The following is a 52,088-nucleotide window of genomic DNA, read 5'->3' on the forward strand; positions in this document are numbered from 1 at the left end:
AGCGCCAGCAGGGCGACCGTGGTCAGGAAAGCGCGCTTCATCGTCTGTCATCCCCGGGATATTTTTGAACGTCTGTCGCCGCCAGTGGCGGCCGCGTTCCTGGACGGGAGAGATGAACATCGGCGGGCGCCGGAAGTCCAGTCAGGGGCGGTGATGGCGGTTGGTCGCATGACGGGGTCGGATGGGAGGGGAGTGACCGGGATCGGCCGTCCTCACAAGGACCCGGGTGGATGCCGTGGAACGGGCGCGTTCTCCACCCTCGAGGAGTGAGCCGAAACCCCCTCGGAAGCGGCCCCCTATTTCGCAGAGTCGTCCGTCTGGTATCCGCAACACTTACACTGGCAACCTAAAGCGTCCCTGGCACCCAAATTCAGATCTTCGCTATCCGTACAACTCAAGAGACATACGTTCAAAATCTTCCATCATACAACTTCGTGTCGGTTCTCCGAGCCCCATGAAGTGTGCAAGGAAAGTGTTCCTATCAGAAAAACAAAAGTGTGTGTTTACAGTAAGGTAGTCGCACACATTAGCGTCGTTGACCATTTTGTTTTCTTCAAAGTATTTGTTCCAAATAAGTTGATCTCCACCATTTACATAAGTGGTAGATCTATCTGGAGCTAACTCAAGAATTGCGGATATCTCACGAAGTATGCGTTTGTTATTTGTTGTGGTCTTAAAGGCGAGAAAGCCTGCATTAAAGGACCATTCGCCGATATCTCTTGCGACCAATATGTCGCGACCTTCCAGTCTATCAAGCAATGATTGGGATTGGTCGATAAAAAGCATATCTGCGTCGACCCATATCACCCAATCGTAATCGTCAAAATGCCTTTGAAGAAGGTTGGCCTTCATCCATGTGCCGGATACATCCGCGGGGACGTCTGCAGGGATGTCCCTATAGACGTGGTGCGCAATGTTATGTCTAAGGCAATACCTATCAACGTTTTCTTCGTTTATTTGCCCATAGCAATCTATATTCGGTGTATATAGGGTTATTATGGCGATTGGCGATTTCGCATTTAGTGATTTATATTTATTATCATTGTTTTTGTAAGCCGTAGAGTTATCAAATACATCAGTTCCAGACACATTCGCCTGATTTATTCTTGAAACAGCAAAATCCCTATAAGGTTTGTCTTCACAATAATGGTGCGAATATTTATCATGTGGAACTTTTTCAAAGCAAACTGCAAAGGCGTCGAGCTTCTGCCAGTTGACCACGCGCCCCCTTGTAGCGACGACTCTGCCGCTTCTCTTTTCGTGTACCGCGAGGAGGCCGGACTCTCTGAGCAAGTCGGCCTCGTCGGATCCGGTCGATGCCCGGGAAAATTCGTGTCCCTTGAGGATATCGAGTTGCAGCAGGAGGTTTCTATTCCCCTCTGTATTCCGCCAGACCATAAAGCCCTTGGCCGGTATCGGCGGGCCCTCCCCCAGAAGTGAAGCGATTATCCGGGGGCTTGATCCCAGAAGAACGTCAACTGACATGTACCGATGGATTGCCGTGTTGCCGTCCATATAGAGGAGCCAGTCATCCTCTGGCAGCAAGCGTAATCTATTTCTGATAACCGCGTATCGACTGAGACCCTCAAGAACCTCCGGTGCATCCCGTACATCTGATACGGTCACGCAGTTATAAGAAAAGGCCGCGCAATATCGACTGTGATTCAGGGCAATGTGTGCAGACTGAGATCCAACGTGACTGATAACAACGGGCATCTGTATGTTTTCTTTTGCTTTTAGATTCCGCCCTGAACACAGAGCCGCATCGTTGTCGATAGATATACGTCGAACAAATTTCCGAGGTCAGGTCGCTACTCTGCAGTCTTCGCCTTCGGGTTCCTCATCCTGGGGCAATGGCCCTGCCTCTGTTTAGCTCCACATCGCGATAGTGCATTCACTTTCTGGGCTGTCTTGAAACAATCCGAACCGATCTTTAGAAAAATTCATAACGGTATCTGGATCCGAATCTAATTCACCGAGACTACGCTGTCAGCCCCCATCAAGTTGCCAACAAAAGCCCAGGGGGAGGAACCGGTTGTCAATCGCAGCGAAACGGCCTGGAATTCGGTTCGTCGTCGGCCCGGGCTGTTCCGGGCGGTGTGGATACTGGCGGGTTCCCAAATCGGCTGATCGTTGATTCAATGCCCTTCCTTTCGGAAAACAGCCATGGTTCGGGCCTTGCTCTCGGAAGTCGAGTGGGGGCTTCTTCGACCTTTCCTTGATCGAGAGGGGACCGGGCCGTGGACGACCGTCTCGCGATCAGTGGTCGGTGTTGGACGGTGGGTTCTGGGTCGTTCCCCCGGGCACGGCCCAACGTGACCGGCACCGTGGCCTGGACGATTGGAGTTGGGTGTCTCGTCAGTTCCGGCCCGAGAGGTGGGCGGGGGGCCGGGTCGTGATGCCGGAGGCTCTGTACGAGATCGGGGCGGGTCCTGGGTCTGACTTCACCCTGGCCGACCTCGGGGGCAAGGTGTCTCCGTCGTCATCCCGGCCAGGCGAAACCGCAGGGATCAGCCCTTTATCGACCGCTACCTCGACAAAGGGGGAAGCCCGTCCGAGCGACGCTTCTCAAGGTCCCGAAACAACCTTGGTCGTTCGCCCGATACGGCAGGGCTGCCGACGGCATCCTCGGCTTCGTACTCGCCGCAGCCAGCCGGCTGTGGCGCTGGCGCTCTGGCCGACCCACTTGAAGGGGGTGGCCGCCCCGCCGGCTCAGCCACACATGAGCACGCGAAATCGGCTCCAACGGTCGAAAGAGATGGCAAGAAAACGTCGGGCCCCAACGCCGCGACACATCCCATGACGGAGCGAAAGACGGGGTTCGATCTGACTAAATTTCCCGTCCGTCAGCCAGAACAGGTCATGCATGATCGTTTTCCCTGACGGAATGAGTCAGATATCAATCCCGCTTGAGAACGCTTTTGGGGAGCGTGAGCTCAAACATACCGCCTGTAGTTCAACCTGTACCATGCAGCGAGCTCATTGATTTCATTCTTGAGTGTACGTTTCGGGGACCACCCCAAGGCAGTTATTTTATCCCAGACCACAGCATATCTGCGATCGTTGAAGGGGCGATCCTGAACGAACTCAACGTGATCTTCGAACGACACACCAAAGGCCTCACAGATCTTGGCGGCTACCTCGGCGTTGGAAAACTCGTCAGGCGAGCCGATATTGTAGGTCTGATGAATTTTGCCGGCGCGCGAGACAAGTTCGATAGCGCTGGCCAGGTCACGGGCAGCTAGATAGTGGCGGACGTTTTTCCCGTTTCCGTGAAGGGGGATTTTCTCCCCCTTAATGAGCGAAAGACAACAACGGGGGATCAGCTTTTCAGGATATTGACGTGCGCCAAAGACGTTGTTTGCACGGATCATTATCACGGGCAGGTTGAATGAATGTATGTACCCTCCCACAATCATTTCCGCCGCTGCTTTTGAGGCCGAGTACGGATTCGTGGGGTTTAGAATGGCGTTCTCATCGACTGCGCCTGTCAGTACTTCGCCATAGACTTCGTCAGTGCTGATGTGAATGATTCGAGGAACCTGCTTCGTCCTGCAGGCTTCAAGAATAGTGTGAGTTCCCTGGACGTTTGTGTGCGTGAAAAGAAGTGAGCTGTGGAATGAGTTGTCGACGTGGCTTTCAGCAGCAGCATGAATCACCAAGTCACAGCCAGATACCAAGCGTTCGCAAAGCGAATAGTCGCATATATCTCCAACTACCAATTCTATTCGGTTGCTGGTTAGAAGGTCGCCAAGATTTCGAAAATCAGCGGCGTAGGTCATTTTGTCAAGAACTGTGATTTTGCTATCAGGAAAACTCTCAGCAAACTGCTCAACGATGTGGGAGCCTATAAACCCAGCGCCGCCGGTGATCAAAACATTACGCATATCTGAGACGTTCTCCGAAGGTGTGGGCGACGACTAGAGGGTCTACGGTGCCCTCTGGTCTGCCAAACCGAGTTGTCCACTTAGAGTTGTTCAAGAAGAACTCATCTCGAACATCCAGTGTTTCCTGCAGGCGGCCTTCGCCATAGCCGCTAATGAGGGCCCGGGCAACATCCCCGCAAGCAACAGCTGAACCGCTGCCGATATTGAAGACGCCGCTTGCACCGGCTTTCACGGCCCCTACGATAGACCGGACCACAATCCAAACGGGAATAAAATCGCGTCGGGTTTCGGAAGCCATATCGAAATATATCTCACCCTCATGGCGCAATCGGTGGAGCATGTGTCCGAAGAACGACGGTCGAACCGGGCCGCCTGGTGTGTATTCAAACCCGAACGCATTGGCCAGCCGCAGGATGAGTGCCCGCTCTCCCAGAGCATCCTCGATCCAGGCCTCCGTTCTGGCCTTGTTCGGACCGTAGCCGGGGCCGTCGAAATCGATCTCATCCTCTTCGCGAGCCCCCCATTGGCAGGCGGCCGCATAGACCTTGCGTGTGCTCAACATCAGGACGCGGGCATGGCATCGCCGGGCGATCTCAGCGCTCTTGCGCTCCAGGTCAGCCGCAGGATCATATGGACCGGTCCTGTATGCGGGGGTCAGCGCACAGTTCACCACGATATCGTCTTGAGTCAGGACGTCCTCAAGAAGCTCGCCCCGCGAGACGCTGATCACCGGGAGGCCCTGGCGCATGGCCTCACTGGTTAGGTGGGACCCGATCAGGCCCGATGCACCAATCACGACCAGACGGCGCGCAGGAACGACCCGGCCAGCTTCGGAAGTCATAGTTCGTTTGAGCGAGAGGCATGAGCCGTGGTCCGCCGGCCGATGAAATTGAGATCAATCGGCATCAGCCCAATACCATTGCTGTTGAGGCGTTCGGGTTGATCGAAATACAGGTATGGGATGATCGTCTTGAGCATTCATTCTGCGCGCCGACCGGCGGCACCGTAGACCCGGTAGTCATTGACACGTCGGCACCTTTTGAAACCTGAACGTTTGAGCTTTGGAGTGAAACCGGCACCCCACCGCCCAGGTTCGAGCAATAGGCGGTTTTTCAGGCAAGGACCACGGCTGTGATCTTCAACTCGATCACCTTGACCCCATTAATCTGATGCCGGGGCCCTGAACTCATAACAAGCCAGCGACCTCTAACCTCCAGTGATCCAAGTTTGGGGGAGCAGATCACCGTTACGATTGACTTAAAACCAAACCGGCCTGGAAGAAAGTCTCGCTGATCAAGGCCTGATCCCTAGCCCGCCACCCTGCCGGCCTGGGCGCGGTTGAAAATTTCGGCGAAATCGATCGGGTCCAGCACCAGGGTCGGTGAATAGCCGCCCTCGGACACCAGGCCGCTGACCAGGTTCTGGACCGTGGGGAACATGGCCTCGCCGCCCTCGACCAGCAGCTTGCGCTCCAGGTCTTCCGGCGCGACGCCGGTGACGTCGCAGACGCAGCGGCAGGTAATCTCGATCAGGAAAACCGCCGCGCCTTCGTCCGAGACCTTCACTGTCAGCCGCATGTCGACATTGACGTTGCCGTCAGGGCGAGGGTGGGTGGACATGTCCACCGACTTGTCGATCTCCAGCGGGGCTTGCGTCATCCGCGCAAGCTTTGCGGCCGGGTTCTCGAACGAAAGGTCGATCAGATACCGATTGACCACCGTCAGGGCCTGAGCAGGTGTCGCCGTCATCAATCCAATTCTTTGCCTGGCACGCTTCGATGCGGATGCCCGAAGCGGCTACCGGGTTATTGCCGAGGGCCGTGTGAAAGACAATCCGGGCGGCCGATTTCCGGACGGGGCCTGGCCGGCCCGCACAAGGCATGTCGACACTTCGGGGCGTTTCCGTTAGACCCGAAAGGGGGCCTGACGGAACAAACAAGTGAATATTTTCAGATCCGTTGCCGCGCGAATGATGCTGTTGTCCGCATTCCTGCTGCCGGCCCAGTCGGCAGCGGCCCAGTATGTGGCCGGCAATATCGGCTCCATGCCGGGCTCGACTGAACAACGTATGGCCGATGCCCTGACCTCCATCGGCATGACCCGCTGCACCACGCGGGCCGTTCAGGTCGGCCGCTTCCTGATGGAGGGTTCGGAGGCCAATTTCACGGTCCAGCCGCTTGGCCCCAATGGCGACATGTGGCCCACGGTGATCATGATGGAATCTTCGCACGCAACCAACGGCACGACCCGACTGTCGACGATCAGCATTTCTCCGAATTGCGCCGGCTTCTACCAACAGACCATCTATTGGGCCCAGCCGTGCACGGTTCTGCGCAGTGGTACCTTCGCAGCCTTCACCGGGACGCGGCGCCTGCTCGACGAAGTCTCTGTCGGCGAACTGGATGTGGCGACCCAGCTCTATCTGATGCCGGCCGGCTCACAGGGCTGCGTCTCGGTCAAGAAAGAGATGTTCCGCTAGGTGTTCAGTCCCGACGTGTGGAGGAAGCAGTCTAGCCGACCCTTCATTCCGGAAGGCATTGGGGGCCAGATATTCCATCGGAGCGCCGCAACCACGCTTGCGGTCCGAGCTGCGAGACGGCGATCGATGACTCCGCTGAACGCGCCAGCCGTGCGGTATGGTCCCGGCCATGGAACCGTCGCCAAATAGCGAAAACGGGCCTGCGTCCATGATGCGCCAGCGGGCCCGATGACGGGAGGCGGCGAGTCGGCAGGCCGGACCAACCCGCGCCCGGGAGAGGCGAAAGATTCAACCGCCATCACCGATTATGGCTTTAAATCGGCCGGGTCGAACCGGTAGGGTCTCGTCGTCGCACGTGCCTGAACGCCGCAGCGACACAGGGCCCCGAACGACCGCCTTGAGTATCAAGAGTAATGGAACCGACCCGTATGTCTCCCACCCTGCAGCGCCTCTCCGCTAGCTCAGGCCATGGCGCGCTCATCCTCGCTGCCGCCCTCTTTGTCGGCACGCCCGGGGAAGCCCGCGCCAGGGGAGTCGAAACCCCGATGGTCGGCCCCACGGCCAGCCCCGCCGTCCATCAGGTGATGACGGGGGAAACCCTGTCTGGCATCGCCGCGACCTATGGCCTCGACTGGCGCGACCTGGCTCGGGCCAACCGGATTTCGGACCCTCGCCGACTGAAGGTCGGCCGGGCGTTGACGGTCGCCGGGGTCCTTTCGCCCTCCGATCGTCGGCATCGGGTGCGCCGCGGGGAGACGCTTTCCGGAATCGCCCGACGCTATGGAGTGGCGTGGCGAGACCTGGCCGCGCTCAACGGGCTCGCTGATCCTGACCGTCTGGCGACGGGCACAACTCTCGTCATCGACCATGCGGTCGGGCGAGTTGCTCCATTGCTGCGCACCGCCGAAGCGCGCGACCGGTTCGCGATTGAATATGGGGTCGCCAAGCCGGGGGTCGGCGACGAAAAGATCGCGACCGCCGCCACGCCTCCGACTGTCCTGCCGCGACAGGAACGGGTCGCGCGCGTCCTCGCTGAGGCGGCACCCTCCAGGGTCGCCGCGGCAAGCGCCGGTGGGGAAGGAAATCAGGCTTCTCCACTGTCGTGGGAGGATCGGGCCCGGGCCGATTTCACCGCCCAACTGGCGGCCTTTGCCGCGCGCTACGACGTCAATCGGGTTCCACCAGGACGACGTCACAACTGAAATCCGAGGGCTTCAGGCTAACGACCAGATGTCTTCAGCCAGGGCGTGACGGCTTGGAGGCGGGATGATTCCAATCGGTTTCAGGTGTCCGGGACGGCCGCCTTCCGGAGCCAGCCGCACGGGTCAGGCGATCTTGCGATGACCCCGAGCGCTGGTAACGAGAGGCCGTGGTCCAGTCGCTCCGTCCATTGCCGCGACGGCCGAGGCCTTTGTTTTCAATGGAAACGATGGTGGGTGATGTAGGGTTCGAACCTACGACCCGCTGATTAAGAGTTATCGCGATAGCGTTCTCATGGCATCCCATGCCGACCGCGATCCCTCGACAAACCCTGTCACAGCGGGAACAATGCTACCATTGCAGCGGATACCTGCTCATTCCATCACCAGCAACGGGAGTGCCAAATCGGTGCCAGAACGTAGAGCTCTCAGCGACGCCGCCTTGAAACGGCTACCGCTCCCCGAGAGCGGTACTACTACCCTCTGGGATACGACCGTGAAGGGCCTCGGGGTTCGCGTCTCCTCTAAGGGCACCAAGACCTTCATCGCCTTGGTCGGGAGCGGAGCGCGGCACAAGATCGGTCGCTACCCGCTCATCGGCCTCGCAGCCGCACGAGACGAAGCCAAGAAATTCCTCGCGCAAAAGACCCTCGGTTCATACGAGAAGCCGCACACCATCACTTGGGAAACTGCGGTCGATCGCTACCTTACCGCATGCGTGGACAAGAACCGGCCCCGCACGGTCGCGGACTACAAGAAGCACCTCGCGCGGTTCCCGTTCAAAGGTCGTCGTCTCACGACAATCAAGAAGCGTGACGTGGCCAGCGAACTCGAAAATATTGCGGCCAAGAGCATGAGGGCGCACGTCCTCACGTCCGTCAAAGCGTTCTTCTCATGGTGTGCAGGGCAGGGGTACGTCGACCAGACACCGCTCGTCGGGCTCAAGATCGTCTCACCGCGGCATACAAAGCCACGGCACGCCCTTTCCAGCGAAGAGCTCAAGGCGGTACTCTCTAGCGCTCTACAGTACCCGTACCCTTTCGGGCCTATCCTCGCCTTGCTTGCCCTCACCGGCCAGAGCCGGAACGAGATCGCGTCACTTGAATGGGCGAACGTGACGCCGGAGGCAATCACTATCCCTGGCGTCATTTCGAAAAACCACCTCGAGCACACCTTCCCCTATGGGACGCTCGTTCGCCAAGTTCTCGACAGCATACCCGACTACGCCAGAGAAGGACGCTACGTCTTTCCCGCGAGGTTCGAAACGATGCGCGGAAAACCTACCTCTTTCTTCAACGCCTGGAGCAAATCCAAGGCTGCGTTCGACAAGACACTCACGGGCGTTGAGCCCTACAAGCTCCATGATCTGCGCCGGACGTTCGCGACCACGCTCCAGAGCCTCAGCGTCCCACTTGAGGTTCGGGAGAAACTCTTGAACCACATCTCAGGGAGCCAGGCCGGCATCGCGGGCGTCTACAACGTCCATCCGTTCCGGGAGGAGATGAAGGACGCCATCGCCAAACATGATGCGTTTCTGATATCGTTGCTCGCCCAGGGTCAAACCTGAGTGTCGCGACACTCCAGAAATGGAGTACCGCGATGAGGTTCTTATCGAAGAAGCAGGTGAAGGAGCTGGTCACCTACAGTCTTGCTCACACGGCGCGTCTCGAAGGCGAAGGGAAGTTCCCTAAACGGGTACGGCTCGGGACCGGCAGGGTCGCCTATGTGGAGAGCGAGGTGCAGGCATGGATGGCTTCCCGCGTTGCCGACCGCGATGGACACACCGACTCCTAACGGAGTCACTAAGGGCCCGACGGGAAACTGTCGGGCCCTTTTTTTGGGCCTGTGCCCGTCGATTGATAGCGCTGTAGCGACACGGCCAGCCCGGGCTGGAGCCCCTCGCGAATAACTTGTGAAGAAGCGTCACTGTGGGTTGACTCTTTCCCTCGGCGTACGACAGGTGCAACTTCAGGGGGAGTTCAGCTCATGAAATTTCTAGCGGTCACTTTAGGCTCCGTTGTTCTCTTTGCGCCCTGCGCCAGCTTGGCCCAGGTCACCCAGTCGTACAGCTATGACGCCAACGGCCGCCTGACCGGCGTGGTCAGCACAGGCGGGGCGGGCACGCACACCTCGACCTATGCCTATGACGCCGCGCACAACCGGACCTCGCGTAGTCAGACCGGTACGACCGCTTGGGCGGCGGTCGCGCAGCTGCCGGCGAATCAATTCCTTCAACCGGACGAGGCGCTGGTCTCGCCCGACGGCCGCTACAGTTTCGCATTGAGGTCCTCCGGCCAAATGGAGCTCTGGTCGAGCGACGCCTTGGCCGCGTCCCCTTCTCAGGCCCTGGTCGCGGCGTTCGACCTGACCGACGACGGCCAGGCGCGGTTCCTGCTGTCGCTTCACGTCAAGATCCCGGCGGCCGGGGCCTGGGTGTCGCTGCGCGACGACGGCCAGCTGGCCCTGCTCGACGACGCCGGAGGCGAGGTCTGGCGATCCGGCGATACCACCGGTCAGGAGGCCACCCAGTGAGCCGCCGCACATTCAAGGCCTGGTTGTTCGCCGCCACCTCCAGTGTCGCTCTGGCCGCGGGCGCGGCCCAGGCGCAGACGATCATTCAGCCGACGCCCCCCGAGCACTATACTCTCGATGAGCGCGGCGTGGACCTCGTGTCCGGCTATTTCAACTTCCAGACGACCGAGGTGATGATCGGCCAGCCCGGCGCGGGCGGGCTGTCGCTCACGCGCGGGAGGCTTCGGTCGGGTTGGCGAGACAGCAATCAAGGCTCGCTCAGCATCAGCGGATCCACGCACACGGTCGTTTCGGGCCTGGGGGCCGAGGTGTTCACCCTCAGCGGCGGCGTGTTCACGCCGAAGAGCAACAATGGCTCCACCCTGACCCGGTCGGGGACGACCTATACCTTCACCACATCGACCGGCACGGTCCTGCGATACACGACCGTCTATTGTTACACGAGCGCCGGCGCGGCCTGCACCAACCAGGCGGCCCTCTCTGAGATTGTCACGCCGAACGGCGAGCGGACCAACTATCATTATGTGACCGAGGAATATATCCGGTCGTGGCACCCGGCCTCCGGCGAACCCGTCTACGGCACCCTCGTTCGTCTGCAGTCGATCACCAACAATCGCGGCTACCGACTTCAGTATGGCTACAAGTCCAACACCATGCAGGGGGGCGACGCGCTCAACATCCGGATCCTGAACTGGCTGGCCGTCGCATCCGTGACCGGCGCCAACAACGCCATCGACTATTGCGCGCCGACGGCTTTCGGCTGCACCTATACCCGTACATGGCCGAGCATCGCCTATACCAGCGCGGTCGCCGGGCCGGTCACGGCCGCGACGGATCAGTCCGGCCGGGTCACCCAGTATACCTACGGCGCGACCGGCACGGACCTGGCGGGGATCCGTTACCCGGGGTCGACGTCCGACGACATCGCCATCGCGGAAGGGGGCATGATGGGTTATGCCACCAGCCTCACCGATGCGACAGGAACCTGGAACTACAGCGTCACCGACGCCGGCGCGACGCGGACGGTCGTCAGCACCGGTCCGGATTCGCAGTCCACGACCGTCGTCACCAATCTCACGGTCGGACGCCCGACCTCGATCACCAATGCGCTCGGCGCGACGGTCAGCTTCCAGTACGACAGCCAGGGGCGGTTGACGCGGACCACCAATCCCGAGGGCGACTACGTCGAACAGACGATTGACGCGCGCGGCAACGTCACCCAGGTGACGGCGACGCCGAAGCCGGGCTCGGGCCTGACGCCGATGACGTCTTCATCGGCCTTTGCCGCGACCTGCGCCAATCCGGTCGTCTGCAACCTGCCGACCTCCACCACGGATGTGGCAGGCCATGTCACCGACTACACTTGGGATGCCGTGCACGGCGGCCCGCTGACCATCACTGCGCCGGCACCGACCACCGGTGCCGACCGGCCCCAGACGCGCGTTACCTATGCGGCGCAGACGGCGTATTACAAGAACAGCGGCGGTTCCATCGTGGCGGCGTCTTCCTCTGTCACCCTGCCGACCCAGGTCTCGGCCTGCGTCTCGGGGACCACCTGTATCGGCACCGCCAATGAGGTGCGGACCACGGCCGCCTATGGTTCGACGGGCGTGGCCAACAATCTGTTGCCGACCAGTGTCAGCCAGGGCTCGGGTGCCAGTCCGTCGATGGCCGTCACTGCCATGACCTATACGGCTGATGGCGACGTCGAGACGGTCGACGGCCCGCTGGCGGGCTCGGCTGACATCACCCGCTTCCGCTATGACAACGCCCGCCAGACGGTCGGCGTGGTCGGTCCCGATCCTGACGGCGGCGGCGCATTGCTGAACCGCGCCCAACGACTGACCTACAGCCCGCGGGGTCAGGTGACCCTGAGCGAGACCGGCACGACGCCGGGCTACACAGACCCGAACTGGGCCAGCTTCAATCCCCTGGTGCGGAGCGCCACAATCTATGACGACCGCGGTCGTCCGCTGGTGAGCAGCCGGCAGAGTGGAGCCGGGACCACGGTCGGGGTTCAGCAGGTTTCCTACGACGCCTCCGGTCGACCGGACTGTACGGCGGTGCGTATGAACCCCACGGCCTGGGGCTCCCTGCCTGGCTCGGCCTGTACGGCGACGACGCCCGGCAGCGACGGGCCCGACCGCATCAGCCGCGCGACCTATGACGCGGCCGGCCGTCCCCTGGCGGCGACCACGGCCTATGGCCTGACCGAGGCCACCACCACCGGGCTGACCTATACCGCCAACGGCCAGGCTGCCTCGCTGACAGACGGGAATGGCAACGTCTCCATCCAAGAGTACGACGGCTTCGACCGGCCCGTGAAGCTGCGCTATCCGAACGCTACGGGTGGCGGGACTTCGACGTCCGACTATCAGCAGGTCACCTACGACGCCTATGGTCGGATGAACGGGAGCCGCAACCGGGCGGGTCAGGTCACTACGCTGACGCTGGACAATCTCGGCCGCGTCACGGTGGTGGACGCGCCGGTTGGTACGCAGGACGCGGCCTACACCTACGACAACCTGGGCCGCACAACGTCCGCCGTCATACCTTCGGAGCAGACGATCATCATGGCCTGGGACGCGTTGGGCCGCCAGAATTCGGAGTATAGCCCGACCTTCGGCACGGTCGGCTACCAGCATGACGCCGCCGGTCGCTTGACCCGGATCACCTGGCCGGATGGCTTCTACGCGCAGTATGATCACGATCTGTACGGTGCGGTGACGGCGATCCGCGAGAACGGGGCGAGCTCGGGTGCGGGGATCCTGGCGACCTATGCCTACAACAATCTGGGACAGCCGACCGGGATCACTCGGGGCAACGGGACGACGACCGGCTACGGCTATGACGCCGCCGGGCGGATGACCAGCCTGAGCCATGACATGGCGGGGTCGGGGGCCGATGTGGTGTTCGGCTATGGGTTTAACCCGGCGGGGCAGATCGCCAGCCGCAGCGTGTCAAACGCGGCCTACGTCTATGCACCGACGACGGGCTCGACGAGCTATGCCAACGACGGCCAGAACGCGGTGACCTCGGTCGGCGGCGGAGCGTTGACCTATGACGCCAACCGGAACCTGACCACGGGAACGGGCCGGACCTACACCTATGACGCCGCCAACCGGCTCCAGACCGCCACACCCTGGGCCACGGCGACCTTCCTCTACGACGCCAACGGCCGCCTGATGCGCTCCAGCGGTATTGGCCCCACCCGCTACTTCCTCTACGCTGGCGCTCAGGCCATTGCCGAATACAGCGATCAGGGTGCGCTCACCAACCGCTACATTCCGGGCCTCGGCCTGGACGGGGTTGTCGCCAGCTACGACGGGTCGGGCACGACCAGCCGCAGTTGGCTGCTGGCCGACGAGCGGGGTTCGGTGACGGCCCTGGCCGATGGGACCGGCGCGGCCTCCGCGATCAACCGGTACGACGAGTATGGGACGCCCGCATCAGGGAACGCCGGCCGGTTCCAGTACACAGGCCAAGCTTGGCTGGCCGAGGCGGGTGCCTATCACTACCGGGCGCGGACCTATCTGCCGCAGTTGGGACGGTTCCTGCAGACGGATCCGATCGGGTATGCTGCGGGCCCCAATGTGTATGGGTATGTAGGTGGGGACCCGGTGAACTTGACTGATCCATATGGACTCCAAGCAGCCCAGCTTGGCCCCGTGATCGTGCAAGGGAGTAGTCGGGACTCCTGTCCGCCAAGACATTTCTGCATAGTCGGTGTCGGTCAGCTTAGGGCGTTCCTCGATTCGGTCGCTGAGCTTGATGAGGTCGTGGTCACAGGCTCCAGCGGTGGCGGTGGCGGTGCTCTTTCATCCTTGGCCCAGACAATTCGGGATGCTTGTCCAGTTGTCGAAGCCCGCGGCGCATTCGGGGCAGGACTTGAGCTATCAGCTGGCGTAAAGAAGTTCCTTTCCGTGAATGGTGTATTTGACGTCGGGAGTCTGAGAGGGCGGATCGGTTGGTATGGGGACCGCGGGATTGGCGGACGCTTGTTTGGCAGTCAGCGGTTTGGTGCGGCTGCGACAGCAGGCGTTCCCAACACCTCGTACGGGGGAACTATGGGAGGAGAGCTCAGTAGAGGAGAGCTACCCATTCCTGGGGATAATGGATGGCATCCATTTACTCCAACTTCAGACAGTTTTCTAGGATATGATTTCGGCGTTCAGGTCATTGTGGGCATTGGGTTCAGGGCTGGTATAGACCCGGACGGATGCAAATAGGTTTGGTGCTATGAAGCTCAATGTAATTCTAAAAATCGTATCTGTGGCTCTATACGTTTTGTGGGTAATAGGCCTATTCATGTCTATGCCTCCGGCAACCATCGTGGAGATGGTTCTAGTTCTAAGCGCCGGAGCGGCCGTCTTTGTGATAGGATACTTTTTCCACCTGTTTCTTATTCGTGCTTTGGTGCGGATGTTTAAGAGGAGAGACTAAGTAGAGCTCCCGCCTCTAATCGTATTCGCGGTTTAGTGGCTTCAGGGCACCCTGCTAGGCACCGTCGCGACGGGGCCCGCCCTCGTCTACTTCAACAGGGAAATTGCTGAACAAGCCGGGGGGCATGACAACCCGTTCAACGAGCGGGTCGGAGGTCGATTACCCAAACCTGAGAATCTCCACCCATTCTTCCGATAGGAATCAACCGGGAGACATTCTCGCTTGGCGGGCGAGTATTTCTCCGCTCTATGACCACCGGTAAGGATTGTATGAGGGCGTACATGAGGAAGTTGGCAACGGCGTTTTACGGGGCGGTCACGACGGCTTGGGTCGCAGCGCACGCCGGGGCGGCCCACGCGCAAATCGGCTTGGCAGACCCACAAGGCTCCGGCCCCATCGTTTCCGCCGTCCAGTGGCTCCAGGGCACTCTCCTCGGCACCGTTGCCACCGTTCTCGCCGTGATCGCGGTGGCCTGCGTGGGTCTGCTGATGCTGACCGGCCGGGTCGACTGGCGACGCGGCTCCGTCGTCATCTTGGGCTGTTTCATCCTGTTCGGGGCGGTGAGCATTGTCGCCGGCATCCGGTCGACCGCAGCGTTCACGGGCTGACCTCTTGGAGCACCTGGAACGGACCCCCCTCTTCACCGCCCTGACCCGCCCGCAGATGTTCGCGGGCGTCACCTACAACTACTTCGTGATCAACGCCGTGATCGCCGCGGAACTGTTTCTGATCTTCCGCTCGGTCTGGGTGCTGCCGGTGGCCCTGGTCATTCACGGCGTCGGCGTGTTGCTGTGCCTGCGTGAGCCGCGGGTGATCGATCTCTGGCTGGTGCGGATCGGCCAGTGCCCGCGCGTGCGCAATCACAACATCTGGCGATGCAACTCCTACCGTCCCTGAGCCAGGGGGCTTCCACGGTGAAACGTGAACAGGCGGCGGGCGTCCATCTGCCCTATGCGCGGCACGTCAACGACTGCACGCTGGAGACGCGGGACGGCCTGCTGCTGCAGACGATCCGTCTGCGCGGACTGTTGTTCGAAACCGCGGACACTACCGAGCTCAACTATCGCAAGACCTTGCGTGACGCGATGCTTCGCGCCATCGGCTCGTCGCGGTTCGCCCTCTACCACCACGTCGTCAGACGGCGGGCGGAGATCGATCTTCAGGCCGAGTATCCGGACCCCTTTTCCCAGACGCTCGCAGACCGCTGGGCCGACCGGCTGGCCGCCAAGGCGCTGTTCGCCAATGACCTGTATCTGACGCTGATCCGCCGGCCCCTTCAGGGACGGATCGGCGTCGCCGATCAGGTGCGCAACTGGTTCGCGCGCGCCGGTGAACAGGCCGGGGCCGAGCGGGCCTATGAGCTCTCCCAGCTGGACGCGGGCCGGGACGCCCTGATCGCGGCCCTGGGCGACTATGCCCCCCGTCTGCTCCAGGTCCGCGAGACCCCCAACGGCGTCTGCTCCGAACCGCTGGAGTTCCTGTCGGAGCTCTACAACGGCGAACAGCGCCCCGTGTTGTTGCCGCATCAGGATCTGGGATCCTACCTGCCGTATCGCCGGGTCAGTTTCGGCCAGGAGGCGGTGGAGCTCTCGGCGGTCGGACACCTGCCGCGCAGCTTCCTCGGGCTGGTCTCGATCAAGGACTATCCGGCCTGGAGCGCGCCCGGCATGTTCGACGAACTGCTGCGCCTGCCGTTCGAACTGACCATCACCCAGTCGTTCGCCTTTGTGGAGCGGGGGGCCGCGCTGGAGCGGATGAACCTGGCCCTGCGCCGCATGCGGTCGGCCGAGGACGAGGCGCTCTCGCTGCGCGGCGAACTGGCCCAGGCCAAGGACGATGTCGCGGCCGGGCGCGCGGGCTATGGCGAGCACCATATGACCATCGCCGTGCGCGGGGATACGCCCGCCGCCGTCGATGCCGCGGTCGCGGAAGTGACGGCCAGTCTCGCCGACATGGGCATCGTCGCCGTGCGCGAGGAGATCGCGCTGGAGCCGGCCTTCTGGGCGCAGTTTCCGGCGAATTTCAAATATATCGCGCGGCGAGGACTGGTCTCGACAAACAATTTCGCCGGCCTGGCCAGCGCGCATAATTTCCCGTTGGGGGCGGCGACGGGATCCCACTGGGGTGACGCCATCACCCTGCTGGAGACCACCGCCGCCGGGCCGTATTTCTTCAACTTCCACCAGGGCGACCTCGGTAATTTCACGGTGATCGGCCCGTCCGGGTCGGGCAAGACGGTGGTGCTCAACTTCCTGCTGGCCCAGGCCCGCAAGCTCGACCCGCGCATCATCTTCTTCGACAAGGACCGCGGCGCCGAACTGTTCATCCGCGCCATCGGCGGCCGCTACGACCAGCTGCGCCCCGGCGAGGCCTCAGGGCTCAACCCCCTGCAGCTGGAGGACACGCCGGCCAATCGCGGCTTCCTGGTCGAGTGGCTGAACCAGCTTTCCGGCGGAGCCGACGTCGATGACCTGGCCCGGATCAGCGATGCGATCAGCGCGAATTTCGATCAGCCGGTCAAACATCGGCGCCTGAGACATCTGGTCGAACTGTTCCGCGGCGACCAGCGTCCGCACGCCGGTGATCTCTGGTCGCGGCTGCGTCCGTGGTGGGGAGATGGCGAACGCGCCTGGCTGTTCGACAACCCCAAGGACCTGACCGACCTGTCGGTGCGCACCGTCGGTTTCGACATGACGGTGCTGCTCGACGATCCGACCGTCCGGACCCCGGCGATGATGTACCTGTTCCACCGTGTGGAGGAGCGTCTGGACGGTTCGCCGGCGATCATCATCGTCGATGAAGGTTGGAAGGCGCTCGACGACGACGTCTTTGTCCGCCGCATCAAGGACTGGGAAAAGACCATCCGCAAACGCAACGGGATCGTCGGCTTCGCCACCCAGAGCGCGCAGGACGCCCTCGAAAGCCGCATCGCCAGCGCCATCATCGAGCAGGCGGCGACCCAGATCTTCATGGTCAATGCCAAGGCGCGGGCCGAGGACTATGTCGAGGGCTTTGGTCTCACCCCGCATGAGTTTGATCTGATCCGCACATTGCCGGACAGCGCGCACTGTTTCCTCATCAAGCGGGGCGGAGAGAGTGTCGTCGCCCGTCTGGACCTCTCCGGCGAGGACGATGTCCTGACCATTCTTTCCGGCCGCGAGCGGACCGTCCGCCTGCTCGACGAAATCCGCGCCTCGGTCGGTGACGATCCGGTCGACTGGATGCCGCCCTTGCTGGAGCGCGCGTGATGATAATCGGGACGTGCCCGGCGCTTTCCAGTGGCGACGCCTTCCTGTCGTCGTTACTGCGGCACATCGACTGTCAGGGGCAGACGCTCGGCTCGGCGGGCTATCAGGTGCTGGCCGATCCGGCCTCGCCGCTGGCGCTGGTGCTGACCGCCCTGCTGACGATCTTTGTCGCCCTGTTCGGTCTGCGCATGATGCTCGGCGAGACGCCGACCTTGCGCGACGGGGTGATGGCGGTCGCCAAGATCGGCGTGGTGCTGGCCATCGCCACCAGTTGGCCGGCCTATCGGACCGTGGTCTATGACGTCATCGTCCACGGCCACGGGCAGTTGAGCGCCGCGATCGGCGGCCCAGCCCGGCTACCCGGCGCGCGAGACGACCTGATCGACCGCCTCCAGGCCGCTGACGTCACGATCAATCGCCTGATCAATCTGGGGACCGGGCGGAGCGACGTTGCCGCCCTGACCCCGCCCGGTGAAAACGCCCCGGGGCAGCCGCCCCGGCGCACGCCCATCGCGGACGACCCTGCATTTGGAACCGCGCGCGTCATCTTCCTTTCGAGCACCGTGGCGGCTTTCGCGTTCGTCCGGCTGACGGCGGGCATTCTCCTGGCCTTGGCCCCCTTGTTCGCCGGCCTGCTGTTGTTTGGAAGGACGCGCGGGTTTGTCGCCGGCTGGGCGCGGGCCCTGGTCTTCACCTTGCTGGCTTCAATCGCCGTGACGATCCTGCTGGGCGTCCAACTGGCGCTTCTTGAGCCCTGGCTGGCGCAGGTGCTCAGCCTACGTCAGGACAGGATGGTCACAGCGACGGCACCGGTCGAGTTGCTGATCCTGTGCCTCGGCTTCGCCGTCGCCCTGGCGGGATCCTTCGCGGTGATCATGCGTCTCGCCTTCGCGGTCGATTTTTCATTGGGGCGGCGGACAGCGACGGTCGCGGTGCCGATCCGATCTTCTTTAGAGTCGGTCCTCATGCCTTCGCACAGGCCTGAGGCCGGTCGCTCCGCGCCACGCGCCCATGCCGTCGCCGAGGCTCTTTTCGCCTCCCAGCGCCGCGAGCAGGCCTATCAGACGCAACCGGCGGACGGTCCATCTGCGGGAGCCTTATCGGGACGCGCCAGAGCGCCCGCGACTGTAGATGACTTCACCATCCCGGCCCTGGGTCAGGCCTTGCGCCGGACCCGGCCGCGGAAATCCCTCGGGGCCGCTCTTCGGGACCGCCGTTCATGAAAAAAGCCAGCCGTGAATCGCTGAACGCCTATTACCGCGAGGCCGGAAGCTGGGCCGCCGACCAGCTGGGCGCACTACGGCGATCGCGCCGGATCGCCTGGATAGTCGCGGCCGCCGCGGTCGTGGTGGCGGTGTCGGAGGCGGTTGCGCTGATCGTGCTCATGCCCCTGAAGACGGTCGTGCCCTATACGCTGATGGTGGATCGAACCACGGGCTATGTGCAGGCACTCAGACCGCTCGACCCTGGCCAGATCACGCCGGATCGGGCTCTCGTCCAGTCAATGCTTGTTCAATACGTCATCGCGCGCGAAGGCTTCGATATCGCCACCCTGCAAGCCAATTATGAGAAGGTCGGTCTATGGTCGGCGGAGCGGGCGCGTGGCGACTATCTGAACCTCATGCAGGTCTCGAACCCGGACGGCCCGCTCTCGCTCTATCCCAGGCGCTCGGTCGTCGAGACCCGGGTCAAAAGCGTATCGCCCTTGAACGCGCAGTCAGCGCTCGTGCGTTTCGAGACCGTCTGGCGGGACGAGGGCGGTCAACTCCAACCGGCGCAGCCATGGGTCGCCATCGTTCAGTATCGGTTCTCGGGTGAGCCCATGTCCGCCGAGGACCGGTTCCTCAATCCGCTGGGCTTCCAGGTGGTTGACTACCGTCGCGATCCTGAAGCCATCCCGCTAGCCGACTTGTCCGTCCCGCCCGACCTGTATGGGACAGACCCGGTTGAAGCCGAAAATGTCCAGGTCAGTCCGGTGACGGGTGTAGCGCCGTGAAGCGCATCATCCTTCTTGTCCTATTGCTCAGTGCGCCTGCGATGGCCCAGACGCCGCCGCCGCCAAACGGAGACGATGCCCGGCTCAGGACGATTCAGTACGACGCCAGCCAGGTTTTTCGGCTGAGGGTCGCGACGGGTTACCAGTTGACCCTCCTCTTCGATCCCGAGGAGCGGGTGGAGACTGTCGGAATCGGCGATAGCGACGGCTGGCAGGTGACGCTCAACGGCCGGGGCGACGCCCTCTTCCTCAAGCCGATCCGGCCAAACAGCGCGACCAATATGACGGTGATCACCGACGCAAGGGTCTATAATTTCGAAATCTCGTCGGCGCACAGCGCTGGGGCCGACACCCCCTTCACCGTGCGCTTCCTCCATCCTGGCGCATCGGCCGCGACCCCGCCTGAGCCCGCTGCGCAGCCGGTCGGGCGCTACCGCTTGAGCGGCGTCCGGACGCTGCGCCCGGTAGCAATCAGCGACGACGGCGAGCGCACCTCTATCGAATGGCGCGATCAGCAGGCGATTCCCGCAATCTTCGCCATCGATGACCGCGGCGACGAAATACTGGTTGAGGGCCACGTCCGCGGCGGGCTGTATGTGATCGACGCGGTTCATCGGACGCTTCTCTTCCGACTGGATCGGCAGACCGCGCGGGCCAGCCGCAACCGCACCCGGTCGCCAGAATGACCGACCCCGCCTGGAACCCTCGCACTTCAGGCGCGACCGAAGCGGATATCCGTCCCATCGTCGCCCGGCATCGTGGCCAAACGCCGGCATGGTTGCTTTCTGGCGTCGTCGTTCTGGGGGGCGTCTTGTTGTTCGCCGTCCTTGACGGTCAGCGTCGCGCCCTGACGGTGCCCACTACCGAGGTGAGGATGGTCGATCGGGTGGAGTTGCCGGCGGCATTGCCGCCTCTCTACCTGCCACCGGAGCCGCCTCCGCCGCCTCCACCCCCGCAACCCGAGGCCTTGGTCGCGGCGGTCGCTACTGCACCGGTGCGTCCACCGTTCCCGATGGGACCGGTCCAGGCCCAGCCTGCTCTTCCCAATTACCCCGCGCCGGCTTTTGCGGCTCCGACCCCGCAACCACTGCCGGTCCTGAGCGGCGGAAGTGGTCCGGCCCTGGTAATCGATACGACGGTGTCGCGTGCGGAGGGCGGGACCAACGCTGCGGCGACAGGGGTGCCTGGTGCTGTTCGGACGACCCGTTTGAGCCGTCGGGCGATGACCGTGCCCCAGGGCACGCTCATTCCTGCGGTCCTGGAGACCGCGTTGGACTCGACCCGACCCGGCCATGTCAGGGCAATCGTGTCTCGCGACATCACCGGGTTCGACGGCAGTCAGATCCTCATCCCCCGAGGCAGCCGGCTGTTCGGCGACTATCAATCGGACATGGCGGCCGGGCAGAATCGCGCGCTCGTACAGTGGACCCGACTGGTCAGGCCCGACGGTGTCTCTGTCGCCATCGCCTCCCCGGCCGCGGACATGCAGGGACGGGCCGGCATCCAGGGCCGGGTGGACAATCATTTCCTGGAACGCTTCGGTGGGGCCCTTCTGCAGACGACCCTGAATGTCGGAAGCGCCTTTGCGACCCGAAGTATCGCGGGAGACGCTCCCGTGATCGTCGCTTCGACTGGGGCGATTGCGGTCCCTGACGTGACGCCATCAGGCTCTCGCGGGCAGCCGACGCTCCATGTCGATGCTGGCACCAGGGTGGGGGTATTCGTCGCGCGCGATCTGGAATTCCCGTCGGGCGAGGTTCGGCAATGAGTGGTGTCCCTATGGAGGGCCAAGTCTATCTGCAGAGCTATCTGGCACCGTTCGCTGATATTCTTGGTCGTGCCGATGTTACGGACATCTACGTCAATGCTCCGGATGAGTGTTGGGCAGAGACCCTTGGCGGTGAAATCGAACGTCACGGGATAACCGGCCTGGATGGGACCGTCCTGACGAGGCTGAGCCGTCAGATCGCGGCGTATGCCCATCAGGGGATCAGTCGCGAGCACCCGATCCTTTCAGCGGCGCTTCCAGGCGGAGAGCGGGTTCAGATCATCATGCCTCCGGCCACGCGAGGTGGCATCGTTCTCGCCATCCGTAAACATGTCTCCTCCGATCTCAGGCTGGAGGACTACGTCTCAGGCGGTGCCTTTGAGACCGCACATCTGGGCGGATCACGGCACGAGATCGGGCTGGATGCTCAACTGCGTGAAAGGCTGCAGTCAGGCGATGTCGCTGGCCTTCTCAGCGCAGCGGTGAAAGGCCGTCGAAACATCCTGATCTCGGGAGGCACCTCCACCGGCAAGACCACCTTCCTCAATGCCCTGATCCGCGAGATCCCGCAGGAGGAACGGCTGATCTTCATAGAGGACACGCCCGAACTTCACCTGCATCATCCCAATGCGATCGGCCTGATCGCCCCCCGCAGTGCGCTTGGCGAAGCGTTGGTCACGGCCGAGGATCTGTTGAATGCGTCGCTAAGGTTGCGGCCAGACCGGGTCATCCTGGGCGAACTGCGCGGCCTGGAGGCCTACACATTCCTGCGCGCCGTAAATACCGGTCATCCGGGATCGATGACGACCGTGCATGCCGACAGTCCCGAACGAGCGATCGAACAAATTGCACTGCTTGTCCTGCAAGGCGGCACGACGCTTCGACGCGAAGACGTCATTCATTACATCCGCTCGACCATAGATGTCTTCGTCCAGCTCTCGCGCACAGCCGGTCGGCGCAGCGTGTCAGAGGTTGCCTTGAGAGCGGACACATGACCCCGACTGTAGCCGTACTGACGTAGAGTAGGCGTCTTGCAGGAATTCCGCCTATGCGCGTTTCGCGACCGAGACGCGAACAGGGGAGAGAGATCGGTCCGCACCAAAAGCTGACGTCGGCTCAACGCCCGAACTTCAGACGCTCAACGGATGCTGATATCGCCGCCGCATCGCTTCTTTCCACAGGCCGAGATGGTTGGTAGACGCTGAGCGACGGTGTGCTTCGCCCTTCAACTCCGGGGGCATAGCCCCCCTTACCCTGTATGCCGGGGCTAGCGCCCCGGAAACCCTTATCCCGCAACACATTTCGCCTGGCTACTTGCCACGACCCCTGACCCTCCTCAGGCCCCACTTACGGACCCTGGGCCTCTCCCTAGCGGTCGAGGGCAGGCTTGACTCAATCAGCCAACCAGCTTTCGTAATGGTTGTTTGGGGAGGGACGATATGCAACTCAAGATTCAGCGCTCTCAGCGCGAAGGCGGCGTGATGTCGAAGACAGTGATCTTCTGCATCGACGCGCGCGTCGAGTTCACGGCTGCGGAGCAAGCGAGCATTACACGCTACAAGCTCCAGAAGCAGGTCATCTACAACAGCGAGGCATCGAAGAAGCACCTCGACTCCGCCGCAGGCTACCAGGCCGGCAATAGCTTGGGCGGCAACCTCCGAAGCCTCGCGTCCGTCGCGATGGCGGCGATGAACCTCAACATCTCCATCGAGAGTCTCCAGCGCGGCCAACACGTCGAGTGCAAGAGTCTGGACGAGCTCCTTGGGGCGGAACAGGCGATTATGGACGCCTGCCGAAACCTGCGAGGCTATCTCGACACCGCCGCCACGTTTGATGGGCGGGAGGTCCTCATCGACTTCAATACCGATGAACCGCATGTCGTCGCCACGGCCACCGCGCCGGCACCGATGCTTGTTGCTCCGTCAGCCACCACGGCCCAGGCCGCGCCCCAACCAGCGCTCGAAGCAGACGCAACCCACCATCGCACCGCTGATGAGACTGCCGGCCTCCGCCCTGATCCTCATGTCGGCATGGGCGGCAACGCAGGCGCGATGACACAGGAGTTCAGTATCGAACCCTTTGTTCGCTGGTGGCAGAGGTTGAGCGGCGGACAGAAGGTCGGAGTCGTCGTCGGGACCCTGTTCATCCTCTTCCTGCTGTCTCAGTGCATGGGCTGATGAGCACCTACGTCCCCTTTTTCCGGCGGTTCACCGACGAGAAGGGTAGGGAGCTCGACGAGGTCCGCCAGCTCTATGCCTGGGTCCAGGCGCAACAGAACGCCTTCTCGGAGACCCCCGTCACAGTGGGTAAGCGGGTCTATGCCTACCTCGATGATCTCCCCGACGACCTGGACCGACCGTTCCTGTACGCCCTTCACGACTTCATGGAGGCCGAGACCCAGATGTGGGCGCTTCCGGCTCCCGACTTCGAGCGGATGAGCCTGAAGGAGTTCGTCGAGTACCGGAACCTCCTCTATGCGAAGCAGTACTTCTTCACGAACCAGGAGACGGTGCTCCAGAGCTTCCATGAAGCGCTTGTCCGGCTGCTGTACGGGATAGCCCGAGAGATCCCCAAGACAGAGTCGCCGTCCCCTTTCACAATCCCGCTCATCTACACGCTCGAGGAGCCGAAACTGGCGATCGAGCAACCTTTCGGCACGCTCTTGAGTGGTCCCTACGAGGATCAAGGGCTGTTCAAGACGTTTTCGTCCCAGCTCATGCAGAACCTCTGCCGCGTCTCCGGAAAGGACACGCCGGAGAGCAAAAGGCCTTGGAAATATCCCCGCGACAGCACCTTGCCACTCGGGGAAATGGTGGACGCCTATCTGGGCGACACGCCACTTCAAGCGCTTTTCAAAGCGCCGGTCCCGTTGAAGCTCTCCAACGAGGACCGCTTCAATCACATGCATATCGTAGGCGGCACGGGAGCGGGCAAGACGACCCTCATCGAGAATCTGATCCTGCATGACATCGCCTCGGACAACCCGCCGTCCCTGGTCGTGATCGACCCCCACGGAGACCTGATCCAGAAACTCACGCACGCCGACCTGGGTATCGAGGACCGGCTCGTCATCATCGACCCGAGGGACATTCACCATCCGCCGGCCCTGAACATCTTCGCCGTCAATCAGGACCGACTGGGAGCATATGACGAGGCCACACGCGAGCAGGTGACTGCCGGGGTCATCCAGACATTCGACTACCTTTTCACCGGTCTTCTGGGCGCTGACCTCACCGCCAAACAGGGCGTCTTCTTCCGGTATGTCACGCGGCTCATGCTTTCGCTCCCGGAGATGATGGGGCGCAACGCGACCATCCTCGACATGCTCTACCTCATGTCTGACGACACCCCGTATCGCGAGGCAATCGCCCGCCTGCCAGACATTCCGCGCGAGTTCTTTCTGAGGGACTTCCCCAGCAAGACCTTCCAGCAGACCAAGGAGCAAATCCGCTACCGCCTGCAGGCCATTCTCGAAAACCCGACGATGGCGCGGCTCTTCACCAGTCCGGAGACCAAGGTTGATTTACACGCCGAGCTCAACAAGGGCTCGATCATCCTGGTCGACACCGCCAAAGACTATCTCAAAGGCGCATCCGACAATTTCGGCCGCATCTTCATTTCCCTCACCCTTCAAGCGATCCTGGAGCGCGCCGCGATTCCCGCCTCAGATCGTAAGGACACCTTCCTCTTCGTGGACGAGGCGGCGTCCTATTTCGATAGCAACATCGACGATCTGCTCACCGACGCCCGCAAATACCGGTGCGGATTGGTGCTCGCTCACCAGTATCTCGACCAGGCATCCTCGTCGCTCAAGGCGTCCCTTGCCGCCAACACCGGGGCCAAGTTCGCGTCCGGCCTTTCCGCTACGGACGCTCGCGCGATGGCGTCGGATATGCGGACAACCCCTGACTTCATCCTGGCCCAACCCCGGCTCCAGTTCGCCGCGCACATCCGCAACGTCACGCCCCACGCCGTGTCCATCCCCATCACGCCAGGGGCGCTTGCGGCCAAGCCGAAGCTCGACGCCGACGCCTATCAAAGGCTCATGGATCGGAACCGGGCCAAGGTTGCGCTCAGCACGATCGCGCCTCCATCAACTCCCGCACTTGATCCGATATCCCCACGGCCGGACGAGGATATCTCCGCAGACTGGTAGAAATATTTGGCTTCTCAGGCGAGCGCATAGCGCATCAGACCAGCCCGCCATGGCTCATGGCGCACGGTGACAACCGCGACCGAGCCGCCTACCCAACCTGTATGAAAACAGATGCTCTCAACCGCCGCCTTCGGTTCGCAAAGCCGAACCCGGTGGTCGCGCGCCTCCAGCTGACCGAGCGCGACTTGCTCCTCTTTGCGGCCATCAACCGACACGGGCCCTTGCCGTCTCACTACCTGTTTGAACTGACCAAACAGCAGGCGCGCAGTTTCAAACACCTCCAGTACCGCCTAACCGAGCTCTACAACGGCGATCAGGCTGGGCCCTATCTTCTCCGGCCCGAACAGCAGCACGCCGGCTACGAGGCGCGATATCAGCACCTGGTCTATGACCTCGCGCCGCGGGCCAAGAAAGTGTTGGCCGAGCGGGGCACCCTCGGGCGCTTCTCCCCCAGGCGGACGGACCCGTTTCTGCACCAACTCATGGGGGCCTGCGTCGCTGCGTCTTTCGAAATAGCGGCCGCGTCGAAGGGACTCCGCTATATCCCCCGCGAAGAGATCCTTTCGCATCCGCGTTGCACGGCCGCGAATGAGACGCCCAACCCGATGGCGATCCCGCTCTTCAGTCACGGCCCTGAGACGGCGCTCATCCCCGACGACCTTTTCGGCCTCGAATATCCCGGCTCAGGGTTTCGCTTCTTCGCGGTCGAAATCGATCGCAACACCGAAAGCATCGAACGCCGGGACTTGAGGCAAAATGCCTTCAGCAAGAAGATCAAAGGCTACCTCGACGTTCTGAAGAACCAGACGTTCAGATCGCACTGGGGTCTGCCGAACCTGCACGTCTTGACGATAACGACCAACGCAACTCACGGCCTGAATATCCTCGAGCACGTCAGGAAGCAGGATCAGGCCCGCTTTAACGACCGGTTCGCGATGGCGTGCGAACCGTCGTTTGGAGCCAGTTGGAGGGTACCCCGAGCCGTGCTGTCCCACCTCCTCGAAGCGTCGTGGGCGACGGCCGGAGCATCCAAGGAATTCAGCAAGGCCTAGACCCAACCACTGCCTGGACAAACCGGCGAGCGGACGGTCATGCGCCGGCAGCGCCAGCTCTACAGCCCAGGAGATCGTGCAGGTTTACCCACGCGGTCGCACAACAGCACCGCTGAACGGAAGACTCGGTGATCCATTGATCATCAGCTTCATGTAGGCGTGGTGGTTAGGCAGGCTAAGGATGTCGAGGACGTCGAATTTGCCGTGCAGTTCGTGCGAGAGGTATGCCGCATCCTCGGCTCCCACGCGAAAGACCGCCAAGCTGCCGACATTCCCAAAGACTGCGGAACGGACAGCGGGATCCAGTTGATTCAAATATTGATGCGCCAAGACCAGTCCGGCTCCGAATTTCCTGAGTTCGGACATCATATTCGCGAGCGACAGGGTGGTTAGGCTTTGAAATTCGTCAGCGTAGATGAAGAAGGCCGCGCGTTTGTCGGGCAAGATATTTGCGCGACTGAAAGCGGCCAAGCCCAACATCGTTACCATCAGGCCGCCGAGGATCACGCAGGCATCTTCACCCAGTTCTCCCTTGGACAGATTCACTATCAGCCCCCGCCTTTCATCCATGAGGGTGCGAAGGCGGATCTCCGAGACCGGCGCCACGAGGATGCGGAATAGGGTCGGGTCGGCGAGAAGTGCTCCGAGCTTGTTTTGGATCGGTGCCACAGCCTCAGCGCGGAGGCGTGCGGGGTAGTTCTCGAACTCCGTGGTCCAAAACTCCTTCACCACCGGGTTCTCGATCTTGCGCGCCACGGACTTCCGGAACTTTTTGTCCGAGAACAGGCGGAGGATGTCAGGCAAGCTCGCGTCGTCGCGCTCCAAGAGGGCGTAGAGGGCATTGCGGAGTACATGCTCCATTCGCACGCCCCACGCCTGCGGCCACTGCTTCCTGAAGGTCTCGAGGATGCCGGCGGCGGCCAGCGGGATCCGTTCCGGGCGAACGCGGCGGAGCGGATTGTATCCGAACGGCTGAAATGGATCGGGCGCATTCAGATAGGTGATGCGGTCCCGAAGCGCGTGGGGCGTCCACTCCCAGACGCGCTCCGCCAGGTCGCCGTGCGGATCGATAAGAGCGAAGCCGCGGCCGGCGACGATGTCCTGACGGAGCAGAATCTCCAGGAGTGTCGACTTCCCGACGCCGGTCTTGCCCACGATGTACATGTGCGAAAGGCGGTCAGCCTGGGCGATGCCGATCCGTTTCTTCGACCCATGGAAGTTAGATACGCCGAAGAAGGAAGGCTGGTCGCGAGGCTCAATCATCACTCACATTCTGCGCCAGCCGGCCTTGAACGCACGGGGGCTGATTGGCGCGGTTCGGGGCTTATCAGGGGCAAAGAAGGACCCCGAGTTTTCGGGGTCCAGTAGTCAGGCCGGTTCGGGCTCGCTGAAGGCCTGCAAGTAGGTGGCGGCGTCGTTCGCTCTTGCGGCGGCTGTGAAGACGGCGCGGCGGTCGTCGTTCAAAACCTCGAGCCAGGACGCAACATAGGATGCGTGATCTGGCCGGGGTTCGTTGGCAATGCCCAGGTCCGCGCAGAGGAAAGCGGCTCCGAGCTCCGCAACCAGTTCTTCCACCGCGTAGTCGTTGTCACCAAAACGGGTCCCGAAGGTCCGATCCAGGCGATGCGGTGCACCGCTCCAGTGGGTCAGTTCGTGGAGCAGGGTGCCGTAGTAGGCTTCGCTCGCGGAGCTGGTCGGGGAGCCCCGGAACCGGTCTCGAGCAGGAAGCTCGATGCGGTCGTAGTCGCGGCGATAGCAGGCTTGGGACCCGCCATGCACCACGACAGCCTTGGTGGCGGCAACGAACGCCTCCACCCCGGCCAACGTCTCAACCGTTGAGACCGGCGCAGCCCCCGGCGGCTGCCAGCCGTCCACCTGGTCCAGATTGAAAACCCGGGAGGCGCGCGCGACGAGGCGAAGCCGACCCGACTCGTCGAGCTCATCAGTCGGAGCCGTGTTTAGCCGATTGTAGAAGACGATGACGGTGCCGTGCTCGCCGCGGCGAACCTGGGCACCGAGTCGCTCCCACTGCCGGTAGCTCGCCCACCATCCGGTCCCGTATCCCGACATGACCGCCTCAGCCCACAAGGCCACGACGTTCACGCCACGATACCCGTGACCGGTGAGGGCGTTGATCGGCCGGCCGGTCGCGGCACTCACATGCCACGGCATCATGAAGCGGCCTGCCCCCGCCTCAATGGCGGAGACGATTTTGTCGGTGACGGTCCGATACAGATCGAACCGATCGTTTGAAGGTACAGAGGTTTGCATAGCTCGCTCCTTGGCGCGGAGGAGCGTCGGACCATTCCGGCGCTCCTGGACGCCCAGAAACGGAGCTGCGTTCTGGAGCCAGTCTGATCCGCCAAGCATATCGGGTCACGGCGGGAAAGCGGCACCTGCGGCGTCGACGGCAATCGCGCCAAACAACCGTCGTGCTCGACCGCCTCCCATCGGCGATCATGCCCTCATGTCGCTATCGCCCGAGGAGCTTGAAGAGTTCAAAACGCGCTACCAGCACGCGTTCAACATTCGACTCTCCGACGGAGAGGCGCTCGATCTCGCCGATCGTTTGGAAGAGCTGTACCGCACCGTCCTGAACCGCTCCGCAGAGCCCGGCGAGATGCCGCGCGCGCCGGATCCTCCTTGGCGTCTGGAGCCTCAGAGCGCGGGCGAGCAGGATCCCCCAACGGAGTAGCGTGCCATCCTCGCGCCTCCACGCGAGAACGAGGAACAGGCGCGGACGATGCGCGAGCGCGCGTGGTGCCTAACGAATTTGAAGTGGCGTTTGTGGGAATTGCACCTTAAGGCGGTGTCGCGCTCGGGTGGGGAGAATCCTATGGCGGCCGACTCCGTCAACGACACCGCTCAAGCCTCGTCGGGCGAGCACGAGGTTCACGTCTCGACCTGCAGCTGGTCCCGCTCATAAGCAGTAAGACCTATGTTGGCGACTACTCGTCCTCGCCTCGACGGTCTGGATCCAAGGCTCCACCGGCTTGAACGGACCCTCGATCCGTCTCGATTCTCAAGGTCATCAAACAGCGTTCGGTTGCGCGTCGTTGCGTTTCAGTGTCAACTCTAAGGTAGACAGCTGAGGATGGCCCCGTGCTCGCTTCCAAAATCCAGACGATTGACCCCAGCGCCCACGAGGCGCTTCCAAAGGACGAGATTGACCGCGCCCTGCTGGCCTATGGTCCACAATCGCGTTTCCTGGAGCAGGCTTGGTATACGCCCAGGACGTTGCTGACGTTCGCCAGGCCGTTTGATCACCCCTTTCACGAACCTTGGGTAAAACATTTCACCCGCGAGCATTCCGTAGTCTACGCGACCCAGGCATCCTATCTTCTGATCGCCGCAGCGATCGAGCGGGGCGATTTCACGGATCTCACGCGGGACGCCTTCCTGCACTATTGCCGGTCCGAAGAGGCCCTGATCTCCAGCCTTGACATCCGGTTCCTACAGCGGGCCCCCGTGCCCGAGCGTGTCGAGATCGCTGCTTCCATGGTCGAAGTCCGACGGCGGAATGGCGCGGTCTTCGTTCGCTGTCAGTATCGGATCAGCGACATCGTCAAACTTGACGCCTGGCTTACGGCCCCCTGCAAAGCCTGAACTCGTCGTTGGTGGGCACGGTGCAAACAGATAAAATCATAGAGCTCGCGCGAGCCGTCATCTATGCGGCGGCGACAGGGACGATCATTCATGTCTCCGGCACGAACCTTTCTCATATCGATAGGCCGGGACCCCCGGCGTTTCCGTTGGACCTGCAGTTCGCCATCGTCGCGTCGGCGATACTCTTCATCGTCATGGATGGAATTGCGCGCTACTGCGTTCGGGCGAACACGACCGAGCCCCAGTTCGTCATCCCGGGGACCCGGTTCGTGGCCGAGATCGTGGGCCTCTTCGCCTTCTCTTACTGGATCGGACTTCTGCTTTCGCGAAGCGATCCGTTCTCGTCCTCGGGATATATCTTCCTGTTTGTCTTTTCAGCGAGCTGCCTCCTGAACAATTTCCTCGACGTCCTCGTTTTCTCGGGGTCGGAACAGCCGGCCGGCCGGGTACGACTCGCCGGCGCGGCCAGGTTGTACGGGCGATTCCTGTTCTGGGGAGATATCGCGGAGAGCAACATTGGCGATAAGTTTGCATCGATCATCCGCGCGCGTGACAGGATTCGGAAAGCTGTTGTAACGCCGAGCGCTCCCGCCGTTACCGGGAACGGCGGCCACGACATCTGGGTGATCCTGAAAGCCAGCCTGTTCGATTGGATGTGGCAGGTCTTCTTCAAGATCGGCGTGCGAGGCGCGTGGTGGCGAGTAGTCGCCCAGGTCGGCATTCTTCATGGCGTCTGGTTTCATTTCCTGGCCATGACCCTTTCCGCCCTGCTCATCCTCAACCCGGTGACCACCATCATGGAGGCTCGGGTGAGCGATTTGCACAGTGTGCGATGGCTGGCGTTCGAGCCCCAATACTCGGGATCTCTCTGGATCGTCGGAGTGATGTCGCTGCTGGCGTTCCTGGCTTATGTCTGGACCTCCATTAAGGAACAGTCGCGCCAACATTCGTCGTTGGTAGGTTCATCAAGTGCGGGATTAGTCGAGCGTGCCACTCAGACTGCAGGAAACACGCTTCTATTGCTTGCCGGCCTCTATATGTGGTATAGTGCTCCCATCATTACTCTATATACTACGTACGGTGTTCTAATGGTTGGCGCTATCGTCGCTACAATGGCCGGCGTTCGCGGTGGCCAAGCGAAGCCCGTCTCAGCATGACTCTCCTGGCGATCATTTCCATTTTTGTTGTCGCCATCGCCTTGGTTGGCTTCCTGGTCGGACGGCACCTCACCTACGAAGGTTACTGGCTGAACAGCCGCAAGACGGCGAGCTGGGCCTTGGTTTGCACCATAGTGGCTACCCAGGTCGGTGCAGGCACGACGCTTGGTATCGCAAGCTCAAGTGCGACGAGCGGCACCGGCTATGGACTTGTTGCGTTGATCACAACCGTGGTCGGGTTCCTCATCTTGCCGATGCTGGTCCCGCGGGTGCAACGCGCCGCCGAGACTTCCGGGGAATTCACCCTCACGGGGCTGCTCAGGTGGCGGTTCGGACGGATGACGGGCACGGTCGCCGCCTTGGTCGTCGCCATCGGCTATCTCGGCCTGCTTGCCGCTCAGCTGGTGGCCGGGGCCATCCTGCTGGAACAGCTTACGTCGTTGGACTGGAGTCTTGCCCTCGTCGTCTCAAGTGGACTTGTGATCCTGTATTCGGCCTTCGCCGGACTGAAGGGAGATTTGATCACAGATATCTTCCTCTTCGTTTTTATGGCGGTGCTGGCGTTGTTTACGGTCTATGCGCTGGGTACCACCCTTCAGTCGTCGCCGGGCGTGCTAGGCACAATCTCCGCTGAGGCTCTGTCGCCCACCCGGTTCGGCGGCCTCACCTATCTGATCGGCGGCGTCCTGCTGGGCACGCTGGTTCCGCTGATCTCACTCGAGATGTGGTTGCGGGTCTTTGCGGCCGAGAGCCAGGCCACCGCGACCTCCGCCCTGCGATGGTCGGCGGTGCTGGTCATTCCCTTTTATCTACTCGCCATGGCCGTCGGGCTCATCAGTACGGTTGTCATGGCCGCGCCGGCCAATCCCAATCTCGTCTACGTCGAATACCTAGCGAGGATCCTGCCTTCAACGCTGATGACGATTGTCTACCTCGGCCTCATCGCGACGGTCATCTCGACCACCAATACCTTGCAGATCGTGTTGAGCGCGGTCGTGCACCGGGACATCCTGCCCGGTCAGACCGAGAGCGTCGCCGTGAGCCGTATCGTGACCGCCGCGACCGGTATGGCCGCCGGTATCGCGGCCTATTTCGTGAGAGATATCGTTGATCTGGTGGTCAGCGGCTTCTTCTACATTGTGCTTCTGGGGCCGCTGCTCCTCATCCTGTTGAGAGGAGCTCCGGCTCAGCCTGTTTCACGCTTGCGAGACGGGCTTACCGCGCTCGCTCTGTTGGCCGGAACGGTGGCGACGACCGTCGGACTGCCGATCCTGGGGCCCGGCGCCGTCATCCTTGGGGTCCTGATCACAAGCCTGCTCCTCTTCGCCCTGGCGCTGTTCTCGCCCAAGGCGCGAGCCTAGGTTGATCGGGCTCTGGCAGGGCGTCTTCTGGGCGGCGGCGACCCTCGCTTTGCTGAAGAACCTCGTCCAGGGCTGGCAGGGACGCGGTCAGTCGGACCCGCAGGGCGGCGCGGCGGACGTCCAGCGCTATGTCATTTACGCCCTGTATCTGGCGGTGTGGGGGATCGCCGTGCTGCAGAGACACCCGGTGCCGCCCATGGTCCTGTTTGCCGGCGCGGCCGCCATTGTCACGGGATCGGGGGTCACGCTTCTGGCGATGCGGACGCTGGGCCAGAGCTACCAGGAGCGGATCGAGCCCGGTGAGGACGCCGTCCTTCAGACGGCGGGCGTCTTCCGATGGGTCCGCCATCCGATGCGGGTGGGGCTCGCCATTGAGCTCCTAGGGGTGTCGCTCTCGTCCCTGGACTGGATCGCCGCGGCGCTTACGATCGTGGTGGGCTGGCTCCTGATTGTCCGGTCCCGTCAGGAGGAGGCGCTGTTGGCCCTCCGCTACGGCACCGCCTACGCCCGATACCGTGAAACAACGCCTGCCTTTCCGATGGGCCCCCTCACGAAGCTCACGGATTCGAACCCGGTCTAGACGACGCTGCTACGGGATTTCATTGTGTTGACGGCTGGAGGGGCGGCTCCCGATGAGCGCAGATGGGTACCTCAATGGATCTGTTCCATGTGAGGAGAGGGGAGTGGGTCAAATCGCCTACCGACCTCTTTGGGCGGGCGATAATGTGACTCAGGAAACGGCCAGCAATGCGCCTGTAAATGTTCAGGGGACAGGTGCGCTATGAAAAGGCCCTCTGGGTCCCGAGATCAAAGTCTTCGCTGTCCCGTCTGTGAAGGCGGGACTTCTCTTGGCCGTAGATGTTTCTGCAGGGCTATGCGCTGCGTCGTGAAGTCGTGTTCGTCGGACGAAATCTCGCCTCGCTACCAAGCCTCAACAACCTTCAACCGCCCGTCAGCCCGAACAAACGCCATAGGCCTCGTGTCCGGCGATCCCGCGCCCTGAAGCAGGTACAGCGGCCCCACATACCCCGGACCGTCAGTCTGATAATCAAAGCGGACACCGTAGGCGTACTCCGCTAGCCACGCGGCCGGATACTCCTCATCCTCAAGCCCAAAACCCTCCTGCACAGCCCGCACAGCCGCCACCTCCTCCCACTCCTGGGCGGTTAGTTCGTATGGTTTGTTCATATGCCCGGACTCTACCACAGACCGGCAAATGGCGCCGCAAGGGGAGGGGACAGTCGCCGGCGCGGCGGGAGATCCCTCGCGCCTGGAGGCGGGGACGAAGGGAAGGGGAGTTGTGGCGCGGGCGGATGGTGGCTTTGCGCCAACCGTGGACACTTGAATTGCGCCAACCGTGGACACTTGAATAATGCCGCGTTGCGGACATTCGCCTCGAATTGGGCGGGACTGAGCGCACTCGCGCAACGTCGATCCGGTAGGGGATCGAAGAAATCGCAGTCCTGATCTAGGCCCGAGAGCCTTCCGGTTCTGATCCACAGAACTCTCGCCAGGATCGGCGAAACAGCCTAGATTACGTCTTCGGCAACCGAGGATGGTGTATGGCGTCGATCGAGGCGATTAACGCGGCCATCGCTGAGAAGGCGGCGGGATCTTGGATCGCGACGGAAAATCCGGTCTGGCGGCGCAATCCCGAGATCGTCCACCAGGGCGGTGACCGCAGGTTCGGCTACAGCCCAAAGGTCGTCGAACGCCATCTCAAGCCCGCTAGCGACATAAGCGCCCTACTCAAGCCGCCGCCGCCCCCAGCCCACGACTGGCGGGGCCATGCCGGCGTGACCGCGGTCAAGGATCAGTCTCCAGACTGCGGTGCGTGCGTCGCCTTCGCCCTCTGCGCTGCGATGGAAAGCGACCACCTGATCCGGACACGCGGTGTCGCCGACCTCTCGGAGGGTCATCTCTTTTTCTGCGGCGGCGGAGACTGCGTCATCGGATGGGATTTTCCAGATGCGCTCTATTTTGCCCAGGCCAATGGCGTCGCTCTGAGCGCGAATCACGCCTACGACCCTGCGGCGGCCCAATGCTTGCCGGCCCCCGCGGCCCTTCGGCTGTCATCCTGGATCGCGACAGACGACATCCAAGAACGCAAACGGAAGATCGTCGAAGGTCCCGTCATCGGCGGCATGGCGGTCTTCGAGGACTTTCTAGCGTACAGTTCGGGCGTCTATCGCCACGTCCTGGGCGCCGAGCACGGCTATCACGCCGTCTGCATTGTCGGGTACGACGACGCCGATGCATGCTGGATCGTTAAGAACAGTTGGGGTGCCGCGTTTGGGGAAGACGGGTATTTCCGCATCGCCTATGGCGAATGCGAGATCGAAGCCTTTCCCTTTTACGCCATTGAGACGGCGACCCCGTGAGTTCTGAGGCCATCAGACGCATCGACTTGGGAGACGAAGCCCAAGTGTCGGTCGGAGAGGTGTTTGAAGTCTCGGTGCCCACCGCCTTGTCTTCCGGGCTGCGCCTCGCGGTGGACTATCCCGAGGCCATTCGCCTTGTTTCCGAGCGCGGAGAGGCCGGCCGAAAATTCGGAGGCCGCGGCACGGCGATTTTCCGCTTTGAATGTCGTGAAAGAGGCGATTTCGCCATCGCCTTTAAGCAATCCAGACCCTGGTCGGATGAGGGCCGGGTCGCCACCCTCTGCATCCACTGCGAGCGCTAGGTCTCCACTTCGATCGCATTGGCGATCTCATTGTAGATCTCGACCTCGGGTGTACGGATTGAGACGATCAGCGAGTAGCGAACCTGCTGTTCGACCCGTTCAAACTGGGTGCCCCACCATCCCTTGCCCGGGAAAACCGACACCCCGCCCATGCGCGCCAAATCGGCGGCCGTCACGTTTTCGAGCCGGTCATGCTTCAGTCCGCCACGGCCGCGGGCGCGAGGACCGAACGTCCAGTCCGGCGATTCCGCTTGGATCTGTCGACGCTGCGCACGAAGTGCGTGATTGACCCTAGCGATCGCATCCTCGGCTGACTCGTCCGGCCGCATGACGTCGAAATCAAGGACATGCGAGGGATAGGACGCCAGTTCACCGGTCAGAACTGCGGCGGGATTGGGCTCCACGAAATAGGACAGGGTCACGCGCATCTCGGCCCGCGTGCCTTCGAGCTCCTGGAGAACCTCGATCGGCCATGGGAGCTCATGAAACCGCATATAGCCGAGGATCGCCGCCTCCTGGCGCTCCGCCCGGTTCGACCGCAGGGGCAGCAAGGTCCCTTGGACGATCAGGGTCAGGGCGTCCTCGGCGTTCTGCATGGCGACTGCGCGATCGGGTCGGCCGTAGCCGTAGCGCTGCAGGAGCGCCTTCTGCATTTCCGCTCCCTGCCGGCCGGCCGAGGCTCTGTCCCGCATGGCCTGCGTGTGTTCGGCGCTGTGCACGATCAGGCCCCGGATAGTCTCGGGCCACAAACGCGGATAGGCCTTCTGGAGGCGGGCGGCCATTCCGGCGATCCCGGCAGTCGCGGCGCTGGTTTGGGCGGTCATTGCGAGACCACCGTTGTGGGAGGTGGTCAAGAGGCACAATTTCGGCGAGTCCCCCAGAGCATGGCTGGCCGTGTCGGACATCCGGTTTCCGCCCTCGTACACCACATCGGGTTTGGACGGCGGTCGGTGCGCCTTCTCCCAATTTACGGCTGTGCGCGACCAGGGACTGAGGTCACCTGCCGGTGCAAGGGCGGTATGTGTCGCCGGCGTGTCCGCGAGATCGGTACAGGCTGCCACGGTCAGGGCATTCCATGCTTGAGCCGGCGCCAAGATGCCTGAGATTTCGTTCAGTGCTTGGTAATCGCCGAACTGTCCCCCAGCCTCAAGATTCCGGCGGCTACACAGAACAGGCGTGGGCTAGCGACGTCCGCGGCCAGGGCGTCGAGTTCGCTGGACATGCTCGACGGCGAGCCGTCGGACGCTTCCAGAGGCGCATTCATCGCCAAGCAAAAAACGCGTTTGCGGTTGGAGCCGGCCTCGATCTGGTCAACCGCCTGTCTAAGCCGTACGGCCGGCAGGGTGTCGCCGCCTCCAGGTGGATAGATGGCGGCGGACTCAAGATTGATGTCCAAGGCGGCCGTGCCTTCTGCGATAAGCCCGGCAAGTCCCTCGTAGAGAGCCAAGCCGGCCATCTGGGTCCCGTGGCCATTCCAGTCCGAAACCGGAGGCCACGGCCCCCCGATCTGGACGCTTTGGCGCAGGGCTGGCGCAAGGAGCAAGTGATCCTCGGTCACGCCAGTGTCGACAATACAGACCGCTGGATCTGCCGGGTCGGGCAGCGCCGTCAGGCGGCGGGCGGCGGCCTCGACAGCCAGCGCCTGAATGCCGGGCGGCATACCGAAGACCTCGGCGGCCAAGGACGAGGCCGGCCTCAGTTGAGAAATGGTCGCGCTCTGAACTAGGCGCTCGAACTGCTCGCGAGTCGCACGCAGCCGGATGATCCTGACCCGATCGAAATCGACGCCCTTTGGCGGATTGGGAATCCGGATTTCTTCGATCGCGGCCCGAAACCGCGGCTCGGCGGTCGGCTGCAGCCAGACCTCCCAGTCAAACTCCGCGCCCGGCTGTGGCAGGTCGATCGGAGACGCCCAGAGATCCGAGACTTCGGTTTGCGCGATGACGGGGCGCGCCTCGAAGAAATTGAAGTGGTGCGGCCGATTGCCCCCCTCGTGCTTGACGTATTTCTGGGCGGCGGCCTCGAACTTTTCGAGCGTGCTGGGATCGAGCGCTACATTCACCCGCTCCGTCTTGTTGAGGCCGAAGGCAGACAGGACATCGTTACGCCTGCCCGGAACGCTGCGGTTGACCCCATGGTCGCCGGAAGCTCTTACGCTCATGGCGATAGCCCGGGGTTCAGCGCCCTCAGGCGTAGGGTGAGCCTCGATCAGCTCAGTGACGCCGCGCAGGACCCGGCGCGCGGCTTCGGCCCGATCTCGAACGAGCGGATAGGTTCGAGGGTCGCCTCCGCCGGTCGCCGCGAATTCGATTGATCGGCCAGCGTTCGGGATCAGAAGGTGTGGTCGTTCGATAGGCATGGCACTGCATCTGCAGCGGGAATCATTTCCGGGTCAAACGGTTATCGTTAGTCCGCACCGTTGCGACGTCGCTCCGCGGCCGCCCCCGCCAGAATATCAGTCGTGAAACGAGCGTCGTGATCGAGCACGGCGGTGCGGGCCGCGTCTTCCGCGGCGCGCACCATCTCTGCCTGGCTGAGACCTAGCGCGCACTCCACCACCTGATCCCAATCGATCGCGCGGAGATTGAAGGCCGCCAAGGCTTTTTCAAAGACATCGCGGATCCGATCACCTGTGAGGATGTCGTATTCTACGGTGCCGTCGAAACGGCGGAACAGGGCCGGGTCGAGCAATTCGCGGTGATTGGTCGCGGCAATGATGAGGGCGTCGCTTTGGTCGTCCTCGAGCAGCTGTAGGATTGAGTTGAGCATGCGGCGGGCCTCCCCGACGTCGTTGCCGATCAGCCGCTTGGTGGCCAAGGCGTCGAATTCATCGAAGAAATAGACGCCGGGTGTAGTGCGCATCGCGTCGAACACTAGGCGCAGCTTGGCCGAGGTCTCACCCATGTATTTGGTGATGACGCCATCCAGCAGGATGGTGAAGAGAGGAAGGGACAGTTCGCCCGCGAGCGCGCTCGCCGTCATGGTCTTGCCGGTGCCCGGCGGCCCGACGAGGAGGAATTTACGGCGAGGCTTCAGGCCATGTTCAGCGAGCCGGGCGGCATGACGCTGCTCATCGACGATCCGCTGCAGTCGGTCCAGAGCACCCGGATCGAGCACCATGTCGCTCAGCCGGATCATCGGATAGTTGGCAGAGACCAAGCCTGCGAGTTCGCCCTTAGGACGGACCATGGGGATCGGTCCGGACCCCCGCTCGATTTCGCCGGCGGCGCGGACCCGGGCGTCCTGGATCAGCATCCTGATCTCCTCGGCCAGCTTGCGTTGACCACGCTGAGCCGCATCCGCCGCGAGCTGAAGCGCGACCGACTGGAATCGGCTCTCGTCGCGCTGTGAGAACGAGCGGACGAGAGACAACAGTTGGGCCTGTGTGGCCAAGCAGATCTCCTGAGGTTGGGCGCAACCTACGCTTCCCAGCGTAGACGGCCAATCCCTACGATGGCCTAAACAATTTCGACAGTTTCCTGTCATATATGGAGTGAACGACAGGAGTTGGCAGCAACATGTCCGACGGCTCAGATTCGCGCTCGACATGGAACCAGGAGGCGGCGCGGGTCCTCAAAGCGGAACTGGCCGCCGCAGCGTCGCCCGCGCGACGTTGGTCGAACGGCTGAACAAGAACGGGCCGCCGATTAGCCTGCAGGCGGTCAACAGTAAGCTCTGCCGAGGCACCTTCAGCGCAGCCTCTATGCTTCGCGTGCTGCACGCCATAGAGTGCGACGTCCGTATCGCGCGGCAGTCGGGACCGCCCGGAAGGCGGCAGACGGCCGCCGATTAAGCCGAGCCGGGCCGGTCCGCGAACCGAAACGGTACAACGCCTTCGACGGTGACTACTTCGATCTGCGCCATCTGCTTCCTTTGGACCTTCGAGGTTCCCGGTCAGTATCCAGTGACACCGGGATCGCTAGCGAAACGGCATCGGTCAAGCTTCGCACCAACCCGTCGAGCGGACTTCCCGGCGCGTCGATCATTTCCAGCAGACCCGTCAATAGCCGGCCAGGCCGCTCGCGCAGATCTTCAGGCGTCAACGCCTCGCACTCGGCCAAGACCTCGCGAAGAGCATGGGGCGCGGGGCGCGGCTTATCGAGCATCCGGGCGACCAGGCGGGGCAGGATCGCGAACAAGACGAGTGAGTGACCAATGCGATACCGGATCGCCTCGTTGTTCGCCACGCTCCTGGATGCGCCCACCTCCACCGCCGGGCCGCCGTGAATCCCAGCCCTGGACCGGAAGCCCTCGACCCAGCTTCGCTCACGCGGGAAGCCGGCGGTCGAAAAGTAAAGCGCCGGGTCTTCCCAAATGCGCCGCGACGAGGTCAGCGCGCCGGCACCGTCGACCCTCTGGCGTTCAGCGTTGGCGCGGGCCCGGGCTCGCAGAAACATGCGCGTGGTCTCCGCGTGGATTTCGGACCCGTCCGCGCAGTATTCACTGACGAGACCGCCCCACGCCTCGTAGTCGGACAACCGGTAGCCGCACACCTTGTCGTCGACGAGCGTTTCCTGATCATCGTCGACCTCCAGATCACGGATCACCGCATCCACGCGCAGTTCGAGCTCGCGATATGATTGCGGAACCTCCTCCGAGTCCCGGCGTCGCCCGATCGCGCCCTCCATCAGCGCGTTCGGTCTGGCGGCGGCGCGCATGCGGGAGACATAGTCGGGCAGGTAGACGGTATCGGCGTCGCCCTGCAGGATGAGGACGTTACTGGCGGATTGACCCCGCTGCCGCGCGAGGTCCGCAGCATACCGGACGCCGGCGTGTCGAGGCGGCACGAAGCCGCGGATCGGCTCCACAATGCGATGGATCCGGCCCGGAGGCCCCGCCTCAATAAAGTCTCCCAACACCGCCCAAGTTAGATCGGTGGATCCGTTGTCCACGAGTATCAGATCGGTCTCTGGCGGCGGCGGAGGCCCGCCAAAGCCGAGCGAGCGAAGTGTTGTCGCGATGTGATCCTGCTCGTTCAAACACGGGATCACGACGGCGACGTGCGTGACCACTCTAGCTGGTCCGGGTCCAGCGCATCAGATGCTGACTGTAGTTGGGAGGCGAGACGTCGGCGTATCCCGCAGCGGCTGCCGCACGTCTGGACGGCTCGTTCGACTTGCGCATATGGGCGTAGACCGTGTCGTACTGGCTTTCGAGGCTGGCCAGCCGGTACGCTACGCGGCCGATCCCGCGCCCCTGGCTCTGGCGGTTGAGATAGATCTGGATCGAGGCGTGGGGGCCGAGCGGAGGCTCGTCGATCCAGTTGATGAAGATGCGGCCGGCCCGGGCCTGGCCGCACAGGATCGACCACGCTTCGCCACCAAGCCCGCCGCCGCGCTTGGGCGTGCCCTTGGCGCGCAGCAGGGTGATCTCCTTGGGGCTTACGCGATCTTCGGGCGCGACGGGACGAACCGGCTTGGACTTTGGACCTGGGCGGGTCGACGCGCGGCGTGAGGACGGGTCAGGCATAGAGCTCACCCAGACTATCACGAAGCGTGCGCTCGGCCTCGTCCCACAGCTCTGACGGAAAGAAGCCCGGCGAATAGGCCACCACGGCGTCGGCGACCCTGCCAAGGAGCCGCCGGTCCGAGAGCGCCCCTGCCACGGCGCCGATTTCCGCCATGACCGCGACTCGGTCAGGATCGAGCGGCTCGGGTCGGTCGCTCCAGTCACCGTCGCCGTCGTAGCGGTTGTTGAAATAGTCCATGTCCAGATGGAGCAGGACCGGTCCCGGCGCGAGATCCTGGAGCCAGTGATCCCTGTCTGGCGTTAAGCGGTAGCGGCCTGGTCCTGTTCCCTCTGCCGTCACGAGCGTAATCGACGGTCTGAGGGCTCCCGGCTCGAGCAGATCGTCGACGACCGTACCGGCCTCGATCCGGAAGTCTGTGGTGCTCCCCGCCTTGGGCGGCTGACACAGGTGGCGCACCTCGGCCTGTGGAAAGGCGTGTAGGAAGGGCGTGAGGAAGCTTCCCATCCCGACCGCGCCGCTCTCGAGGGCTCGCTGCACGGAATCGGGGTCTTCTACCCGCACAGGTCCGCCCCCGATGGGATCGACCCAGCCGCCCTCGCGAAGGAAGAGGCGTGGCGACATCAGATCGCGATGATCGTCCACGTGCAGGATGGTGAGGGGAGCCGTCCTTTCGAAGCCCGAGCTCGCCGCCCACTGCGACCAGCTGACCAGCGTCCAGGTGTCGTAGAGTGCGGTCGTCACCCGGCCTTGCCTGCGCACCGCCTGCGCCATGCCTCCCAGGCCGCAATCCCACGGCGCGAGGTTGTCAGACAGGGCCGGATCGACGTGCCGATAGGGGTCCGCGGGCCAGTGCATGATGAGGCGCCACGCATCGCCGTCCGCAACCGCGTCCGCGTCCCGGTCGCAGAAGTAATCCCGGAGCCGGGCGTGCCGGGCGCGCAGCTCCTCGGGAAGCCGTTCGCGCGGAACCCGCAACATCACGCCGCCATCGCGACGGCACCGCGGGCGCGAAGGACGGCTGCCAGCGCGCCGCCGGCCTCGGTCAGGGCGCAGCCGTCCAGGATCGCGAACGCCTTGGCGAGATTTGCGTCGGTATCCGCCAGTTGGGTTCGGGCCCGGACGGCCAACCGCTTCGGTCCGGCGTCCCGCACATGCTCCCAGAAGCGGCGGAGCTCCACGAATACGAAAATGGCATGGAACAGGCCCGAGACCGGTCGAAGGTCTTCGCGCCAAGGCGACACCACGAGATCGCCCGGGTGGGTCGTGGGGAAGCGACGCTCGAACAGGTAAAGTTTCTGGTGCCGATGTTCGTGCAGCAGGGAATCTGCGAGATCGTAGGCGTCGATCAGGCCGTCGCCCTGCCGCACCGAGACAAACAGCGCCCCAGGGACGGAGTCGTCGCTGAACGAAACGATCTTGTCGGGGTGGGCGGTCGGATCGCGGATGAACTGGACGGCGGGGCTGGTCATCTCGATCTCGCGGGCGATCTCGGGCCGCCAGCGGGCAAGGATGTCCAAGGCCTCCGCCGCCAACGGCTTGGCCTCGACCTTTACGCTCTCGGGCTCGAACTCGACGGCGGCCCCGAACGGCGCCCGCAGCCAGGCATCATCCGCCGCGATGAGCGGCAAGCGGCGGTCTGAGACCGAACGACCTTCCATCGAGAGCAGATAGCCGGGATCGATGCGAAGGGCTTCGCCCGTCACGTCCCGAACCACACGGCGGTCGCGCGCCGCTAACACGACATGGCTCCAGGCTACGGCACCCGGTTGCCAGCTCGCGAACGCAAGGTCCGCAGACGGCCAGGCTAGGAGTCGAGCCGCGACCGACGTCTCAGGCCCCCCGAGGCCTTCCAGATACGTCAGGGCGTCCGTGAACGATACTAGGTGAGCGAGGTTCGCGTCCGCGCGCAGGCGACCGAGTTCGTCTGCGGCGGTTTCGGCGAGTTCGAATTTGTCGACGTCGATATTGAGGGACTCGGCGGGCAACGCCGCGTGGAGGCTTTCCTGGATACGGAGACGGGCGTGCCCGACCAAGGCGGTCATCTCGCGGCAGTAGATGGTCGGATGGGCGAATTCATTCGCGCCCCAACGGTGCGGCACGGCGCCCCCGCCGCATATGTCAACGATAGGACAGGCCTGACATTGTCCGCACAGACCGTCTTTGGAAAGGAGCGCGCGGTGCCTGCCCAGCGCGTCGGAGGCGGCGATCGCCGCAATGGGTGTGTCGTGAACGGTTCCGCCCAGTTGGGTGCCGTTGCCGACGACCTTAAGGACGTCGAGATCGTGGTAGGAGCCGTCGGTCTCGATCGAAATCAGGCTGACATCGCCGAACCCGAAGGCGTCGGTGCTCGACGGCAGTCCCATGAGGGCGTCGAGCAGGGCTTCGAAGCTGCGGACCGGAAGCGACGGATAGCGGTCGAACCAGGCGTCGAAGGCGCGGATTTGCCAGCGTGCGTATAGGTCGGCATCCGCGTCGCGCCCTGGCGGGGGCCGCAGATGGTGGGCGTCGGGGAGCAGGAAATCGAGCCGGGGTGGAGCGTGTTCCGCGAAATACGCCAGCAGATCTTCAGGATCCGTACTGGCATCGACGACCGCGATGACGCCTGCGAAAATGCCCGGCCTCCGCTTCAGGCGCTCAAGGGCCGTTTCGACCTTTTCGAAGCTGGATCGACCGCGGCGGGAGGTGCGGTGCAGGTCATTGACGGCCCGCGGACCGTCCAAGCTCAGCGAAACGCCGATGTTCGCGGCCTCGAACAGATCGAGCGCGTGTTCGTCAAGGAGAATGCCGTTGGTCTGCAGTCCAACGTCAACCTCGACGTCGGGCCCGACCCGCATGCGGATCAGGCTGGCGAAGTCGCAGAGCGCCAGGGCTCCGGCCAGCAGCGGTTCGCCGCCATGGAAGATTACCGCCATCCGTGACAGGGCGGTCTCGCGGGCGTAATCGGCCAGGCGACCGGCGAATGCTTCCTGGTCGGTCGGGCTCAACAGCTTGGGCATCGAGCGCCAGCTCTGATCGGCGTGGTGGTAGACGTAGCAATAGTCGCAGTCGAGGTTGCAACGAGACGCGACCTTGACGAGGAACGATGTGATCCTCGCCGGCGTCATCGAATCCTACGAGCGATTGTGGCGATGATGCATCCGGTCGTAGCTGGTGATCACTTCGCTCGCTTGGGACTCCGCGCGCAGGCGGCCCTGCAGGCGCTGCAGAGCGGGGTTGGCCGTCTCAGCGGTCAGGACCGACGTGCGAAGGCTGGCGGAGGCGGTAACTTGCATGATCAGGATCTCCTCTACCGTCCAGCAATATCGCCGATGAAGCGCTGCCGCAACCCGACTTTGCGGCTCTATCGGTAAAGTAGCAGCTTCCGGCCTGCGGCGCGGGCCATTGGAGCGAATTTTATCCAAGGTTCATGCACCACTTGTGTTTTTCTGGGGGTTGCCGCAATGGCCCCGACACGCGCGTTCGCTGGCGGAAAGGACCGGCGGCCTCAACCGGAGACAAGCCGTGGCCCGTTTACCGATCAAGAATTCCGTGCTGAGCCGCCTATTCGCGATGTCGGGCAACCTTTGCGCCCATCCGACCTGCGCGCAGATCCTTTACCGCGACGACGGCACGGGGTTCGTCAACATCTGCCACATCCACTCGGCAGAAGCCGGCTGGACCCGTCATGACCCGCTTCTTTCCGACGAGGCCTTGCGGGCGATCGACAACCTCATCCTGCTTTGCCCTAACCATCACGGCGAAATAGACCAGCAATACTCCATCGTCAGCGCAGACGACCTTCGCCAGTGGAAGCGCCGCCACGAGGCGCGGTTCACCGACATGCGACTGCTGTTTGATCCCCAGATCATCGACCGGGTTGGAAGTCGGGCGCCGGTGAAGCCGTCCAACATGGGCCAGCTGGCGCAGACGCATCCGGATCATTTCTTGGGCAGTGATCTGCCCGAGATTGCCGTAGAGATGTGCGCGTTTGTGGACCGTATCCGCAACATCCCTCCCCCCACGATCGAGTTCATGATTCGGGCGCTGCAGCACGGACTTCGGGGTGCAGCAAGCGAAACATGGGGGTCGTTCGCCATGAAGCTGGACGCCAACGAGATTGCACAGGCGTTTGACCTGACGGGCGCGCAGGTTACGGAGTTCTGCGCGATCATGGAACGTTACGGCGTCGGTTATCTCGAAGACGACTACCCTGCCCGGGTTGGTATCGCGAGCCCTGCCGAACACATGGACTGGGGGACGTTCAACGAGGCCCTGATCTCCCTTGGCGGCGACCTTGAAACCCTCCTCCAGGTGCAGGACTTCTCCATTTTCGACGTCTGACGGCGGTCTTCCGCGTGATGACGCCTAGGATGGAGAGACTTGGTCGGCCGGGCCCGCAGCTGCCGGCGGACACGGGTGTCAGCTTAGCGCCACCGGTCGAAAATGGGATAGGCCCGGGTTGGCGCAGGCCGAGGTCTCACCGTCCGCGAACGTGAGTTTTGGACGGAAAATGTTCCGCCGACTTCGGGTCGAAAAGCGAAACTGTGTGAAGTTCGAACTATTGGCGGCGAGTTTGATCGGGATAGTGTGTAGTTCATCCTGTGAGGGTGGATTGGCAGACTTGGGTTGAGGCTAGAAACGAAGCCCGCACCGGCGATGCGCCGTGGTGCTTATCCCCAGGGCAGATCTTGCATCTGAAGTGGTATCATGTTGGGAGTATCGCGTAGGTTGTGCGACAGTTACTCACTAGGACATTCATTATGGCTAACTTGCCGAAGTTCACAGTTACAAAAAACGAGAAAAAGGATCGCTGGGACCTTGTCCAAGACAAGGCCGGTAAGGTTATCAAGTCATTTGATACGAAGACTGAAGCGACCAAGGGCGGCGTGCTTGAGAAGGCCCTTGGCAAGGCCGGCGGCTCCGTAAAGATCCAAAAGGAAGACGCCAAGTTTCAGGAGGAACGGACGTATCCGCGAAGTGCCGATCCTAAGAGTTCCAAGGGGTAGGCTCGCGATATGGCTTGGGAAGACAAATTTCGTGAGTGGGCAAAGCCACCAGGAAAGACCGAGGAAGAGCGTTGCGAAAACGCGATAAGATCCATCAAAAACGCCTTGGCAGCGAGTGCCAAGCTCAAGGGCAGAGGTTATTCGGTTCTGCTTCAAGGCTCCTACCGCAACAATACAAATGTCAGCGGCGAGAGTGACGTTGATATTGGAGTCGTGTGTTCGGAATCTCAGTTCAGCACTTACCCTGAGGGAATGAACCGGGAGAGTTTCGGGCTGTCGCCAGCGAGCTACCCCTACGCCGACTTCAAGAATGACGTAGGTGAGGCGCTCGTTTCTTATTTCGGAAGCGGAGCGGTCAGCAGAGGAAATAAGGCGTTCGACGTCAAGGAAACTTCGTATCATGTAGAAGCTGATGTGGCGCCATTCTTTGAGCATCACCGCTACGATAAGAATGGTAGCTCCGACGAGGGTGTAGAGCTGAGGCCGGACAACAATCCTGCGCAGCGGGTGATCAACTGGCCCCAACAACACTACATCAACGGTGTCGCTAAGAACCAAGCGACTCATATGCGATTCAAGGCCATGGTCCGCGTCCTAAAGAGTCTGCGAAACGAGATGCTCGAAGCCAAGGTCTTGGCCGCCGAGCCCGCCATTGGCTTCCTTATCGAGTGTCTAGTTTGGAACGTGCCAAACTCTCGCTTTGGCAAAGCGCGCTACGAAGAGGATCTTCGAAGCATTCTGGCCTTCCTCTTTGACGCCACTTCGACGGACGAAAAGTGCGGCGAGTGGGGCGAAGTGAGCGAGCTGAAATACCTGTTCCGCGGTGGCCAGAAGTGGACCCGAGCACAGGCGAACGCGTTTATCTTGGCAGCTTGGCAGTTTGTCGGCTTTTAATAGATCGCTATGCTAAATCGGCTTCACATTACACTTATCCTCGGCATCGCGGTTGTCGCGTGGGTATTCAGTCTTTTTGCCAGAGGCACACCCGTCACTGTTGATCACTTGGTGCCGTTTGGCATCGCAGTTTCAGCGGTGACCGTTCTGTGTACGACGTTCGACAAGTGGTGTTGGCGCTATGGAGTTTTCAAAGGCTGGCTCGTCGCGCGTCCTTGGCTCCAGGGCACTTGGCGCGTGTCGCTTCAGTCAAACTGGGTGGACCCTGCGACAGGCAAACAGGTTGGCCCCATTGAGGGGTTCATGGCGATCCGGCAGACTTTCTCCGCGTTGCACATGCGGCTCTACACCGCCGAGTCGAGTTCGGTCTCAGTGACGGCCTCTATTCTGAAATCAGAGGACTGCCTTTACCGTGTGGCCGCAGTCTACCAAAACGAACCCTCCGCGAGCCTGCGTGGTGTCCGAAGCGAAATCCACTACGGCTCCCTACTGCTTCACGTCCATGCCGACCCTCCTGTGACGATGACCGGGCATTACTGGACGGATCGATCGACGACGGGCACGCTCGATTTTCGGGATCGCAAGCCAGCGCTCGTCTCCAATTTTGCTGACGGAGTCAGTCTCTTTGCCGAGCTATCGGGTTTGGGGCCGTCAGGGACTTCGGGGACGTTGATTACGTCGCTGCCGGCTCTCAACACAGAGACCGGCCAAGGCTGATTTCCGCAGAACTCTCACCTCGCGGGAAATTCTTGACCTCGAGGGAAAATCAGCGTTGTCTAGTGCCTATCGCAAAGCAATAGGGGTGTGTTTGTGCGAGAGCGGTCGGGCAGTGCCGTAGGTGTTGGTAATCGCAGTACCAACTTGCCCGTCGGTGCCCTTTGCTATCCCCAAGGGGGTAGTGGACAGGACCATCTACTTCAGCGGTATTATGGAGAAGGAACCGGAGCAGGTTCGAAAACCCGCTCCGGCAGAGTTCTTGTCGAGCTAGTCGACCCGCGTCACCTCACGAGCGTGATGGTACGCAGTGGCAACCGACTCCAGGAACAACGCAATATTTCCCAGAGCCCAGACGAGGGCGATGGCAGTCCCGAGGGGATCGCCAGACGTCAAAGCGTCGAACGCCTGAGTCAGTCGGAGAAAGGCCTTTTCGGCCGACCCCGTCGCATGACAGCTGGGTCCGGCGATAGTCACAAACCGAACACCGCCCCGAGCTATTGCTCGGGAAAGCCTAACAAACTTGAGAAGTGCACTAAGCATCTCCAAGTTCCTCCTTCTAGAGGAGCGACCTGACCTTCAAATCTAGTTCGGTCCTCTGGTTGAGCGGGGCCGTCACCATCTTGGTGGCGGCCCTTTCCAATTGGACGGCCGCCCTCAAGAGAAGCGAGGCGTTTGAGGTTAGGGGCTCAGCATGGTTGACCTCCTTATGTCGCGGAAAACAAAAGAAAAGCCGCTGTTCCAAAAACAGCGGCTCTACGGCTCAAAGACCAAATTGACTTAGGCGCGCGTGGCCGCGCCGGCGGCACCTTGCGTATGATGTGCATCAACTCGAACATAGCCACGCTCCGGTGAAAGTAGGAATGTGGGCCAGGTGGCCAGTTCGGTTTAGTCGATGCTGTCCGTTCTCCGGAGTTGGGGAATGTGTGACTGACTCATTAATGGCAACGCTTCATTAGAGTCAATGAACGGGCCCGGGCGTTCGCGACCTTGTGATCGAAGGGCGTTTTCTCACCCTCCTAAGTGATTCGAGTGCGCGCTGAGCTTGGGGACGTCAGGGACTTTGGGGATGTTGATTACGTCTATTACGCTGTCCTCGAAGTGCGCACACACGCTCCGTAGAAGACGCACGAACTCGTCTCGCTTTGGCATCTGATCCATGGCCCCGATGAGTGCGCAAAGTACCCCGGTTCGATCCTCGTCCCAGTCCGCCAGCAGACTGGGACAGGTGTTCATTTTCGCCACTTCGATGAACGGAACGGCGGCCTGAATACTGAGTTTTTTGTCGATCAAGGTGGGGTTCGATCCCACCAATTTCAGGATCATCCGTTTTTCCTCCCCGTCGGCGCGCGCAAACCAATCCGCGGCCTGATCACTGACTCTCAGGAGATTACGGAGGGGTTCGATCCCTATTCCACCTGTCTGGGCCGTCTCCAGCCGCGCGACGATGTCAACGCGCTCGGCGTCCAAACGTCCCCGCTGGGTCGTGAACTGAGCGTCGGTCAGCTGGCCGCGCAATTTCAATGTGGTCAGCTCGTCAGCCTGCCGGTCAACATCGCGCAGTGTCGCTTCCAGCGTGGCCCGGTGGGTGCTGTTCAGGCGCACCAGCGCGTGGTCACGCCGTTCGATTGAGGTCAGGATCAGGTCGTGGAGGCCCGGCTCTATCTTGAGCGTGCGCAGGAAGTCCAGGATCTGGGCGTCGAGGGCCTTGGCCTCGACGGACGCCTCCGGGCAGCGGTCGCCGGGTTTGCGGCGGGCGCAGTGGTAGTAGAGGTAGCGGCGGGTCCGTCTCTGCTTGTGTTCGGCGGTGACGGCGCGACCGCACCGGCCGCAACGGATCAGGCCGCGATAAGGAACCTCCGTGGTCGGACGGATCGCGGTCGGCCAACGCAAGGTGAGCTGTAGTCGCTCGAAGGTCTCGAGCCGCACCGCCGGCGGATGCTTGCCGGGCCAGGTACGCCCGTTCCAGACGATGACGCCGGCGTAGAAGGGGTCGGTGATGATCCGGTGAGCGGTGCTGTCGGGCAGGAGGACCCCCGGCTTTCCATGCACCGGCGGGGTGACGAACCCCCAGTCGTCGCGGGCGATCCGGGTCGCTTCGCGGATGCTGCAGCCCCGGTTGGCAACCAGCTGGAACAGGCCTTCGATCAGCGGGAAATAGACCGGGTCCGGAACGATGGTCCGGGTGGCGGGGTCGTTGCGATAGCCGAGCGGGGCGCGATTGGGTCGCCAGCCGTTCTCCAACTTGGTGCGGTTGCCGCGTTTGACGTTTTCGGACAAGGCGTCGGAATAGTATTTCGACTGGCCGAACATGATCTGCAGCATGAATTTGCCCTGCGAGTTGTTCTCGAAGGTGTAGGTCGAGAATTTCAGGTCCTTGAGCACGCCCCGGTCGAGCAGATAGATCAGACGCCCGCCGTCGATGGAGTTACGCGCCAGACGATCAGGAGCCCAGGTGGCGATGCCCTCGGCCTCGCCGTTTTCGATGCGGGCGACCATGGCGTCGAACCGGGGCCGTCCCGGTGTCATGGCGCTTCGGGACTCCTCGATGATCTCTACAATCTCAACGCCGGGCAATTCCAACAGCCGTCGCTCCAGATCGGCGCGCTGGGATTCGATGGACAGGACCTGACGGTCCTCGGCCTCTGAGGATTTACGGCAATAGAGAAAATATTTCATAGGGAGAGGGATGTCCCTGACGTCCCCGACCTCCCCGAACAGGGAAGGTCGCAGACCGTCTGAGACGAATTGGGATTCTAGGGCGCCGGGGCGTTTCGCGCGAGTCGGTCGCGGGGACAGCCGCGCGACCGGTTCAGACATTGGAGCCCGGGCGCGCCCGATGCGCACGGCGGACGTTCGCCTTGGCCGGGGCCGCCCGGAGCAGGGGAGGGCCGCCTTTCGCAACGGCCCTCCCTCCCCGGTTACTCCGGAGTGGCCCCGGAGCGACGCAGCAACGGCGGCAGCCAGCCGGTGCCTTGCAGCAGGGTTTCCGCCGCCTCGGCCATGGCCTCCTTCCTGAGGTCATTGAGCCGGGCCGCCGCCTCAGGCGACACCCCCTCGGCCACCGCTTCGGCGATCCGGGTCTTGGTCACCCGACCGAGGTAGCTGCCGACGCTGACGCTCCAGTAGCGGCCCATGTCGAGACCGACGAGGTCGGCCAAGGCATCGGCGTGGGCCAGAGCACGCCGGGAGGTGCCGACCCTTTGGACGGCATTGACCCCGCGCGAGACGCCATGGGCGAACAGGGCCGACCGGTCCGTATCGTCCAAGGCTTGGAGCGCCGCCAGCAGGGCTTCGGGGTCCTGCGGCAGACGCTGCGCCCACGCCGCATGGCGGGCTTCGATGGCCTTGCCCGCGACGCTGTCGGACAGCCCCTCGACATAGGGTTCGAGACTGACGCTCAACACGTCGAGGCCGAGGCAGGTCTCGCCGTCGCGATAGAAGGTCTGCAGCGTCACCGCGTGCAGGGCGGCGAGGAAGGCGAGACGCGGCTGGTCGGCCAAGGCGTCGCGCAGCGCCGCCGTACGCTGGGCGGTGAGGTCGGCGACCAGCCGTTCGGACAGGGGTTTGGGACCGGGTGCGTCCGGCGAGTCCTCCGCCGTATCGTCGACCGCGCGCGGTTCATTGTCGCCGTCCGGTTCGGCCTCGGGCGGGGCCTCGTCCTCGGGCCGGAGGAAGCCGCGCTCAATCCGGACGCCCTCCTGGCCGAGCACGACGAACAGGCCGCCACGCGCCATGGCGTCCGGGTCGTACTGGTCCGGACAGGCGCTTGAGAGTTCGGCGTCGAGCACCTCCAGACGGGCGTCTTGCTCTTCGGACAGGTTGTCATCGCCACAGGCGGCGACGATGGCGTCATATTCCTCGGCGAGGGCCTGCAGCCGGGCCTTGGTCTCCGGGTCCGGTTCGACCGCATGCGGATAGACGCGGCGACAACCGTGGTCGTGGGGGAAGTCGAGCCGTGCCTCGGCCCACATCCAGCCCTCGGCGGCGCGCACCGCCTCGGCCTCGGCGGTGAGCTGTTCGAGGGCGAGCCGGTCGAGCAGGGGCGCGTCCTCGAACCAGCCCTTGCCCTCCTCGCTGAACAGGTCGCAGCGCAGACGCCCGCCCGCCGCCTGATAGGCCTCGGCTCCGACGAAACGGGCGCGGCGGTCGGTGGCTTCGACCTCATGTTCGGTCATCAGGCGACGGATGAAGGGGGGCGAGCGGTTGTAGGACAGATCGGACCAGACCTGCTCCTGCCGCGCATGGTCCTCGCTGACGGCGAAGGCCATCAACTGGTCGAGGGTCAGTTGGTCGGCGCGGTAGGCGGTCATCAAGACCGGACTGACCGCGCCGAGCCGCAGCCGCCGTCGCACCAAGGTCGCCGAGACGCCGAAGCGCGCCCCGATCTCCTCGGCGCTCCACCCTTTGGACTGTGCAAGGTCGCGGAAGGCCTCGAACTGGTCGGCGGGGTGCATGG

At 62.5% G+C, this 52,088-nt stretch carries 47 protein-coding genes; 30 read left to right on the forward strand and 17 right to left on the reverse strand.

Translation table 11 applies throughout. From position 1 onward, the window contains the following. Positions 1-270 (forward strand): hypothetical protein (locus Q8K99_07210; protein ID MDP2182341.1); only part of this gene is annotated, 270 nt, incomplete at its 5' end. 111 nt (positions 271-381) lie between these two features. On the opposite strand, the gene Q8K99_07215 is transcribed toward Q8K99_07210, so the two are convergent. The 3 genes from Q8K99_07215 to Q8K99_07225 form a co-directional block, all read right to left on the reverse strand. Further along, positions 382-1,545, reverse strand: a complete 1,164-nt coding sequence (locus Q8K99_07215) for a hypothetical protein (protein ID MDP2182342.1) — start codon at positions 1,543-1,545, stop codon at positions 382-384. Positions 1,546-2,936: 1,391 nt separating this feature from the next. Next, a complete protein-coding gene (locus tag Q8K99_07220; protein MDP2182343.1) occupies positions 2,937-3,887 on the reverse strand; it encodes a GDP-mannose 4,6-dehydratase in 951 nt (316 codons plus the stop codon). After that, positions 3,880-4,728 (reverse strand): SDR family oxidoreductase, encoded by an 849-nt coding sequence (locus tag Q8K99_07225; protein ID MDP2182344.1) that lies wholly within the window; start codon positions 4,726-4,728, stop codon positions 3,880-3,882. Before Q8K99_07225 ends, Q8K99_07220 begins: the two co-directional genes overlap by 8 nt. Before the next feature lie 20 nt (positions 4,729-4,748). On the opposite strand from Q8K99_07225, the gene Q8K99_07230 reads away from it, so the two are divergent. Beyond that, positions 4,749-4,937 carry a hypothetical protein gene (locus tag Q8K99_07230; protein ID MDP2182345.1) on the forward strand — a complete coding sequence of 63 codons (189 nt, stop codon included), beginning with the start codon at positions 4,749-4,751 and terminating at the stop codon, positions 4,935-4,937. Between the two features lie 257 nt (positions 4,938-5,194). Here Q8K99_07230 and Q8K99_07235 read toward each other — a convergent pair whose 3' ends face one another. Further along, positions 5,195-5,635 carry a protein-export chaperone SecB gene (locus tag Q8K99_07235; protein ID MDP2182346.1) on the reverse strand — a complete coding sequence of 147 codons (441 nt, stop codon included), beginning with the start codon at positions 5,633-5,635 and terminating at the stop codon, positions 5,195-5,197. Between the two features lie 190 nt (positions 5,636-5,825). Here Q8K99_07235 and Q8K99_07240 point away from each other — a divergent pair, with 190 nt between their 5' ends. The 17 genes from Q8K99_07240 (at position 5,826) to Q8K99_07320 (ending at position 26,759) form a co-directional block, all read left to right on the forward strand. Next, positions 5,826-6,365 carry a hypothetical protein gene (locus tag Q8K99_07240; GenBank protein ID MDP2182347.1) on the forward strand — a complete coding sequence of 180 codons (540 nt, stop codon included), beginning with the start codon at positions 5,826-5,828 and terminating at the stop codon, positions 6,363-6,365. 428 nt (positions 6,366-6,793) lie between these two features. Then, positions 6,794-7,567: a LysM peptidoglycan-binding domain-containing protein gene (locus Q8K99_07245; GenBank protein MDP2182348.1), complete on the forward strand. Its 774-nt coding sequence runs from the start codon at positions 6,794-6,796 to the stop codon at positions 7,565-7,567. Positions 7,568-8,282: 715 nt separating this feature from the next. Further along, on the forward strand, positions 8,283-9,131 hold the full coding sequence (locus Q8K99_07250) for a tyrosine-type recombinase/integrase (GenBank protein MDP2182349.1): 849 nt from the start codon (positions 8,283-8,285) through the stop codon (positions 9,129-9,131). A gap of 32 nt (positions 9,132-9,163) precedes the next feature. Further along, a complete protein-coding gene (locus Q8K99_07255) occupies positions 9,164-9,358 on the forward strand; it encodes an AlpA family phage regulatory protein (GenBank protein ID MDP2182350.1) in 195 nt (64 codons plus the stop codon). 192 nt (positions 9,359-9,550) lie between these two features. Next, complete coding sequence (locus Q8K99_07260; protein ID MDP2182351.1) at positions 9,551-10,096, forward strand: RHS repeat domain-containing protein; 546 nt, start codon at positions 9,551-9,553, stop codon at positions 10,094-10,096. Next, the gene (locus tag Q8K99_07265; GenBank protein MDP2182352.1) at positions 10,093-14,325 is read left to right on the forward strand and encodes an RHS repeat-associated core domain-containing protein; all 4,233 of its coding nucleotides are present in this window, start codon (positions 10,093-10,095) and stop codon (positions 14,323-14,325) included. Before Q8K99_07260 ends, Q8K99_07265 begins: the two co-directional genes overlap by 4 nt. 495 nt (positions 14,326-14,820) lie before the next feature. Next, on the forward strand, positions 14,821-15,147 hold the full coding sequence (locus tag Q8K99_07270) for a TrbC/VirB2 family protein (protein ID MDP2182353.1): 327 nt from the start codon (positions 14,821-14,823) through the stop codon (positions 15,145-15,147). 4 nt (positions 15,148-15,151) lie between these two features. Continuing rightward, complete coding sequence (locus Q8K99_07275; protein MDP2182354.1) at positions 15,152-15,436, forward strand: VirB3 family type IV secretion system protein; 285 nt, start codon at positions 15,152-15,154, stop codon at positions 15,434-15,436. Then, entirely contained in the window at positions 15,415-17,787 is a 2,373-nt protein-coding gene (locus Q8K99_07280) for a VirB4 family type IV secretion/conjugal transfer ATPase (protein MDP2182355.1), read from the forward strand. Before Q8K99_07275 ends, Q8K99_07280 begins: the two co-directional genes overlap by 22 nt. Beyond that, complete coding sequence (locus Q8K99_07285; GenBank protein MDP2182356.1) at positions 17,787-19,010, forward strand: type IV secretion system protein; 1,224 nt, start codon at positions 17,787-17,789, stop codon at positions 19,008-19,010. The genes Q8K99_07280 and Q8K99_07285 overlap by 1 nt, the downstream gene beginning before the upstream one ends. Further along, positions 19,007-19,783: a VirB8/TrbF family protein gene (locus tag Q8K99_07290; GenBank protein ID MDP2182357.1), complete on the forward strand. Its 777-nt coding sequence runs from the start codon at positions 19,007-19,009 to the stop codon at positions 19,781-19,783. The genes Q8K99_07285 and Q8K99_07290 overlap by 4 nt, the downstream gene beginning before the upstream one ends. Beyond that, on the forward strand, positions 19,780-20,469 hold the full coding sequence (locus tag Q8K99_07295) for a TrbG/VirB9 family P-type conjugative transfer protein (GenBank protein MDP2182358.1): 690 nt from the start codon (positions 19,780-19,782) through the stop codon (positions 20,467-20,469). The genes Q8K99_07290 and Q8K99_07295 overlap by 4 nt, the downstream gene beginning before the upstream one ends. Positions 20,470-20,594: 125 nt before the next feature. Further along, positions 20,595-21,551: a TrbI/VirB10 family protein gene (locus Q8K99_07300; GenBank protein MDP2182359.1), complete on the forward strand. Its 957-nt coding sequence runs from the start codon at positions 20,595-20,597 to the stop codon at positions 21,549-21,551. Between the two features lie 11 nt (positions 21,552-21,562). Continuing rightward, positions 21,563-22,546 (forward strand): P-type DNA transfer ATPase VirB11, encoded by a 984-nt coding sequence (gene virB11, locus Q8K99_07305; GenBank protein ID MDP2182360.1) that lies wholly within the window; start codon positions 21,563-21,565, stop codon positions 22,544-22,546. A gap of 444 nt (positions 22,547-22,990) precedes the next feature. Beyond that, the gene (locus Q8K99_07310; GenBank protein ID MDP2182361.1) at positions 22,991-23,728 is read left to right on the forward strand and encodes a hypothetical protein; all 738 of its coding nucleotides are present in this window, start codon (positions 22,991-22,993) and stop codon (positions 23,726-23,728) included. Further along, entirely contained in the window at positions 23,728-25,707 is a 1,980-nt protein-coding gene (locus tag Q8K99_07315) for a type IV secretion system DNA-binding domain-containing protein (GenBank protein ID MDP2182362.1), read from the forward strand. Before Q8K99_07310 ends, Q8K99_07315 begins: the two co-directional genes overlap by 1 nt. Positions 25,708-25,859: 152 nt before the next feature. Further along, positions 25,860-26,759 carry a replication-relaxation family protein gene (locus Q8K99_07320; GenBank protein MDP2182363.1) on the forward strand — a complete coding sequence of 300 codons (900 nt, stop codon included), beginning with the start codon at positions 25,860-25,862 and terminating at the stop codon, positions 26,757-26,759. Positions 26,760-26,843: 84 nt separating this feature from the next. Here Q8K99_07320 and Q8K99_07325 read toward each other — a convergent pair whose 3' ends face one another. Beyond that, entirely contained in the window at positions 26,844-28,022 is a 1,179-nt protein-coding gene (locus Q8K99_07325) for a type IV secretion system DNA-binding domain-containing protein (protein MDP2182364.1), read from the reverse strand. A gap of 105 nt (positions 28,023-28,127) precedes the next feature. Continuing rightward, a complete protein-coding gene (locus Q8K99_07330; protein MDP2182365.1) occupies positions 28,128-29,030 on the reverse strand; it encodes a zincin-like metallopeptidase domain-containing protein in 903 nt (300 codons plus the stop codon). Positions 29,031-29,226: 196 nt separating this feature from the next. Between Q8K99_07330 and Q8K99_07335 the strand changes: the two genes are divergently transcribed. From Q8K99_07335 to Q8K99_07355, 5 genes are all read left to right on the forward strand, one after another. Next, the gene (locus Q8K99_07335; GenBank protein ID MDP2182366.1) at positions 29,227-29,454 is read left to right on the forward strand and encodes a hypothetical protein; all 228 of its coding nucleotides are present in this window, start codon (positions 29,227-29,229) and stop codon (positions 29,452-29,454) included. A 407-nt stretch (positions 29,455-29,861) separates the two neighbouring features. Then, complete coding sequence (locus tag Q8K99_07340; protein MDP2182367.1) at positions 29,862-30,365, forward strand: hypothetical protein; 504 nt, start codon at positions 29,862-29,864, stop codon at positions 30,363-30,365. Between the two features lie 11 nt (positions 30,366-30,376). Then, positions 30,377-31,522, forward strand: coding sequence for a hypothetical protein (locus Q8K99_07345; GenBank protein MDP2182368.1), 1,146 nt, complete (start codon positions 30,377-30,379; stop codon positions 31,520-31,522). Further along, positions 31,519-32,883 carry a hypothetical protein gene (locus tag Q8K99_07350; protein ID MDP2182369.1) on the forward strand — a complete coding sequence of 455 codons (1,365 nt, stop codon included), beginning with the start codon at positions 31,519-31,521 and terminating at the stop codon, positions 32,881-32,883. Before Q8K99_07345 ends, Q8K99_07350 begins: the two co-directional genes overlap by 4 nt. A 1-nt stretch (position 32,884) precedes the next feature. After that, positions 32,885-33,463 carry an isoprenylcysteine carboxylmethyltransferase family protein gene (locus Q8K99_07355; protein ID MDP2182370.1) on the forward strand — a complete coding sequence of 193 codons (579 nt, stop codon included), beginning with the start codon at positions 32,885-32,887 and terminating at the stop codon, positions 33,461-33,463. Positions 33,464-33,804: 341 nt separating this feature from the next. Here Q8K99_07355 and Q8K99_07360 read toward each other — a convergent pair whose 3' ends face one another. After that, positions 33,805-34,071: a hypothetical protein gene (locus Q8K99_07360; GenBank protein MDP2182371.1), complete on the reverse strand. Its 267-nt coding sequence runs from the start codon at positions 34,069-34,071 to the stop codon at positions 33,805-33,807. A 374-nt stretch (positions 34,072-34,445) separates the two neighbouring features. Here Q8K99_07360 and Q8K99_07365 point away from each other — a divergent pair, with 374 nt between their 5' ends. Together Q8K99_07365 and Q8K99_07370 are read left to right on the forward strand one after the other, a co-directional pair. Continuing rightward, on the forward strand, positions 34,446-35,264 hold the full coding sequence (locus tag Q8K99_07365) for a C1 family peptidase (GenBank protein ID MDP2182372.1): 819 nt from the start codon (positions 34,446-34,448) through the stop codon (positions 35,262-35,264). Next, complete coding sequence (locus tag Q8K99_07370; GenBank protein MDP2182373.1) at positions 35,261-35,566, forward strand: protease inhibitor I42 family protein; 306 nt, start codon at positions 35,261-35,263, stop codon at positions 35,564-35,566. Before Q8K99_07365 ends, Q8K99_07370 begins: the two co-directional genes overlap by 4 nt. Here Q8K99_07370 and Q8K99_07375 read toward each other — a convergent pair. From Q8K99_07375 to yhhA, 8 genes are all read right to left on the reverse strand, one after another. Next, on the reverse strand, positions 35,563-36,660 hold the full coding sequence (locus Q8K99_07375) for a S8 family serine peptidase (protein MDP2182374.1): 1,098 nt from the start codon (positions 36,658-36,660) through the stop codon (positions 35,563-35,565). The genes Q8K99_07370 and Q8K99_07375 overlap by 4 nt on opposite strands. Positions 36,661-36,677: 17 nt before the next feature. Then, positions 36,678-37,925, reverse strand: a complete 1,248-nt coding sequence (locus tag Q8K99_07380) for a S8 family serine peptidase (protein ID MDP2182375.1) — start codon at positions 37,923-37,925, stop codon at positions 36,678-36,680. Between the two features lie 47 nt (positions 37,926-37,972). Beyond that, positions 37,973-38,959: an ATP-binding protein gene (locus Q8K99_07385; GenBank protein MDP2182376.1), complete on the reverse strand. Its 987-nt coding sequence runs from the start codon at positions 38,957-38,959 to the stop codon at positions 37,973-37,975. Between the two features lie 452 nt (positions 38,960-39,411). Further along, entirely contained in the window at positions 39,412-40,578 is a 1,167-nt protein-coding gene (locus Q8K99_07390; protein ID MDP2182377.1) for a glycosyltransferase family A protein, read from the reverse strand. Position 40,579: 1 nt separating this feature from the next. Further along, complete coding sequence (locus Q8K99_07395; protein MDP2182378.1) at positions 40,580-41,035, reverse strand: GNAT family protein; 456 nt, start codon at positions 41,033-41,035, stop codon at positions 40,580-40,582. Continuing rightward, entirely contained in the window at positions 41,028-42,014 is a 987-nt protein-coding gene (locus tag Q8K99_07400) for a hypothetical protein (GenBank protein ID MDP2182379.1), read from the reverse strand. Before Q8K99_07400 ends, Q8K99_07395 begins: the two co-directional genes overlap by 8 nt. Continuing rightward, the gene (gene yhhB, locus Q8K99_07405) at positions 42,014-44,140 is read right to left on the reverse strand and encodes a cyclophane-forming radical SAM/SPASM peptide maturase YhhB (protein MDP2182380.1); all 2,127 of its coding nucleotides are present in this window, start codon (positions 44,138-44,140) and stop codon (positions 42,014-42,016) included. The genes Q8K99_07400 and yhhB overlap by 1 nt, the downstream gene beginning before the upstream one ends. Before the next feature lie 6 nt (positions 44,141-44,146). After that, positions 44,147-44,308: a YhhA family cyclophane-containing RiPP gene (gene yhhA, locus Q8K99_07410; GenBank protein ID MDP2182381.1), complete on the reverse strand. Its 162-nt coding sequence runs from the start codon at positions 44,306-44,308 to the stop codon at positions 44,147-44,149. 229 nt (positions 44,309-44,537) lie between these two features. On the opposite strand from yhhA, the gene Q8K99_07415 reads away from it, so the two are divergent. From Q8K99_07415 to Q8K99_07430, 4 genes are all read left to right on the forward strand, one after another. Continuing rightward, positions 44,538-45,356 (forward strand): hypothetical protein, encoded by an 819-nt coding sequence (locus Q8K99_07415; GenBank protein ID MDP2182382.1) that lies wholly within the window; start codon positions 44,538-44,540, stop codon positions 45,354-45,356. Positions 45,357-45,775: 419 nt separating this feature from the next. Continuing rightward, on the forward strand, positions 45,776-46,021 hold the full coding sequence (locus Q8K99_07420) for a DUF2188 domain-containing protein (protein ID MDP2182383.1): 246 nt from the start codon (positions 45,776-45,778) through the stop codon (positions 46,019-46,021). Positions 46,022-46,030: 9 nt separating this feature from the next. After that, positions 46,031-46,915: a nucleotidyltransferase gene (locus Q8K99_07425; protein MDP2182384.1), complete on the forward strand. Its 885-nt coding sequence runs from the start codon at positions 46,031-46,033 to the stop codon at positions 46,913-46,915. Positions 46,916-46,924: 9 nt separating this feature from the next. Then, positions 46,925-47,632: a hypothetical protein gene (locus Q8K99_07430; GenBank protein ID MDP2182385.1), complete on the forward strand. Its 708-nt coding sequence runs from the start codon at positions 46,925-46,927 to the stop codon at positions 47,630-47,632. 1,008 nt (positions 47,633-48,640) lie between these two features. On the opposite strand, the gene Q8K99_07435 is transcribed toward Q8K99_07430, so the two are convergent. After that, positions 48,641-50,308, reverse strand: a complete 1,668-nt coding sequence (locus tag Q8K99_07435; protein ID MDP2182386.1) for a recombinase family protein — start codon at positions 50,306-50,308, stop codon at positions 48,641-48,643. Between the two features lie 242 nt (positions 50,309-50,550). Continuing rightward, a partial coding sequence (locus tag Q8K99_07440; protein ID MDP2182387.1) for a chromosome partitioning protein ParB occupies positions 50,551-52,088 on the reverse strand: 1,538 nt, incomplete at its 5' end.

It is taken from the genome of Actinomycetota bacterium (assembly GCA_030682655.1).
GTDB lineage: Bacteria > Actinomycetota > Coriobacteriia > Anaerosomatales > JAUXNU01 > JAUXNU01.

What these genes read in the sequence shown, in the direction of transcription:
- Q8K99_07220 (MDP2182343.1), bottom strand. Translation starts at nt 3,887, where the DNA reads ATGCGTAATGTTTTGATCACCGGCGGCGCTGGGTTTATAGGCTCCCAC.
- Q8K99_07225 (MDP2182344.1), bottom strand. Translation starts at nt 4,728, where the DNA reads ATGACTTCCGAAGCTGGCCGGGTCGTTCCTGCGCGCCGTCTGGTCGTG.
- Q8K99_07230 (MDP2182345.1), top strand. Translation starts at nt 4,749, where the DNA reads ATGAGCCGTGGTCCGCCGGCCGATGAAATTGAGATCAATCGGCATCAG.
- Q8K99_07235 (MDP2182346.1), bottom strand. Translation starts at nt 5,635, where the DNA reads ATGACGGCGACACCTGCTCAGGCCCTGACGGTGGTCAATCGGTATCTG.
- Q8K99_07245 (MDP2182348.1), top strand. Translation starts at nt 6,794, where the DNA reads ATGTCTCCCACCCTGCAGCGCCTCTCCGCTAGCTCAGGCCATGGCGCG.
- Q8K99_07255 (MDP2182350.1), top strand. Translation starts at nt 9,164, where the DNA reads ATGAGGTTCTTATCGAAGAAGCAGGTGAAGGAGCTGGTCACCTACAGT.
- Q8K99_07260 (MDP2182351.1), top strand. Translation starts at nt 9,551, where the DNA reads ATGAAATTTCTAGCGGTCACTTTAGGCTCCGTTGTTCTCTTTGCGCCC.
- Q8K99_07270 (MDP2182353.1), top strand. Translation starts at nt 14,821, where the DNA reads ATGAGGAAGTTGGCAACGGCGTTTTACGGGGCGGTCACGACGGCTTGG.
- Q8K99_07280 (MDP2182355.1), top strand. Translation starts at nt 15,415, where the DNA reads ATGCAACTCCTACCGTCCCTGAGCCAGGGGGCTTCCACGGTGAAACGT.
- Q8K99_07285 (MDP2182356.1), top strand. Translation starts at nt 17,787, where the DNA reads ATGATAATCGGGACGTGCCCGGCGCTTTCCAGTGGCGACGCCTTCCTG.
- Q8K99_07290 (MDP2182357.1), top strand. Translation starts at nt 19,007, where the DNA reads ATGAAAAAAGCCAGCCGTGAATCGCTGAACGCCTATTACCGCGAGGCC.
- virB11 (MDP2182360.1), top strand. Translation starts at nt 21,563, where the DNA reads ATGGAGGGCCAAGTCTATCTGCAGAGCTATCTGGCACCGTTCGCTGAT.
- Q8K99_07310 (MDP2182361.1), top strand. Translation starts at nt 22,991, where the DNA reads ATGCAACTCAAGATTCAGCGCTCTCAGCGCGAAGGCGGCGTGATGTCG.
- Q8K99_07315 (MDP2182362.1), top strand. Translation starts at nt 23,728, where the DNA reads ATGAGCACCTACGTCCCCTTTTTCCGGCGGTTCACCGACGAGAAGGGT.
- Q8K99_07325 (MDP2182364.1), bottom strand. Translation starts at nt 28,022, where the DNA reads ATGATTGAGCCTCGCGACCAGCCTTCCTTCTTCGGCGTATCTAACTTC.
- Q8K99_07330 (MDP2182365.1), bottom strand. Translation starts at nt 29,030, where the DNA reads ATGCAAACCTCTGTACCTTCAAACGATCGGTTCGATCTGTATCGGACC.
- Q8K99_07335 (MDP2182366.1), top strand. Translation starts at nt 29,227, where the DNA reads ATGTCGCTATCGCCCGAGGAGCTTGAAGAGTTCAAAACGCGCTACCAG.
- Q8K99_07350 (MDP2182369.1), top strand. Translation starts at nt 31,519, where the DNA reads ATGACTCTCCTGGCGATCATTTCCATTTTTGTTGTCGCCATCGCCTTG.
- Q8K99_07360 (MDP2182371.1), bottom strand. Translation starts at nt 34,071, where the DNA reads ATGAACAAACCATACGAACTAACCGCCCAGGAGTGGGAGGAGGTGGCG.
- Q8K99_07365 (MDP2182372.1), top strand. Translation starts at nt 34,446, where the DNA reads ATGGCGTCGATCGAGGCGATTAACGCGGCCATCGCTGAGAAGGCGGCG.
- Q8K99_07380 (MDP2182375.1), bottom strand. Translation starts at nt 37,925, where the DNA reads ATGCCTATCGAACGACCACACCTTCTGATCCCGAACGCTGGCCGATCA.
- Q8K99_07395 (MDP2182378.1), bottom strand. Translation starts at nt 41,035, where the DNA reads ATGCCTGACCCGTCCTCACGCCGCGCGTCGACCCGCCCAGGTCCAAAG.
- Q8K99_07400 (MDP2182379.1), bottom strand. Translation starts at nt 42,014, where the DNA reads ATGTTGCGGGTTCCGCGCGAACGGCTTCCCGAGGAGCTGCGCGCCCGG.
- yhhB (MDP2182380.1), bottom strand. Translation starts at nt 44,140, where the DNA reads ATGACGCCGGCGAGGATCACATCGTTCCTCGTCAAGGTCGCGTCTCGT.
- yhhA (MDP2182381.1), bottom strand. Translation starts at nt 44,308, where the DNA reads ATGCAAGTTACCGCCTCCGCCAGCCTTCGCACGTCGGTCCTGACCGCT.
- Q8K99_07420 (MDP2182383.1), top strand. Translation starts at nt 45,776, where the DNA reads ATGGCTAACTTGCCGAAGTTCACAGTTACAAAAAACGAGAAAAAGGAT.
- Q8K99_07425 (MDP2182384.1), top strand. Translation starts at nt 46,031, where the DNA reads ATGGCTTGGGAAGACAAATTTCGTGAGTGGGCAAAGCCACCAGGAAAG.
- Q8K99_07430 (MDP2182385.1), top strand. Translation starts at nt 46,925, where the DNA reads ATGCTAAATCGGCTTCACATTACACTTATCCTCGGCATCGCGGTTGTC.
- Q8K99_07435 (MDP2182386.1), bottom strand. Translation starts at nt 50,308, where the DNA reads ATGAAATATTTTCTCTATTGCCGTAAATCCTCAGAGGCCGAGGACCGT.